The sequence below is a fragment of the Chryseobacterium sp. G0201 genome (genome assembly GCF_003815655.1).
In the GTDB taxonomy this organism is placed as follows: Bacteria; Bacteroidota; Bacteroidia; order Flavobacteriales; family Weeksellaceae; genus Chryseobacterium.
In genome coordinates, this window is sequence record NZ_CP033917.1 from 1,326,443 (window position 1) to 1,384,113 (window position 57,671).

The window sequence follows — 57,671 nt, forward strand, 5'->3', positions numbered from 1 at the left end:
TTCTAAATCCGGAAAGAATGGACGAAGTCCTGGACTCTGCAAAATTCGATTATGTTTTAGATTGTATCGACAGTATAACGCCAAAAGTTTATTTAATCATCGCGGCAAAAAGAAGAAAAATAAAGATCGTAAGCTCAATGGGAGCCGGAGGAAAGATCGATCCTAGCAAGGTAATAGTAAGAGACATCAGCAAAACCGAGCATTGCCATCTTGCAAGACAAGTAAGAAAAAGATTAAAAAAAGAGAAAATTGATAAGGGTGTTCGTTGCGTTTTTGCTAACGATATCCAAGATGAAGAAAGCCTGAAAATGACAGACGGAAGCAATTATAAAAGATCTTTTTACGGAACGATAAGTTATATGCCTGCAATTTTTGGCTTGTATACTGCTTCGGAAGTTATTAATCATTTATTGAAAAAAGATTAATTTAATTCATAATAAAGATGCTTCGACTCCGCTCAGCATGACATTTCTAATACTCGCTGTTTTCCACAGTATATTTTTAGCGCTGTCATGCTGAGCGGAGTCGAAGCATCTCAAACAAACAAAATATACCTTATATTTACACTCTGTAAATGACAAATTTCAAATATCCCAGAGCCGAAAAACTCAAAAAAAACAATGAGATCACTTTACTTTTTGAAAAAGGTAAATGGAGAACGTGCGGAAATTTGAGAATTATTATCCTAAAAGATAAACCTGCTTTACCTGTAGAAACTTTAAAATTCGGAGTTTCTGTTTCTAAACGATATTTCAAAAAAGCAGTTCACAGAAACCGCATAAAGAGATTATTACGAGAATGTTACCGCTTGAATAAAGATCTTTTCAGAGAAGCTTTCGGTGAAAAAACAATTGCGATGATGTTTTGGGTTTCTCCAGAAATGCCTGCTAAATTTCAGGATGTAGAAGCGCAGTTTATTAAACTTTGTCAATCTAATCAACCTCAGAAAAAATCTTAACTTTTCTATTTTTCAAGAATAAATAAAGCGTGAAGATTTGTGAAAATCTGTTGTTATAATTATTTATTTTTCTACAACAGATTTGCACAGATGATTGTGTGCTACTTTCTTGTGCTTAAATATGATTCGCTGAGAATTAAAAATTCATTAAAATCTTTGCATTCTTTTTGTAACTTTATGGGAAACAATTAATCTGAAAATTAAAATGTTAGATCATGTTCCCTACTTACCTTATGTCCTGAGTGCGTTTATCGGCATCGGACTAGCTGCCGCGACCGGCTTTAGAGTTTTTCTACCCATGTTTGCGGTAAGTTTAGCTTCTTATCTTCACTGGATCCCAACAAATGAGAGTTTTGAGTGGCTTTCCGGCCTACCAACGCTTATCACAACCGGAATTGCTACGATAGCTGAGATCCTCGCTTATTATATTCCCATTATTGATCATTTATTAGACACAATATCTGTTCCAATGGCGACTGTAGCCGGATCTGTTTTGTTTGCGAGTCAGTTTGCAGATTTGGGGACATTTCCACAATGGGCATTGGCTTTAATAGCGGGCGGTGGAACGGCAGCAACTATAAGTTCAGGCTTTGCAGGACTCCGGGCTGCTTCTACAGCAACAACGGGCGGACTCGGAAATTCAGTTGTTGGAACCACAGAAACGGCCGGAGCAGGAATTATGACTGTTTTAGCAATGGCGATGCCGATTTTAGCAGGGATCTGCGCGATTATTTTGGTAGTTCTCGTATTTGTTTACGGACGAAAAGCATGGCGGAAATTGAAAAGTAAAAAGAATGTCATCAATAATACATAAAACAAAAATGCTGAATCTCTTAGACTCAGCATTTTTTATATTTTTTTATTTTTAAATCTTAGTTTTTACCTCGAACATCCTTTATTTCCTGAATTTTTCCTTCGAAATAATCTTTCTTTTCAGGGTGTTTCGTAATCAATATATTGAAAGCTTTGATTGCTTTTGTGTACAATTTCTGTTCGAAATATAACGTAGCCAAAGTTTCTGTCATTAAGTGTGAAATATCATCCGTTTTTTCTTTAACAACGAAATTAACTTCATCTTTTAACTGAGATATTTTAGGATTATTTTCTATGAAAGATTCAATAACCTTATTTTTAATTTCAGTTTTTATTTTATCGATTGGTTCCGCTTCTTCTACTTGCTGAATCTGTTCTACCGTTTCTTCTGCTTCATCAGACGGCCTGTCGATTTTCAGCCAGCTTTGCCACGTATTGATAAATCCGGGAACATTGCTGTCTATTGGATTTGCGCTTACCGTTTCAGCAGGAGTTTCTGTAGCTTCTTCTTTTTCTTTTTGCTGTTCTTCTTTAGCTTTATTTGCATCAACCGCCCAGCTTGAAATAATATCTGAATTAAAGAAAGAAACATTCAATGCCGGAGCTTCTTCCTCTTCCTCATCTTCTTCTTCAGTTTCTGGTTCTTCAATTTTTTCTTCGATAACAGGTTCTTCGATAGTTTCGATTTCCTCTGAATCTTCTTTTGGAAGTTCTGTTTCTTCTACTACTTGTGAAATAATCTCTTGATCTTTTGGAGCTTCTTCTTTTACCTCTTCAACTTTCGGCTGAGGAGTTTCTGTTGATTTATTGATTAAAGAATCCGGAACGTGAGATTCGAACCTCATTGGTTTCCAAGCAGATTTCACTTCCTGTACCTCTTCTGTGACAATTTTATCTTCCGGAATTTCTTCGTTTACGGTTTCTTCAACTGTTTCGACCTCTTCAGGCTTATTTTCAACTAATTCAGGTTGGCCTTCCTCAATTTTTTCTTCAACATTCTCTTTTACAGGTTCTTCAACATTGAAATTTTGAGTTTCGGAAAAACTTATTTCATGTCCTGAAATTTCAGGTTCAGTTTCTTTTTGTTCAGAAGAAACTTTTACCGTTTTCATTTTTTTCTCAACCTCTTCAATCAAGCGTCTCATTTCATCTTCATGTTTGTTGATGCTTGGCTGAGGGATTTCTTCGCTTACCGTTTCTTCAATAATATTGGATTGAATTTTAACATCAGGAAGGAAAGAATCTGTTCCGTGGAAACTTAATTCGGCATCATTATTTACCTTTTCTGTTTCACTTTCTGAAGTAATTTCTTCTTCATTGATGATTTCTTCGGGAGTAAATGCTATTTTAGCTTCAGTTTGAGTAAACTCTTCATTTTCAGCAGAAACAATTTCATTTTCTTTAACTGAATTATCATTTTCAGTTAAAGAAGGTTCTATTTCATGGAAACTTATATTAGATTCATCATCAATTTTTTCTTCCTCTAATTCTGAGTCAACTTTTTCTTCATTAATGATCGTTTCCGGAGTGAATTCCGAAATTTCTTCAACTTTATTAAATTTCTCATTTTCAACAGAAACCGCATTGTTTTCTTCAACTAAATCATCTTCTTTAGTCTCATTTTCGGTTAAAGAAGGTTCAATTTCATAGAAGCTTACATCAGATTCATTATCAATCTTTTCTTTCTGTGCTTCTGAATCAATATTTTCTTCATTAATAATCGTTTCAGGAGTAAATTCTGCTATTTCTTCAACAGGATTTTCTTGCTGAACTTCCTCAGAAATTGGTTCTTCCTGAATATTTTCAACTTCATTTATTACCTCTTCTACTTCTTTCTTTTCAGCTTTTTGAGTAACAATAGATCCGGATTCTAAGGTAGATTCCAAATCAATTGTTTCTAAAGTATCGTCCTCAAGGAAGTTTTCTTCACCTTCAAATAAGATACGGTTTCTTTCACCGTTTACGTGAAGATGCTTAATTTCCGGTATGGTTTGAGCCTGAAGAAGGAAAGCTTCTTCGTGCTTTTTATCTTCAATGATCTGCTGCTCCTTTTCCTCTCTTTTAATAGGGAAACTGCTGCTTTTATAAATATATTTGAAAGTATTTACAGAAATCAAAGGCTTTTGCTCTTCAATAATTTCCGGTTTTGGCTTTTGCTTAATTTTACCGTTGATCAACTGATAAAGAATTTTCTTATCCGTTGTATAAGCAGCCGTTGTAGAAAGCTCTTTCTGATAATTTTCTTTATCATAAAGATGAATCCCATACAGATGCAAAGCTCTGATATTTTGAATGTAAGGAAAAGAACTGATTTCCTCTTTCAAAAGATTAAGATCTTCTGACTGTATATTTTTGGGGTTCCTTAATAATTCTAAAACTCTTGGATTCATTTTACCAATTCGCTACAATATCGTTAAATATCTTGTTAATGATTCTATCTGTTGCAATCTTCACCTGTGAGGCTTCTATATCTGATTGTGATAAGTTACTGTTGAAAACCGCTTCATCAGAATATGTTCTGTCGAAACTCGAGTCCGGATGGATCTTGTTTTCGTAATGTACTTTCACTGTGATTGTTAATTTATTTTGAGAATCCTGAACAATTCCGCCCGTCGTTTGATTGGTGGTTGAATTTGAACCAATCGTAGTCGGTGTTATAGAATAGTCTGAGATTTCTCCTTCGATCAAAATATCCGGATTTTCTTTGGTTCCCTTTAACGTCGTTCTTTGTAAAAATCTGTTTTGAATATCCGTTGAAAACTGCTGTGACAAGGCAGGATTCACCAATGCTGCATTATTTGGAAATTCATTGATCTGTACCGTTTTTTCGTCCGTTAAAGATGAACCTGTAAAAGAATAACACTGTTGAAACAATGTAAGAATTACAAATCCAAATATAATTTTCATTTTACCTATCATAAACCCTGCTTTTGATTTTGCGTTTCTAAAATATCTTTAAAGCTGACATATTTAATACAAATTCCGATGGGTATCGTAAATATTATCCCGATTCCGCACGCTATGATCCCTAATTCTGAAATTACTCCAACAACAAGGCTGAAAATCAATATCATAAAAAAGTTTTTCTTAGCAATCTTCCAAGAAAGTGAATACGCTTTTCTTACGCTTTGAACTCTGTAAATCGAAATTAACGGCTGTACAAAGTAAAACGAAATTGCAAATGCAAATATCAGCAATATAAAAAGGATCATCCAAACTCCCATTCCGCCTGCAAATAATGCAGTCCCTACATCGCCTGTACCATCACCATATTTTGCCGCCATAATCATTGGAACCATAGACACTTGAATAGGAATCATCAATATGAAAATTGCTACAAAAAGCAATATCATAAATTTGAAATACACCCAAAAATCTGTAAAATCAAAAATATCACCAGCCTGAACTTTTTCTCCTGCGTCTACTTTTCTGCAAATTTTATAGAAATTTCCTAATGCCAATAATCCGCAAAAAGGAATTATGCTCATTACGATTGCAAGAATTGTGGCAACTATAAATCCGCCAATATCTTTTTTGAAAAGTTCAAATCCGTCCGAGACGTATTTTCCGATGTTAAAATTGTATCCTCTGTTAATAATTAAGTCAAAATTCATGGTTAGCTTAGTCTTCTAGGTTATATTGTTTTATTTTTCTGTATAAAGTTCTTTGTGAAATCCCCAACTCATCGGCCGCTTTGTTCCTGCGTCCTTTATGCTTCTCCAATGCCTTGATAATCAAATCTTTTTCATTATTTTGAAGAGACAGAGATTCAGGCTTATTTTCCTCAATTTCAATATCTTCAAAGTCTTCATAACTGTTGTCTGAATCTGAATTCGAAATGATTGTTGGTGTCTGAACAGCCGGGTTATTATTAATATTATTTTCAAAATACAATAAAGAGCTTGCGGGAGCTGCCTGTTGAGTTTCAGGAGTATAAATTCTGCTGATGAGATTTTTTTCCTGGTTGCTCAGATCTGCAGTTCCTCTGTTCTTTATCAGTTCCGAAGTTAAGGATTTTAAATCATTAATATCGTTACGCATATCGAAGAGAATTTTATACATAATTTCTCTTTCACTTCCGAAATCATTCTGTTTCTGTGTATTAGGAGCATTTACCACCATTGGCAAATGGGTCTCCATTGGGATATATTCTGTTAATTTTTCTACCGTTACGCTTCTGTCACGCTCTACCACGGTCATTTGCTCAACAAGATTTCTCAGTTGACGAATATTTCCGGGAAAAGTATAATTTTCGATATAATGAACGGCGTTAGGCTCCAATTCCAATTCCGGCATTCTGTATTTTTCGGCAAAATCTATAGCGAACTTTCTGAATAACAAATGAATATCACCTTTTCTTTCTCTCAAAGGCGGCATATCGATCTGCACGGTATTTAAACGGTAAAATAAATCTTCACGGAATCTTCCGTCATGAATTGCCTTCATCATATTGACGTTGGTAGCAGCAACAATTCTTACGTTCGTTTTTTGAACCTGTGAAGAACCCACTTTCATGAATTCACCGCTTTCTAGTACTCTTAAAAGACGAACCTGCGTCTGCAAAGGAAGCTCCCCAACCTCATCCAAGAAAATTGTTCCGCCGTCTGCCACTTCAAAATAACCTTTTCTTGTACCTGTTGCCCCTGTAAAAGCGCCTTTTTCGTGTCCGAATAATTCGGAATCAATGGTTCCTTCTGGGATTGCACCACAGTTAACGACAATATATGGTTGATGTTTTCTTTTGGATTCTGAATGAATGATTTTCGGGATAAATTCTTTCCCAACTCCACTTTCACCGATTACCAGCACGGAAATATCCGTTGGTGCTACCTGAATAGATTTTTCTAAGGCACGGTTTAAAGCCGGAAAATTTCCGATAATTCCGAAGCGGTTCTTTATATTTTGTAACTCGTTACTCATAAGTAAATTTTTGATTATTGATTTAATTTTTTGCTTACAGAACTTAAATTATCTTCTGCAAACTTTGTTGATTTTTTAAAACGATTAGATAAACTTTTAAAGCTTATTTTCATCACGATTAGTAATTCTAACTTATTAAATCCAAGTAATCTTTGTTTCTGACTTTTGAAACCTTAGTTGTAAAATATATGTTTTCGACAAAATCATAATCTTTGATTTGTCGTTCAAAATTTTCTAAATTTTTATTATGTTTGTTCTTTTGAGAATAATTTAATTCAAAATCATTATAAAAGTTATGATGCTGAATTTGGAAAATATTTTCGCCAATTGCATCAACGGCTTTTTGTTTTTTACTTAAAACGCAATAATCAGTTCTTTTTTTCTTAACTAAAAACTCCAGCGACTGGTCACAATCTTGGGTTCCTAAAAACTTACTGTAAACTTCCCAAAGTCTTTTACAGTCATCGCTTTCAACGGTTCCGTTTCTGACATGGGCTGAAATATTATTGCAAATGATTACCAATAAAACACTGAGGCAATATTTTTGAAATTTTTCCATTGTCTGTTTATTATTGATAATTATTATTCTTGAATATATATTTTCTCTTTGGAGAACAATTTAGTTCAGTGTATGTTCTATTTTTCTCCCTAAAAGTGTGCCCTGTGTGTTATCATAAACGAAAACATCCACAATATCACCCAATTTTTGCCCTTCAAGCATATCAAATACGCAAACGGCATTTTGAGAGTTTCTACCTTTCCACTGATTTTCATTTTTTCTTGAAACACCTTCGATCAAAATACGGTGAACACGTCCAACGTATCCTTCCATTCTTTGTCTGGACAATTCTCTCTGTAAATCAATAACTTCTGCTAAACGTCTCTGCTTAACATCCGCCGGAACATCGTCTTCCATTTTCTTGTGAGCAGGCGTTCCCGGTCTTTCCGAATAGGAGAACATATAACCATAGTCATATTCCACCTCTTTCATTAAACTTAAAGTATCTTGATGATCTTCTTCTGTTTCGCCGCAAAAACCAATGATCATATCCTGAGAAAAAGAAATATCCGGAACGATTTCTTTAGCTTTTTTAATTAAATCTAAATATTCTTCGCGGGTATGCTGTCTGTTCATCGCTTCCAACATTCTGTTGCTTCCACTTTGAACAGGAAGGTGAACATATTTACAGATATTTTCGTGCTTAGCCATAACTCTGAACACATCCAAGCTCATATCCTGAGGATTCGACGTTGAGAATCTGATTCTCATTTGAGGAACTGCTTTAGCTACAAGATCAAGCAAATTAGCAAAATCAACTGCTGTAGCCTTCTGCATTTCAGAAGCTTTGGCGAAATCTTTTTTAGGACCGCCTCCGTACCAAAGATATGAGTCTACGTTTTGTCCGAGAAGAGTAATTTCTTTATAACCGTTATTCCAAAGCTCTTTACATTCTTCAAGAATTGAGTGCGGATCACGGCTTCTTTCTCTACCTCTTGTAAACGGAACTACACAGAATGTACACATATTATCACAACCTCTCGTAATAGTGACGAAAGCTGTAACTCCATTTCCGCCCAAACGAACAGGATTGATATCTGCATACGTTTCTTCTTTTGAAAGAATTACATTAATAGCATCTCTTCCGTCTTCGGTTTCTTTTAAAAGGTTGGGTAAGTCTCTGTAAGCATCGGGTCCAACCACAAGATCAACCAATTGTTCTTCTTCCAAAAATTTAGTTTTTAATCTCTCCGCCATGCAGCCCAAAACACCGACCGTCATGTTTGGTTTTTCTTTTTTCAGCTTTTTGAACTGAGCAAGACGCATTCTCACCGTCTGCTCGGCTTTTTCACGAATAGAACATGTGTTTAAAAGGATAAGATCCGCTTCTTCTACTTTAAGAGTGGTATTGTAACCCTGATCATTAAGAATAGAAGCAACGATCTCAGAATCAGAGAAATTCATCTGACAACCATAGCTTTCTAAAAATAATTTTTTAGAATTTCCATCTCTTTCAGCAATCGCAAAAGCTTCTCCCTGCTTGGTTTCGTCTATATATTTTTCCTGCACTTTTGTAGAAATTAAATTTTAGAAATTGGGTTTTAAATCAATGCTAAAAATAGTTTAGTTTGCAAAGATACAAAATATTGTGCCAGAATGGCAGGGTTATCTGCTTCTAAAATTTTGATTGCTAGACTTCCCTTTCATCCTATCTTTTTTATATTCTAAATTATATTTATATCGTATTTGTTTGAGCTTATTTTCACACTACAAATCTGTTGAAATAGATGACAGATTCATTTTTATTTTAACCTGTGAAATGATTGGTTGGCCATTACAAGATGCCGGGATCCAGTTTTTTTTGATTCTTCTCACCACATATTTCATGTCATCAAAGAAGACTTCACTGTTGGTAACTTTGGGAGATCCTTCAATTTTTATCACTTTTCCTGTTTGATCGATCGTTAATATAAAATTGAAATCACCGTTTAAGACATAAAAATCAGAATTAAGATAATCAAACATATATTTTCTTAATGTTTCTTTATAAACCAATACTCCGCCCTCAAAACCTGCGGCTTTAAAATCATTACAGTTTTTTGCCGCAATTTGTAATAACGGTTCTTTTATATCTATTTTTAAAAGATTCTTATTGCTTTCCGAAGTAAAAGTATCATCTCTTTCTTCAACATCTTGTTGTGCAAAAGTAAAATTTGCCACCAAAAGCCCGATCAACAATGCTAAAGTTTTCATGAATTAATTTTTATTGAAGCAAAATTACATCAAAAAAAAGCTTCACACAAAAGTGTAAAGCCTGATTGAAATATTTAATTAAATTTTAATGTAAAAATTATGAAACTATCGCTTGATCTTGAGCTTTACTTCCTGTTTCCTTTAACATTAATGAAATAAGAATTGCTAAAACAATCCCCGAAATCCAAAATAAAATCGAATGTTGAAAATGCAGATCTCCCGAAGAAATATCTAAACTTTTCCCGAACCATCTGCTGAAAATAGGGCTCAATAAAGTGGTAACTCCAAAAGTGATAAAGTTAATAGCTCCTGTTGCGCTTCCTTTTACATAATCAGGATTAGCTTCTTTAATAACAGAATAAGGAATCATTGCTGCTCCGGAACCTAGTCCAAGAATGAACATGCTAATTTTTGCAGGATATAAATCCGGTAGATAAATTAATTGTAATAAACTGATGATCATTAAAATAGCACCAGCAATCAAAACAGGTTTTCTACGACCAATTTTATCTGTAATAAATCCTAAAAGAGGACATCCGAAAACCCATCCAAAGGCGACCATCGCACTTGTAATTGCTGCTTCATGAAAAACAAACTGTTTGTCTTTCTGGAAAAAAGCAACCGCCCAAGTCATTGCAAATATCGTTGTCGGAGCAAATAATAACCCGGAAACAATTCCACAAAGCCAAGATTGAGGATTTTTAAAAACAATTTTATAGGGTTCCAAGTAACCAATATGCTGGTTTTTAGCTTTCTCAGAAGCTTTCGCTTTATTTTCATTAGGAATTACAAAAAATAGCCCAAAAGCTGTAATAATGGTTGCGATCCCTGACCAAAGCCAGAAAGTATCGATATTAACTCCTTTTTCAACCCAAGGTCCCACTACAAATTGTCCGGCTGTTCCGCCCAACATTCCTATACACTGCGTAAAACCGATGGCTGTAGCCAAAGATTTCGAAGAAAACCCTTTACTCGCCAAGTAAACACAGCCCGGAAAAGCAAAAGCACAGCCCGCGCCCTGCAATAATCTTCCCGTAACTCCTGTAACCTGACTTGAAATTAAAAATAATAAACAGCCAATTCCCAAGATCAAAGTGCCGACAAAAAGAGATTTTTTCCCACCGAATTTATCTAAAGCAATCCCGGCAATCAAACTGCAGGTTGAATAGGTGTAATAATAGGTTCCGACCATGCTGATCAATTTCAGTTCGGTTGTATTAAAATTATTAACCAATTGAGGAATCATCACCGCAGGAGCAGATCTGATCACGTAATCTAAAAAGTAAAAGATTAGTCCAAATGCCCACGCAATGATGTAGAATTTCTTTAAAGAACTATCCATTATAACAATCCTTTAATATGTTTATAGTTACTTTTTACAGTGTCTAAAGCTTCTTCCATTTTACCGCCAAGCATCAGCTGAGCCATAGATTTTGTCATTCCTACAACCTGATCAAATTCAATCTTTGGAGGTAATGCCAGCGCATTTGGATTGGTGAAAATATTTAAAAGGTAAGGGCCATTGTAATTTAAACATTCATTAATAGCCGCTTCAACTTCTTCCGGTTTGTGAACGTTTTTGCCTGGATATCCCATTGCCTGAGCTATCATTGCAAAATCAGGGTTGATCATATCGGTCTCATTATCGGGCATTCCGCCGACTTCCATTTCCAGTTTTACCATTCCTAGTGTTCTGTTATTAAAAACAATCAATTTTATGGGAAGTTTATACTGAAAAATAGTCGCCATATCTCCTAATAACATGGATAATCCACCGTCACCACACATCGCGATAACCTGTCTGTCGGGATGAGCTAATGACGCTCCGATAGCCATCGGCATTGCATTCGCCATAGAACCATGATTGAAAGAACCCAACATCTTACGCTCTCCAGTTCCCGTAATAAATCTTGCGCCCCAAACACAACACATCCCTGTATCTACAGTAAAGATGGCATCTCTTTTAGCTAATTTATCTAAAGTATGTGCTACAAATTCCGGCTGGATAGAATCTTCTTTTCCGGAATCTTTTACATACGTCAATTGTTCTTCTTTTACTTTTTCGTAAAATTCCAACTGTTGATTAAGGAAATGTACGTCTGTTTTTTCTTTTAATAAAGGTAATAATGCTTTGATGGTTTCTTTAACATCGCCCGTCAAACCCAATTCCAACTTGGCTCTTCTGCCCAATCTTTCAGGACTTTCATCAATTTGTACAATCTTATTTTTAACAGGCATGAATTTCTGATAAGGGAAATCTGTTCCCAAAAGAATTAGTAAATCAGCTTCATGCATCGCGTGATACGCGGAAGGAAGTCCCAGAAGTCCGGTTAACCCAACTTCATTAGGATTATTTGGCTGAATCGCCATTTTTCCGCGGAAAGAATATCCTACAGGAGCTTTTAAATATTTTGATAATTCTACCACCTCAGCATTGGATTTTTCAGCTCCGATACCGCAGTAGATGGTTACTTTTTCGCTTTCGTTAATTAAATTCGCCAATTGGTTCAATTCCTCATCAGACGGGCGAATAACAGGATTTGTTTTAAATATTTTATTGGAAGTCGTAGCTTCTTCAGCATCCAATTCTGAAACATCTCCCGGAAGACCAATCACAGCAACTCCTTTCTTTGAAATAGCATGCTGGATCGCTGTTTGAACAGTTCTCTGAACCTGCTCCGGTCTTGTGATCAATTGATTGTAATAACTGCAATCATCAAATAATTTTGTGGTATTTGTTTCCTGGAAATAATCCATTCCCATTTCTTCGGTCGGAATCGTTGAAGCGATAACCAACATCGGAACGTGAGAACGATGCGCTTCGTAAACTCCATTGATCAAATGAACATGTCCCGGTCCGCAACTTCCTGCACAAACCGCAAAACCATCAAGTTCTGCTTCCGCTGCTGCAGCATAGGCTCCCACTTCTTCATGCCTTACATGAATCCATTCGATGCTGCTTTTTTTCACGGCAATATTTAAATGATTAAGGCTATCGCCTGTTACTGCATAAATTCTTTTCACATTTGCATTTTCGAGCATTTCAACAATTTGCTCTGCTATGTTTTTAGCCATAATTATATTTTTTGACGGTTATTTTTCTAATTTGGGAATATAGAATGGTACAGATCAGTTAAGATTATTTTCTTGTTTAAAGATTGATCTCTATCAAATTTATGGAATAATAAATGTTTTAAAGATTCTTAAACCTTAAAATTTACTTAAGACCATAAAAAAACTCCGCAATTTCTTGCGGAGTTACTGTATTTTAATTGATTACTTCGATTTGATTTCTCAATAAATCTTCGAATTCATCTCTTTTTCTGATTAAGTGAGCTTTTCCGTCTAAGAAAAGAACCTCAGCAGGTTTTAGTCTTGAATTAAAGTTTGAGCTCATTTCAAAACCGTAAGCTCCTGCATTATGGAAAGCTAAAATATCACCTTCTCTTACTTCATTCAGTTTTCTGTCCCAAGCGAAAGTATCTGTTTCACAAATATTTCCAACTACGGTATAAATTCTTTCCGCTCCTTTTGGATTAGATAAATTTTCAATCTGATGATAAGAATCGTAGAACATTGGGCGGATCAAATGATTAAATCCAGAATTAACTCCAACAAAAACAGTCGCTGTTGTCTGCTTGATCACATTAGCTTTTACTAAAAGATATCCGCTTTTTCCAACCAAGAATTTTCCTGGCTCAAACCATAATTCGAATTTTTTTCCTGTAGATTTTGAGAACTCAGCGATTACTTTTTCTACTTTTTTACCTAACGTTTTCACATCAGTTTCCTCTTCACTGTCTTGGTAAGGAATTTTAAAACCGCTTCCCATATCCAGATATTTCAGATTCGGGAAATGCTCAGAAAGTTCCAGCATAATATCTAAAGCCTGTAAGAAAACGTCAGGATCTTTGATCTCGCTTCCTGTATGCATGTGAAGACCTTCAACATTCAGATTTGTGCTTTTCATCACTCTTTCGATGTGGCGAACCTGATGAATAGAAATCCCGAATTTACTGTCGATGTGACCCGTTGAGATTTTATAGTTTCCACCTGCAAAAATATGCGGGTTGATTCTTACAAGAATTGGATATGTATTTCCGTATTTGTTACCGAACTGCTCAAGAATAGAGATGTTATCGATATTAATATGTACTCCATGTGTCATTGCTTCCTCGATCTCGGCTAAATCGACACAGTTTGGGGTAAATAATATTTTTTCTTTAGAAAATCCGGCTTTTAAACCTAATTTCACTTCATTAATTGATACACAATCCAAAGAAGCCCCCAAGTTCTTGACATACTTAAGAATGTTGATATTTGTCAACGCCTTCGCTGCATAGAAGAACCTTGTGTGCTTTAAAAAAGAAGATGTAAGCTTTTCGTATTGAATTTTAATCGATTCTGCATCGTAAACGTACACCGGCGTGCCAAACTCATTGGCAATCTTTAATAATTCTTTTGAATTCATAATTTGATTTTAACATAAAAAAAGGCAGATTCTTCGGAAAAAGAGTCTGCCACATTAATTATTTTTATGCAAGACAACTCATTTAAATATTCCAAACCTTAGAGAACTTTACAGTTCCCTTTTTTCCAGTTTTATGTTGTTTAAAATTTTGCATTGCTTTTTTATTCTCTTGCAAAAGTACTATTTATTTTCAGAAAATTAATTTGAAAAGCATTTTCTTCTTAATAAAAATTCTAAAATGTTCTATTATTTCGGCAACGGTAGTGTCTCAAAATCACCGCGAAGCAAGGCCAGTTGCAAGTCGTTATTTAAATCTACCGCTGATAAAGGCAGGTCTATTTTTAATTTAGAAATCATACTCATCGTCTGAATTTGGGTGAAAAGTTCATAAAATCCGTACGAAACAGTTTTCCCGTTTTCTATAATTAAGAATAGTTTTTCTCCTAATTTCCTTCCCTGTCCCAGCCAAAGTTCATTTCTTTTTTTGAAATCTATTTTCTTTTTAAAAATATTAATATCGTTATATTCCTCAAAATTTCCAATAAAATGAACGGCTTTTGTACCTTGAGTAAAGGATTTGAATTTAAGAATCGGCTTCTCTGATTTATTTAATTGATTTTTCTCAACGATATATTTATTATTCCTAAAATAAAGTCCGAAAGGATAAACTTCTCTTTTTTTAATATTTTTTGAATTCAATATCAACTTGGCAATAATATCGGTTCCGGTGAGCTCAAAATTGATTTGTGTAACTTCTAACTGAATTTCTTCCCATCTTTTAGATTTGGAATTAAAAACTTTTTTAGAAAATTTATTAATATCCTGAACATAATCTGAAAAGATGATTTTTCCACTTTCATTTTGAAAATAAACAAAGCCTTTCTCGTTCGGAAGATCTTGCGTTAACTCCTTGATTTTATTGATATAAGTATTTGCATTTGTTTCTTCATGCTGCTCCTGAATGATCTCATTTTTAATATCTTTTGACACCAAAAGTTTGAATAACTCTAATGTAGCTCTTGCATCACCATCTGCTCTGTGATGATTTGTTAACGGAATTCCTAAAGATTTCACCAATTTTCCTAAAGAATAACTTACCTCATCGGGAATCAGTTTTTTAGCTAAAGGAATTGTATCTAAAGTATTGATTTTGAAATCATAACCAAGCCTTGCAAATGATTGGCGAAGCATTCTGTAATCGAAATCAATATTGTGCCCTACCAATGTTGTATTTTGAGTAATTTCTATGACTCTTTTTGCAATTTCATGGAATTTCGGAGCAGTTTTGACCATTTTTGGGGTGATATTGGTCAATTTCTGAACAAAAGGGGTAATATCTCCTTCAGGATTTACAAGAGAAATAAATTGGTCGACAATCTTCTGACCATCATAACGGTAGACAGCAATATCTATAATGCATTCTTTCCTGTAACCTGCACCATTACTTTCTATATCTATTATTGAATACATTATGTCTTGCTATATAGCTAATTTTATGATTAATATTAAATAATTCCTGCCATCAAAACCTGATAAAAATTACTAAACTAAGTACACAACCTATGCCATAATTATAAAATGGTTGTAACCAATCTTTTATCATCCTTTAAATTATTCTTCCAACAACTTATACATCCATATTTTATCGATGAATAAAGGCAGTCCTGCTAAAATAACAAAAATTATATCAAAAAATGTAAATATTGAATTTAAACTGTTTATAATAAAATTGAAACTGCCAAACCAATGAAATAATTTATCTTATCTTTTTCTTCCTCCCAGCCCAAACATACCTAAAATAGCTTTTGCGCCTTCACGCATCAAAGTACTGGTAAAAGTTCTTCCCGCCTGGCTTTTTAAAACCTGTTCAAACATTCCCGGTTCTTCTTTTACAGGTCTCGATTTTTGAGTTGGAGTAGAATTTTGAGCTGCCTGTTCCATTCTGCTCGTCAGCATTTCGTAGGCAGATTCTTTGTTTATATCTTCCTGATATTTAGCGACTAAACTAGAATTATTCACCAACTCTGAAACTTCAGCATCACTTAATACATCCATTCTGGATTCAGGAGAAATTAAATAAGTATGAACCAACGGTGTAGGAATTCCTTTTTCATCTAAAGCAGTAATAAATGCTTCACCAATTCCCAGATTTTGAATTAAATTAGAGGCATTGTAAAACTCCGTTGTCGGATAATTTTCAACCGCTTTTGATATTTCTTTTTTATCTTTTGCCGTAAAACCTCTCAGCGCATGCTGGATTTTTAAACCTAATTGAGAAAGCACACTTTCAGGCACATCGCCCGGAATTTGAGTGATAAAATAAATCCCAACTCCTTTAGAACGAATCAATTTTACCATCGTTTCGATTTGTGAAAGCAATGCTTTTGAAGATTCATCAAACATTAAATGAGCTTCATCAATAAATAAAACCAACTTGGGTTTTCCGCTGTCTCCTTCTTCCGGGAAAGTCATATAAATTTCAGCAAAAAGAGAAAGCATAAACGTAGAGAATAATTGCGGTTTATTCTGAATATCAGCTACTCTTAAAATATTTACAACGCCTTTTCCATCTCTGGTTTCAAGCAGATCATGAACATCAAAACTAAGTTCACCAAAGAAATCTGACGCTCCCTGTTGTTCCAAAGCAACAATTGATCTCAAAATAGCACCCAAAGAAGCAGGAGCAATTGAACCGTAATTAGCAGCTAGCTCTGCCTTGCCTTGTGCATTATCTGTAACGTATTGCAGAACTTTTTTAAGATCATTAAGATCGATCAAAGGCAATCCTTTATCATCAGAATATTTAAAAACAATTGACATGATACTTTGCTGAGTATCATTTAATTCTAAAATTTTACTTAATAAAACAGGACCAAATTCGGTAACGGTAGCTCTCAACTTCACTCCTTTTCCGCCGGAAATTGTCATCAATTCTACCGGAAACGCTTGTGGATTATAGGGAAGCTGTGTTTTAGCATATCTTTCTTCAATAATCGGATTCATTTGCCCGGCTTCTGCAATTCCGGAAAAATCTCCTTTGATATCCAAAACCAAAGACGGAACTCCCGCATGAGAAAGCTGTTCTGCAAAAACCTGCAACGTTTTGGTTTTACCAGTACCTGTCGCTCCCGCAATAAGTCCGTGTCTGTTGATTGTTTTTAAAGGAATGGTTACATTAATTTCTGACACCACTTCACCGTCCAGCATTCCTTTTCCTAGTATAATATGTTCACCTTTTGGGGTATATCTGGGAGTTAATTCTTCAATAAATTTCGCTTTATCTGCCATTTGATCTTTTTTAACTTATAAATATAAAATATTTTATAAAATATTTGATCATCCAAGATAATATTCATGATTAAGTTCACTTTCGAATTTCTATAATTTTTACTTAAATTAGTCTTGCTGATAACGAAAATCCGAGAGAATATTTATTATCATTAAAAACAAAATAAATTTCTTCTTAAGATATTTTCTAAATTAGAATAAATAAAAACTTTATAGATTTACTCTATTATTATTGATATTTTATTTTATCCCGTTTTTAAAAAATAAAACACGATTTTTGTAGATTGAATAATAACAACAAAATTGTTAAAGAAATAAGATGAAAGTTGAACAAATATATACCGGTTGCCTTGCTCAAGGGGCATATTATATAGTATCAGAAAATGAAGCTGTAATTATAGATCCATTAAGAGAAATTAAGCCTTATTTGGAGCGCCTTGAAAAAGACAATGTAACTTTAAAATATATTTTTGAGACCCATTTCCATGCAGATTTTGTTTCGGGACACTTGGATCTAAGTAAGAAAACAGGAGCTCCAATTGTTTACGGACCAACTGCCAACCCCGATTTTGAAGCAATCATTGCGGAGGACAATCAAATTTTCGAGATCGGAAAAGTAAAAATAAAGACTTTACACACTCCAGGTCATACCATGGAAAGTACAACCTATCTTTTGATTGATGAAAATGGTGTTGAAACTGCAATTTTCACAGGAGATACTCTATTTTTAGGAGATGTAGGAAGACCGGATCTTGCTCAAAAAGCAACCAACCTTACTCAAGAAGACCTTGCAGGAATTTTATATGAAAGTTTACACAGCAAAATACTTCCATTAGATGACAGTATTACAGTTTATCCGGCTCATGGAGCGGGTTCTGCATGTGGGAAAAATATGCAGAAAGAAACTGTTGATATTTTGGGAAATCAAAAAAGAACCAATTACGCACTAAATCAACCCGATAAAGAATCTTTTATTAGAGAAGTTTTAGATGGATTAACAGCTCCACCAAAATATTTCGGGATGAATGTTGCCTTGAATAAAGGAGGTTACGAAAGCCTTGACGATGTTATGGACAAAGGATTAAATCCTATTTCTGTTGAAGATTTCGAAAGCTTTGCAGAAGAAACGGGCGCTTTAATTTTAGATACAAGAGGACCTGCCGATTTCCAGAAAGGTTTTATTCCAAATTCTATTAATATTGGATTAAAAGGAGATTTCGCACCTTGGGTTGGGACGTTAATCGTAGATGTAAAACATCCTTTATTACTGGTTTCTGATGAAGGAACAGAAGAAGAAGTAATTACAAGATTGAGCAGAGTTGGATTCGATAATGTTTTAGGATATTTAAAAGGAGGATTTGATTCTTGGAAAAACTCAGACAACGAAATTGATGAAGTAACAAGAATTTCACCTGCCGAATTTGCGGAGCAATTTACTGAAAACACAAAAGTAATTGACGTTAGAAAACTTGGAGAATATTCTGCAGAGCACATTGACAACGCTTACAACAAACCATTAGATACCATCAGTGATTGGGTAAGCACGATCGATGATTCTGAACATTTCTTCTTACATTGTGCAGGAGGTTACAGAAGCATGATCGCGGCAAGCATCCTTAATTCACACGGAATCAGAAACTTCACTGAAATAGAAGGAGGTTTTAACGGAATCAAAAAAACTGAAAAATTTCCAACTTCAGACTTCGTTTGTCAATCAAAAACATTGTAAGATTTTAAATATGAAAAATAAATTTCTCGGATTAATTCTTGTATCAATTTTTGCATTAACTGCATGTAAAACATCAACAACGGCAGCAGAAATTTCGAATGCAAGCATACGAAAAGTGATCAACAGTCCGGATGTAACGTTGGTAGATGTGAGAACTCCGGAACAATACGCTGGAGGATCAGCCAACAACGCCATCAACGTACCCTTAGCTGAAATTATAAACAATCCGACATCTCTGAAAGGCAAAAAAGTAGTTGTTTTCTGTAATAAAGGAGTACAGGCCGACGAAGCATATAAAATCTTAAAGAAAAACGGTGTTGATGTTTATGACGGAACGAGCTGGCAAAATGTAAAAGGCATTCAGGATTCCAGCCTTTAAATATGAAAACTTTTAACTAAAACCAAAAACTATGTCACAAAAATTTCAAGAACTTATTGAATCCGAAAGACCGGTATTGATAGACTTTTTTGCAACCTGGTGTCAGCCATGTAAAGTTCAGTCTTCGGTTTTAAATACGGTTAAAGAAAATGTAGGCCAAGCAGCCAGAATTATAAAAATAGATGTTGATCAATATCCTGCTATTGCCTCTCAATACGGCGTGCGCGGAGTTCCGACGTTAGCCATCTTCAAAAACGGAGAATTACTCTGGAAAGAAAGTGGCGTACATGATGTGAATACGTTGACTCAACTTTTAAAACAATATGAATAGAACTGTGATTTTTCACAGTTTTTTTTTATTTTAAACCACAGATTACACGGATTTGCACATATGTTTGCGCTTTAGTATTTATTTATTAAAAATTATACATAAATATCTGTGCAAATTTGCGAAAATCCGTGGTCAATAATAACTTAAAATTCAATTGAAAAAGAATCTCTATCATTCAAAAACTGAAAATGCTTTCTGAAATCATTTAATTCATTCATATCTAATTCTGCAGAAATGATATTTCCATTTTTCGCAGAAATTTCTTTTCCATCCGCGAAAAAACAATGCGAACTTTCCTGATAAAAAAGATCATTTCCATCGGTTCCTACTCTATTTAAACCAAAAACAAAAGATAAATTCTCAATCGCTCTCGCTTTTAGAAGATGTTCCCAAGCTCCTACTCTTTTTTCAGGCCAGTTGGCAACGTACAAAATTGCATCATAATCATCATTATTTCTCGCAAAAACAGGAAAACGAAGGTCATAACAAACCTGCAGCAAAAATCGTATTCCTTTATAATTAACAATCACCCTTTCCTTTCCGGGAGTGTAGACTTTATCCTCTCCAGAAAAAGAAAACAAATGTCTTTTATCGTAAAAAATAACTTCTGAATCCGGCTGAACGAAATACATTCTGTTATAGAAATTCCCGTTCTCTTCCACAGGAGCGCTTCCACAAAATGCAGCATTCTTTTCTTTAGACAATTTCATTAAAAATGCTAAAGATTCTCCATTTCTGTCTGATACTTCAGATGCATCCATGCAAAAACCTGTTGAAAACATTTCCGGTAAAAGAAATAAATCGGCTTCAATATTTTCTAATTCCTTTTCAATCAATTGAAAATTTCCATCTTTATTTTTCCAGATGATATCTAAATTTAACCCTGCGATCTTCATAAACTTTGTTAAATAACTTCCATAAAAATACGATTTTCCGTTGATTTCGGTTCTATTTTTGATGCGGATATTTTTTAGTAATAACATCGAAAAAGTAAAATTTATGAAGAAATTGGTTTTTATGTTTATGTTAGTATTGGGTGGCGCCTTAGTAAACGCACAGGCCTACACCGGAAGAGGAGATCAAAAAGTTCAATTGGGATTGAGTGCTTGGGGATACGGAACAGGAATTACAGGAACTTATGATTATGGTTTAAATAAATTGATTTCAGTCGGAGGAGGTTTGAATGCTTATTTTAGTGGATATAAAGATGATGATAAAGATAATAGAGTTTTTATCTTCGGAAGATTGAATTTTCACTTGCATGAAGCGTTAGATCTGCCAGAAAAATTAGACATTTATCCTGGTGTAGATGTGGGAGTTCTTGGAAAAGACTTCGGAATCGGCGCTCACATTGGTGCAAGATACTTTTTCACAGAGAAAATCGGGGTATTTGCAGAAGTAGGAAACAATGGCAGTCTCGGAGTTTCGCTTAATTTGTAGAAAATAGTCTGAATATATGACAAAGCTTCTCGTTTCGAGAGGCTTTTTTGTTTGGCATAGTTTTGATAATTGTTACCTTTGCAAATTAAATCTAAATTTTATTAATGGAATTAGCAATCAAGATTTTCCAGTTTATCTTAAGCATCTCTATTTTAGTGGTTCTTCATGAGCTTGGACACTTTTTACCCGCAAAATACTTTAAAACCAAGGTGGAAAAATTCTATCTGTTTTTTGATCCATGGTTCTCAATAGCAAAGAAAAAAATCGGTGAAACAGAATACGGTATCGGATGGCTTCCTTTCGGAGGTTATGTGAAAATTGCCGGAATGGTAGACGAAAGTATGGATACCGAGCAATTGAAGCAACCTGCTCAACCTTGGGAATTCAGAGCAAAACCGGCTTGGCAGAGATTAATTATTATGTTGGGTGGAGTTACGGTAAACTTTTTCTTGGCTTGGTTAATTTACAGCTGTTTATCTCTTTTTAACGGAGAAACATATACAGATCTTACAAAGTTTGAAAACGGAGTTGAAGTAACGGAGGCTGGTAGAAAAATGGGTTTCCAAAATGGTGATAAAATCATCAGCATCGACGGAAAACCAAACGAAAGACTAGAAAATGCTTCCATTAACATCCTTTTAGGTGATAATGTAACTGTTTTAAGAGATGGTAAAGAAGTTACTTTCCCGGTAAATACGGATGGTGTCGCAGAAGTTCTTAAACAAAAAGAAGCAAAACTATACATCAGCCCAAGAATGCCAATGGTTATTGATTCTTTGGCAACGCCTTCATCTAAAGCATCTGGCTTGGCTGTTGGTGATAAAGTTGTTGGAATTAATGGTCAGAAAGTTTCTTTCTTTGATCAGGTAAGTTCTGTTTTAAGTCAAAATAAAGGAAAAGTAATTTCTGTAGAGGTTGAAAGAAACGGAGCGGTTCAAACAATTCCTACAGTTTCAGTTGATAAAAACGGAAAATTAGGCGTACAAATTGCGACTAAAGATCTTGCTAAATCAATTACTACCAATAAACAATATTCTCTCGGAGAATCTATTCCTAGAGGATTTACAAGAACGATTGAAGCATTAACAATGCAGGTTAAGCAGTTCAAAATTATGTTTAACTCAAAAGTTCAAGGATATAAAAACGTTGGTGGGCCAATTGCTATCGTAAAGAATATGCCTGTAAATAAAGCTACAGATGGAAGCATCTCAATTAACTGGCCGGCTTTCTGGAGCTTTACAGCAATGTTCTCTGTTTGGTTAGCATTTCTGAACTTAATTCCTATCCCGGGATTGGATGGTGGACACGTTATTTTTACTTTATATGAAATAATTGTAGGAAAACCAGTACCTCAAAAGGTTTTAGAGAACGCACAAATGATTGGTGTTATCTTCCTGTTAGGCTTAATGTTACTGATCTTTGGAAGTGATATCTTCAAAATATTCACAGGAAAACTATAGAAATATTTAAAATATTTTTAAAAAATATTTGTCTGGTATAAATATTCGTCCTATATTTGCACCACTTAAAAATAAGGACATTCCTCCTTAGCTCAGTTGGTTAGAGCATCTGACTGTTAATCAGAGGGTCCTTGGTTCGAGCCCAAGAGGAGGAGCGAAAGCTAAGAAGAGTTACAAAACATTTTGTAACTCTTTTTTTTGTATACAATTGAAATCTTCTCAACACTCAATATAGATAAACTCACTTCTTTTTATTTTAAAAAAAACCTTAGAAAATAATATCTTGTACATAAAAAAATGAGTTCAATAATTGTAAGACAAGCTGTACCCAATGATTATTCGGCTATTATCGAATTACAAAACGCCAACACTCCGGATCAATTAACAGAAGAGGAAAAGAAGCAAGGATTTGTGATTTCAAGCATGACAGAAGAAACACTGGATGACATCAATAAAAACTTAGGTGTTTTAGTTGCTACTGAAGATAATAGGCTAGCAGGATTTGTATGTCTTACAACAACCAATCCTCTACCAGAGCATCCTGTTGTAAAAGCGATGCATGAAAGTTTTCCGAAACAAATATTTAATAATAAAAGATTGACAGATTATCGAGTGTTTATTTATGGTCCTGTGTTAATAAATTCTAATTGGAGAGGAAAAGGAATCTTGAAAAAGCTATTTGCGGCTGTAAAAGATTTTACTAAAAAAGATTATGATTTGGGAACAGCATTCATCAATGATAAAAACCCACATTCTCTTGCTGTTCATGTTGAAGGTTTAGGAATGACGGCCTTAACTCCTTTTAATTATAAAGATGAAACCTTCCAATTGGTAGTTTTTCCAGTTTAAGTGGCAAAAAGATCGGTTAAAAAAATTATTTTTAAGGAAATTTAATATATATATTATTTTTTCACTTCTATCAATCCATCCCTGGCTATAACTTCAAAATACTGAAAAATAGACAGATAAAAACGTCTTGCTCTTTTCTTCATTAAATAAAATAAAAATCATTAAATAAAAATTCAGTTTTTCTGCTATAATTTGCTTCTAGCACTTGCTTCATATTAATATTCATATTATATTTGCATCACTAAAACAACGGAAAATTCCTCCTTAGCTCAGCTGGTTAGAGCATCTGACTGTTAATCAGAGGGTCCTTGGTTCGAGCCCAAGAGGAGGAGCAAAAAGACTTACATTTCTGTAAGTCTTTTTTATTTTAAATCACTTTAATTTTCTTTATTAATACAATAATCTTATTATCTATAAGAATTATTAACTAAAATTTAACTAACCTGTGTTAAATTAACAAAATTTCTTTCGTAAATTGACGAAGTTAAACCCAAATCAATTTATTATGAAAAAAATACTTTTAATTTCTGGACTTATTCCCTTAGCTTTATCGGCACAAGTAGGAATTAATAACACTGCTCCGACATCAACATTAGACATTACTGCAAAAAATCCTTCAGGACCCGCAACCACCACTGATGGTATTGTTATCCCAAGAATTGACAGAGGAAGAGCGCAGCTAATGACCGGAATAACAACTTCCAATCTTGTTTATATTAATGATATTTCAACAGGAGACCAAACTGGAACAACTCAAGATGTTTCTTCGGTTGGTTTTTATTTTTTTGACGGCACGAAATGGGTTGCCATAATCTCAACTCCAACGAATAACGACTGGCATCTTTTAGGAAACACGGGGACAAATCAGTCCATTAATTTCATCGGAACTATTGATAACCAAAATGTAGTGTTCAGAAGAAATAATGTGGCATCGGGTTTTTTAGGAACCCTGAATACTTCTTTTGGAGTAGGATCTCTGCCACAAACATCTCCAGCTTTCTTTGCTACAGCATTTGGAGGGGGAGCGCTGTCTGTTTCAACAGGACTTGGCGGGAGCGCTTTTGGCTACCAGGCCTTAACTTCAAACACTACAGGAGCTCAAAATACGGCAGTTGGATATCAGGCTTTACGAGCTAACACTACAGGCCTGCAAAATACAGCGTTAGGCTATGGTGCACTTACAGCATTAACCGGAGGCGGAGGTAACGTGGCTGTAGGGTTCAATTCAATGAGTAATTCAAGTTTAGCATCAGGTGGTTTCAACGTAGCTATTGGCAACAGTACATTAATTGGTTTTACAGGTGGTAACGCAAATATAGCTATTGGTGATGGAGCAGGAAATACAGCTGCTGGAGATGGAGGAAGCGCTTTTACCAGCGGAAACAGAAATATAATAATAGGGCACAACCGCGTTCTTCCAAATCCAACCGGAGACAATCAAATGAATATAGGTAATGCTATTTTTGCCAACAATTTATCCACTAACATAAGCACGCTTACCGCCAACGTCGGAATCGGGATATCTACCCCATTAACGAGACTTCATGTTTCAGCAACCACAGCAGAATCAAATAGATACAATATATTTGATGCTCCTGCAGAAACCAATCAATACGGAATTATAGCACTGAGAAATACTTCTGCTCTTGCTACCGGGAATTATTCGCTTTTAGGATTTACAAATAGCGGACCTACCTCTGGCGGTGCAAACTGGGGCGTAGGATCTATCCGTACAGGAGCAACAGCTACAAACGGCAGTGAGGAAGATTTCTACATAGGAAATTCTACCGGATCAACTTTAAATGAACGTTTAAGAATAAAACCTAACACCGGATATGTAGGAATAGGAACTTCAAACCCAACAGCAAGAGTGGAGATATCCTCCGGAACAGCTAATACTTCAGGTTTAAAATTCACCAATATCAACAGCACTACACCACCAACAGCAAATACATCACCATTAGGAATTGATGCTAGTGGAAATGTAGTAGTACAAAGTTCTTTATCTACAAGTTTTAAATCCTTTAACGTAGATGCAAACTCTGCTACAAATTCTCTCCTAACTTTGGGCGGAATCCAGCTAAGATATAATTCAACAACTTGTACAAGCACCAATACATTTGTACAAGTAAGATCTACCACCGGGACTAACAATATCGGAATCATGCACTCTACAAGCACGTCTTCCCAAACAGCTGCCAGCAATGCTTTAATACCGACAACACCTCTTACAATCACAACTACCTTTACAGACATAGCCAATATTCCTGTCAACTGTGTGCAGGATGGCCATGCCCAATTTAATTACTTTTCTTATACCGATAAAACGTTTTACAGGATTAATTTTCATGTTGCGGATGGAGATAGTTTACCTGGGGCAGCAGCTCAAGGATACATCTTTGCAGAATTACAGAGATAACTTATCTGAAATTTTATCATTTTAACAAATTAATAACTATAACGCCATCATTTTGATGGCGTTATTTTTGTTAACTTTGCAGTTTTGTATTTATTTACGAAAATCTTTTTAATTTTTAATATTTTACAAATAAACAGCATACTTTTTGTTTATGCTAAATGCTTGAAGAAACAACAAATGTCAATTAATAACTCCAAATATTATTATTTCTCTTTTTTCCTATTTTTTACAGGTCTTGTCTGTGGCCAGAACTCAGCAAATGGTAAAATTTTAGATGCTAAAACAAATAAAGAAATCAACGGTGTAGATATCTTTATCAATGAGAACAACAAACCCGCTCTCACGACAACTACAGGAAATTTCAGTGTGCAGTCAGACAGTATTATTTATAAATTAAAATTTCTGAGAAAAAACTACGCTCTGGAAACCGTAGATATTACTACTGAAAATGCCAACAATCTTTTTGTAAAACTAGCTCAGGAAAAAGTAGAAAGTATACAGGAGGTTGTTATTCACAACGAAAAACCAAAATACAAGAATAAAAAGGAAAATCCGGCTTACGCAATCATGCAGGAAGTCTGGAAAAGAAAAAGAAATAACGGTTTAGATAAATTCGATACTTATACTTACAAAGAATACGAAAAAATTCAGTTTGATGCCAACAACCTGGATAGTGCTTTTATGAGTAAAAAAATCTTCAATAAATTAGATTTTATATTCGATTATGCAGATTCTACTGCAAGTGGAAAAATAGGACTTCCTATTTTCTTAAATGAATCTATTTATGAAAACTTTGGAAAAAACAAACCCGACAAAAGAACAAAAAGACTTTTAGTTGCTCAGAAAACTTCTGGTTTTCAGGACAATCAGGTAATTTCGATTACTGCAAAAAATCTTTATCGCGATATTAATATTTACGATAATACGATCAATTATTTTGATATAGGATTTCCGAGTCCGGTTGGAGAAACCGGTTTTAGCACTTACGATTATAACTTAGTAGATACGATCTCAATCCGTGGAGAAAATGCCTACAAAATAAGATATTTACCCAAAAGAACTGAGGTTTTAGCTTTCCAAGGATATCTTTATATAGATACAGACAGCTATGCAGTTTTGGGAGCAACTTTAAAATCGACTCAAAAAATCAATGTGAATTTCATTAATTCAATTTCAACGGAACTTGAATATGATAATCCTGACGAGAATACTTTTCTACCTAAAAAATTCGTCACAGAGATCGAACTAACCCCTTTTGCCAAGAAAAAAACATCAAAAAGCATCATTGCTAAAAGATCTGTAGATTATTCAAATTATGAATTTAATAAGCCTTTAGAAGATAAAGTTTTTGTACGCAGAGAAGAAGAATATGAAAATAATTTTGTTGATAAAGATGATGCTTATTGGGTAAAAGCCAGACCAGACTCTTTATCTAAAAGCGAACAGGGAGTTTACGAAATGCTTGATAAGCTTCAGCAAACACCAAAATTCAACAGAATTGTAAAAATTTATGAGACCTTGGCTTCCGGCTATTACAATGCATTTAAAGGAATAGATATTGGTCCAATATTCTCAATTTACGGAAAAAATGAAGTTGAAGGAGATAGAATAAGATTGGGAGCAAGAACCTATTTTGGGCAAAATGACCCGTGGAGAATTCAGTTTTATACAGCGTACGGATTTAAAGATCAACAGGTTAAATATGGTGTTGAAGGTCGATACATGTTCAACAGAGTCAACAGATTTATGATCGGAGGTGGAAACCGAAGAGACATTCTGCAACTTGGTGTTCAGTTGACAACCGATGACGGTATCATGGCTCGTTCATTTGCTTCATCTACAGTTTTTGCAAGAGGAGAAAATGCTTCATTAAGCTCATTAAATCAAACAAACATATTCACATCCATTGAGCCTTGGAAAAACTTCCAAATTCGTGTTGACGGAACAATGCAAAGCATTAAATCTGCCAACCCGGACGGATTTAGTCTAATGTATTACAGAAATGGTGATCTAAGAAAAACACTTAATGACTCTCACGTTACGATTAGTTTGATTGCAAGACCGGGAGCAAAGTTTTCTCAGACCGGCGTCGACAGATACGAGCATGGAACTTTAGCGCCAACAATCGTTTTAAAGTATACGAGAGGTATCGAAGGTCTCTTTAATGCAGATTTTAACTATAATAAGCTTCAATTCATGTTCTACAAACCTCTTTTGATAGGAAGTTGGGGTAAAACGTTAATTAATTTTGAAGCGGGTAAAAACTTCAACACCGTTCCATTGGCTTTACAGAATGTTATTCCTGGAAACCAGTCTTACAGCTTGGTTGGAAATACTTTTGCACAGCTTAATTATTATGAATTTGTTGCAGATACTTATACAACACTACATTTAGAACATCATTTTAACGGAAAAATACTTTCTTATATCCCTTTAATTAAAAAATTGAAATTAAGAGAAGTTGCTTTCATCAGAGGTGCTTACGGAACATTAAGCGATGCCTCAAAATCGATCAATGTTGAAGGCTTTAAATATTCTGCTCCGAGCGAGCATGTTTATTATGAATATGGTTTCGGGATCGAGAACATCGGTTTCGGGAACTTAAGAATTTTCAGAGTAGATTTCAACTGGCGTGGCAATTATCTCGACAGACCGGATATTTCCAAATTCGGGATCAAAGCAGGATTCCAAGTCGGTTTTTAAATAAAATATAAATCTCCTTTACAATGATAAAGGAGATTTTTTTTGTTAAGATTCTGATGGATAACCTTTGCAGCTGTTACAATGAGCTACAATATAGACTATGTTACAAGATGGTCTTTCACCTTCCGGGATCTTGCAATACACATCACATGGCAAACAATCTTTTCCCGGAAGTGCTCCTCCCATTACACTTTTAAGTTGTCCTCTGTTGATTTTCTTTAAATTTTTCATAATGATTAATATTTAGTTTGATGCTTTAATTAAACATTGGAAATTTAAGAAAATTATTCTTTACATCATTAACTAAAAAAGACATTGAAAATAATCTGGAAGATTCAGATTCTTATAGGATGACAAACTTTGTAGATTTTACAAATATTTAAAAACACGACAACAGCCCTAGCCCTGATTGAAGCATTTGTTTGAGCTCATTTTTCCAGGTTTTGGCTGCGGCGGCTTTGCCGTCGCTGCCAAAAACTGGAAAAATAGCGAGTGCGGAAAGCAGGAAAAAGCTTTAAATAAAGATGCTTTTCGATGTAATCAATTGCTTCAAACAAAAAAATCCCCGACCAAAGGCCGAGGATTAACTTTTATAAAACGCTTAAATAATTATGCGTTTGGTTCTACAGATACGAAAGATCTGTTATTTGCTTTCTTTCTGAAAACTACTTTACCGTCTACTAGAGCAAACAAAGTGTGGTCTTTACCCATTCCCACGTTAGTACCTGGGTGGTGTTGCGTACCTCTTTGTCTGATAATAATGTTTCCGGCAATAGCTTCTTGTCCTCCGAAGATCTTCACACCTAATCTTTTAGAGTGAGATTCTCTACCGTTCTTGGAACTACCGACTCCTTTCTTGTGTGCCATTTTATTACAGTATTATTTATTAAGTGCTTTAAATTGATCAATGTTCTTAACGATAGCAGCATCTACTTCTTCGTGAGTAAGAACAGTTTTCTCTAATTCAACTTTAACTGCTTTACCTAAAGTAATTAAAGTTTCTCTGTTTTCTTTAGACTGAGACAAGTTGTTTTTCTTCAAGTGATAGTTCAACTCGTGATCTTCACTAAAGTTAACAGTTGCGTTGTCTGAAAGAACTTCAGCTTTCACAGTTTCTTTTTTAGCAGCTTTCTTTGGTGCTCCTTCAAAACCAGTGATACCAGTGATTTGAATTTGAGTTAAAGATTGTCTGTGACCATTTTTCACCTGATAACCTTTTCTTCTTTTCTTTTTGAAAACGATTACTTTATCAGCTTTTACATGATCTAAAATTTCAGCATCTACTACGATACCGCTTACAGCTGGGGCGCCAACAGTGATTGAACCGTTTACAGTAAGAAGAATCTTATCGAAAGATACTTTATCTCCTTTTTCTCCTTTCAAACGGTTTACAAACAACTTCTGGTCTTGCTCAACTTTGTATTGAAGCCCTGCTATTTCTACAATTGCAAACATTGTTTATAAATTTTTAGTTAATTCGAGGTGCAAATATAAGAATTAATTTTTAATTACCTTATAATCAAATCAATCTTTTTTACAAGATAAACATTTCACTATGCTTTGAATAATTTTTAACATTAATTTGCTCGTTCATAACAGATTATTTTATACCTTCGTTTTCACCAAAAAATATTTTATATGAAAATGAACTTTAATTTCTGCTTAATAGCAGGAGCAATTGCTGCATTCTCACTGACAGCATGTAACGACGACAAAATGGAAGACAGCGTTCTTCCGGAATCTCAAACTGAAACTTCAAAAATCGAACAACCCGGAGATATGCAAAAGCAATGTTCCTATGTTGATCAGTACTGGAGCTCAAGTGCGGTTTTGAAAACTGTTCTTAAAACAACAACTGACACCAACTTCATGAATGCTCAGATGTCTAACATCATTAGCCTTTGGGGAGGAACGAGTTTAACTTTCAGATTTGTGGATGATGCATCAAACCCAAATTCAACGTACAATGCAATTTCATACTCAAATGGAAAAATCTATTATGGATATGCCATTTATTATGATGCAAAAGCAAAAGGCGGCGATATTGTAAACGCCATGATTCTTGCTCACGAGTACGGACATCAGCTTCAGTATCGTTACGATTTACCTTCTGTAAGTGAATCTACAGCAAGACCAAATGAGTTGGAAGCTGACGGTTTTGCAGGATATTATTTGAGAAGACCAAACGGTTACAACCAAACAACATTTGCTCAAATTGCAGCAGCTTACGAATTTGCTCAGAGCATTGGAGATTATCAGACTACAAGTGCAGGACACCACGGAACTCCGCCACAAAGAAGATCTGCAGTTCGTTTAGGCTTCCTTTTAGGACAGTACAATCTTTCTGCTGCCGATTTTGATTATAACTTCTTCTATTACTATCAAGGAGTTTTAAATGGAACTTACAAACAGGCAAAAAACACCAGAAATCCTGAAATTGATGCTTATATGAGTCAATATATAGACGAATTAAGAAAAATTCAGACTGGGGAAATTTCAGCTGAAGAGTTTAAAGATCTTAAGTAAACATTCATTTTTAGTATATTTAAAGAAAGGAGGTAAACGATTCGCTTTACCTCTTTTTATTTATTAGAAATAATTCCTAAACTTTATTTACTTTTGAAGATTATCATATATAATAATGAATAGAGATCTCTACATTGATTTTGCAAAAGGACTGGCAACGCTTTCCATTATATTTATTCATACCGCTTTTTGGTCAGGGCAATTTTATATTCCGGCCGAGGTAAGAGTATTTTCTTTGGTTTTTGATGTGGCTCTATTCTATGCTTTAAGTGGAATTACATCCGGCAACAATATCGAGAAAACTTTTTACAGATTATTAAAATTACAGATCACCTACATGATCTTTGTAACATTTTTGTTCTTTTTAGATTACTTTTTTAAAGTTTTTGGGCTGAATTTTTTCTCTTTAGAATGGCTTCAGAAATTCTATTTAACATTTGGTTCAAAATACGCTACAACAAGCATTTCTATGGAACCACAATGGCAAAATCTCGGAAACTGGTATCTTCATCAATACACAAATGCAGACACTTTTCCTGTAGTGATGGGAAGTTTTTGGTATTTGAAAGTGTATTTTATTTTAACCGTTTTTGGAGTTTTAATTTTAAAATTCTTTCCAAAACACATCAATTGGTTTATCGGGATTTGCATTGGTTTAACTTTACTATTTAATATTTTTCCTTGGTTTTATCCAACAGGACAAGTTGGTTATGTAGCGTTTTATATGGCTATTTTCTTAATTGCCAACAGAATGCGCGGAAAAACAATCCCAACCAAGATGATTCCGGTACTTTACGGGATTGTTGCGTTTGCATTAGCTTGGATGTTTTGGTATTATGGAAGTGAAATTTTTTATAAAATCAATAAAAATAAATTCCCTCCAAAGATTCCTTATATAATATGGAGCCTATTTTCTTTGACTACCCTATTCGTTTTTTACAACAGATTAAAAATTATTAAAGAGAATTTTGTAACCTACATCGGGAAAAACGCGATTTTTTTCTATTTCGCTCAAGGATTAAGTTCATCACTTGTATATTTTCTCGTTGTTCCATTGAAAGAAAATATGCCTTGGTGGATTTTAATGGTATTAATTTATATCATTAATATCATTCTAGCATTTATTATTTCAGCAGGATTGAAGAAAGTCGATAGTTTTGGCTGGAATATTTTGGAGATCTTAAGAAGAAAAACCGAAGTTAAATAAATTAATCTCCTTTCCTTCCTCCTCTTACTAAAAGAGCAACAATAATAATTAAAACAACAGCTCCAATAATAAGATAAGTAGGTTCAGCATACCATTCTGTTGTAGTGGTCGTTTTAGTTTCATTTGTGCTTACAGCCGTTTTTGCAGAATTTTCCTGAGCAAAAGCAAAACAAGAAAAAGCAAATGTCAAAATAAGAGAAAGAAATCCGTTTAATTTGTTTTTTAAAATTGTAATTGTTTCCATGATGGTTTAAATTTTTAATTATATTTTAATAATATCAAATAAAATACCATAAAATTTAAATGAATTAATTAACAACATAAAAATTATAAAATCAAGACAATAATAAAACTTCTTAGTTATCGCAATTTATTTTAATTTTACAAAAAATTTATACAATGTTTAAGTTGAAACTTCTTACCGACCCAAGATGGGCAAATATTGCAGAAGGAAATCTCGGAGAAATTTTGACCGATCATGCTTGGTGTGAGCAGAAAGCTACAACAAACGCTATAAGTTTGATCAATATGCTTCCTGAACATCCGGAAATCGTAACAGAACTTATTGCTATCGCTCAGGAAGAGCTTGACCATTTTAGTCAGGTTCACGAGATCATTAAGAAAAGAGGATTTGTTTTTGGGAAAGCAAGAAAAGATGATTATGTCAATGAATTGGCTAAATTTGTCGTTCAGGGAAGCCGAGAAGATTTAATTGTTGATAAATTACTTTTCGCTGCCATGATTGAAGCGAGAAGCTGTGAACGTTTTAAAGTACTTACAGAAAACATTAAAGATGAAGAGCTTGTCGTTTTCTACAGAGAACTAATGATCTCAGAAGCAAATCATTATACAACATTTATAGGCTTTGCAAGACAATTGGGAGATCCCGAAAAAGTAAACAAGCGTTGGGAAGAATGGCTGGAATATGAAGCCAATATCATCAAATCATACGGCAATAAAGAAACAATACACGGTTAAAATAAATACAGTAAACAAACGTTGAAAAAATTAACTTTCGAGAATATCACTAATTTTTTTCTGAAAAATTTCTTTCAGGGATTGGTGATTATTGGCCCAATCGGACTTACCATCTTTGTCATTTGGTACGTTGTTACGTCTGTTGACAATATTATTCCGTCTGTTGCCAAAGAAATTCCGGGGCTGGTCTTTATTTCAACGATTTTAATTACTGCTCTTCTAGGATTTTTAGGAAATAAATTCGTTGTCGGAAAATTCTTTTTCGACTTGGTGGATCGGTTACTTGAAAAAACTCCCGGTGTAAAACATATCTACACCCCAACCAAAGACGTAATGTCCTCATTTGTAGGAGACAAGAAAAAATTCAACGATCCTGTCTGGGTAAAAACAAATGAAAGCCCAGAGATCTGGAGAATCGGATTTTTAACGCAAAAAGAAATGGAAGATGTAGACAAACACAACTATGTTGCCGTTTACCTTCCTCATTCTTACGCTATTTCGGGCTGGGTAATTGTAACTGAAGAAAAAAACATCAAACCTGTAGTGGGAATGACCGCAGCTTCGGCAATGAAATTTGCTGTAAGTGGCGGTGTAGCAGGCTTCCATTCAGACGACAATATATTTAAAGCTCCAGAGTAAGTTTCTTTTACTCTTTTAAATATACATGATGAATTTGAATTTATTTCAAACAATTTTTCTTTACAAACAATCTAATAAATAATTAACTCATGAATTTACCGTACGCGGAACCTTTCCGCATTAAAATGATTGAAGAGATCCGTCAATCAACAAGAGAAGAGAGAGAGCAGTGGCTAAAAGACGCTAACTATAATTTATTTAATCTAAAATCTTCACAGGTTTATATTGATCTTTTAACAGATTCAGGAACCGGAGCAATGTCTGACAGACAATGGGGAGCCTTGATGACAGGAGACGAAAGCTATGCAGGTTCTCGTTCATTCGAGCAATTACACCAAACTGTACAGGATATCACAGGTTTCAAATATCTTTTACCTACGCACCAGGGAAGAGCTGCTGAGAACGTTTTATTTTCAGTATTAGTAAAAGATGGTGATGTAGTTCCCGGGAACTCTCACTTTGATACGACAAAAGGTCACATCGAGTTCAGAAAAGCACACGCGATCGACTGTACGATTGACGAGGCTTTTGATATTAATAATTTACATCCATTCAAAGGAAATATCGATCTTGAAAAACTGGAAGAAGTTTATAAAAGTCATCCAAAAGAAAAGATTCCTTTCTGTTTAATTACCATTACATGTAACTCTTCTGGAGGACAGCCTGTTTCTTTAGAAAACATGAAAGCGGTAAGAGAACTTTCCAACAAGTATGGAGTTCCGGTTTTCTTTGACTCGGCAAGATTCGCAGAAAACGCTTATTTCATCAAAAAAAGAGAAAAAGGTCAGGAAAACAGATCGATCAAAGACATTTGCAAAGAAGTTTTCTCTTATGGAGACGGAATGACAATGAGTTCTAAAAAGGATGGATTGGTAAACATCGGAGGTTTCATCGCTTTGAATAGTGAAGAGGTTTTCAGAAAAGCATCAAGTTTCACCATTATCTACGAAGGTTTCATTACTTATGGTGGAATGGCAGGAAGAGACATGGCAGCTTTGGCTGTTGGTCTTGATGAAGCAACAGAATTTGCTTATCTGGAAAGCAGAATTTCTCAGGTTGAATATCTTGGTCATAAATTAATTGAATACGGAATTCCTGTTCAGAAACCAATCGGTGGACACGCGGTTTTTATTGATTCTTTAGATTTCTTACCGAATGTTGAACGTTCGGAATATCCAGCACAAACTTTAGGCCTTGAGATCTACAAAGAAGCAGGAATCAGAACTGTAGAAATCGGAACTTTATTGGCAGACAGAGATCCTGAAACAAGAGAAAACCGTTATCCTAAGTTGGAATTGGTACGTTTGGCGATTCCTAGAAGAACGTATACAAACAATCACATGGATTATATTGCCGCTGCAATCAAAAATGTTTACGAAAGACGTGATGACATTGCAAAAGGATACAAAATAACATGGGAGCCAGAACTTCTGAGACACTTCACAGTGCAATTGGAAGAAGCATAAAATTAAACCGAGTTAGTTCTCGGTTTTTTATTTCTTATCCGTTAAAGTACTCTTCTTAAAAAATACAGATTTATTAAATTTTACATCTTATTTATCAGATATTTAGAATATATTTTATTTATTACGTAAAATTAATGAATATAATTAACCTACATTTGTATTTACTTTAATTTTAAGTAAAAATCACTCAAACACTAACTTGAAATCCCTTTATTCCGAAAATGAACAAAATTGCTATCATTGGCGCTGGAATTTCCGGTCTGAGCATGGCGAATTACTTAGAAAAACACAAGATTGATTACCACATTTACGAAAGAAGAAAAAAAGACGATTCCACAGGACACGGTTTTTTATTGCCACAAGAAGGCATTGAACAATTGTCCCTTATCGTCGACAAAGAGAAACTCTTCAAACACGGTAATTTTTTAAAAAAGTACATTCAGTATTCGCACAAAGGAGAAAAAATTGCAGAAAAAACATTAAATAATGTTTTCGTAATAGCAAGAAGCTCATTAATTGAAATCTTATCCCAAAATATTCCTCAAGAAAAAATCAGCTATGAAAAAACAATTACTTTTTCTAACAACAAAAAATTAAAAGAAACCGACGGCTCATTTATTGATTCTGATATCATCATCGTTTCCGACGGATCAAAGAGCAGAATCAGAAGACAAATATTCACCAATGAAGTAATGAATACCGTTCGTGAAAACGAAGTTGTAAATATCATTGAAAATAATGATATTGCCAACCATCTTGAAAATAATTTCATGAAATTTCATCACGAAAATGGCGGTTTAACCTTCGGAATCCTTAAACTTTCTGAAGATAAAATTTTATGGTATTCACAGTTTGATCCAATCAAATATCAATTTGATGACGAATGCTCTGTAGATCGTTTAAAGGAATATATGTTTGATATTTTTGATGATTGGAATCCTTTGGTTTCATCAATTATAAAAGAATCCAGTTATGAAAACGTGCATTTATGGAGGGTTTATGAGCTTGAAAAACTTAATCCATTTTATAAAGACAACACAGTGTTTATCGGTGACGCAGCACATCCACTAATTCCTTTTACAAGTCAGGGAGTCACCTCAGCGTTGAAAGACTCTTTTGCTTTAACTAAATTTTTAATTGAAGAAAAAGATCTGCAACAGGCATTCAGAAAATACGAACAGGAAAGAAAAGCTGAAATCGAGATCCATATCAAAAACGGAAGAATGTTATTAGAACAATTCTTGCTTCCGCTTGACCAGCAAACAGAAAATATTTTACCAATCTCTTATAAATAAAGAAATGTTTACCAATAACGATATCAATTTTGAAGCATTAAAAAGAAAAGCCTACAATGGAAGATGGGCAACGCTAGAAGATGGAATAATCCCTTTAACAGCCGCAGATCCAGACTTCAGAACAGCTCCCGGGATTGAACAGGGAATTATTGACTATATAAAAGACGGATATCTAAGCTACGGTCCATTTTCAGGACTTCAGGAGTTTAAGAAAAACGTTGCAGAGCATTTTAACATGGAAAAACATGGAAATTTTTTGCCCGAAAATATTCTAGCAGTCAACAGCGCAGCACAGGGAATGTTTTTGATCGCGAAATATGTTTTAAATCCTGGAGATGAAGCCATCATTTTGGATCCTGTGGATTTTCTATTCAAAAAATCGGTAGAAGCGGTTGGCGGAATCGTAAAATTATGTCCTGTCGATTCTAAAACCGGAGATATTGATTTTGAGAAATTAGTTTCATTAATCAATTCAAAAACGAAACTGATTAGCATTTGCAATCCTCACAATCCATTGGGGAAAATTTATTCTAAAGAAATTTTAACGAAAATTTCCGAGATCGCATCTGCTCACGATCTTTGGGTAATGAGTGACGAAATATGGAGCGATATTATTTATGACAATAAAGAGTTTCATACGTATTCATCGGTTTCAGAAGAAGCAAAAAAGAAGAGCTTTACAGTGTACGGTTTTTCAAAATCATTTGGAATTGCAGGTTTGAGAATTGGAGCGGTTTTATGTAATGATCAACAAATACTGGAAGATTTTACAGAAAAATCAAATTTCAATTCTACCATTGAAGGCGTTTCTACATTATCACAAATTGCCGCAACTGTTGCTTTGGAAAAAGCAAAACCTTGGTTCAAAGAATTTCTAAATCATTTACAGAACAACAGAGATCTTGCTTATAAAATTTTAAGCAATTCAGGGATTTTAACTCCTAATTTACCAGAAGCAACCTTTGTTTTATTTCCTAGAATCGAAAATGGATTTACAAGTGAAAATTTTGCTCAACATGCTTTACAACAAGGAAAAGTTGCCATCGTTCCCGGTTCGGAAAGATGGTTCGGAAAAGGAGCAGAAGGCCACGTAAGAATATGTTTTTCAACCTCAACAGAGATATTAGAAGAAGGATTAAATAGAATCATAACCAGCTTTTAAAATTAAAAATAACAAACAAATATTATTCAACAATTCAAAATTCTCTAATAACTATCAAAAACAACGCTTCTTTAATAAATTTTCAAACAATAGTGATTTTTTTTATTGGTTTAAAAACAAAAATCAATACATTTGGAATAATTACCAATTAAAAAAAACTCATTATATATGAAAGCAAGGTACGTGAGCGCTTTTTTTCTTGGCGCAACATCTTTTTTCTACGCTCAGGAAATCAATGATACCATTTCTAAAGAAGCTAAAATAGAGGAAGTTGCGATTACAGGAAGTAGAAATAAAAAAAGAACCGTAACAAATACACCCGTTCCTATTGATGTGATTGACATTAAACAGGTCAGCCAATCCACGGGACAAGTAGAGGTCAACCAACTTTTACAGTTTGCGGCACCCTCTTTTAATTCTAATAAACAATCCGGATCAGATGGAGCTGATGCTGTAGATCCTGCAACTTTAAGAGGTCTTGGGCCCGATCAAACCTTACTTTTATTAAACGGGAAAAGATACCATCAATCATCATTGATCAATCTTTTTGGGACAAAAGGAAGAGGAAACACCGGATCTGATATGAATACCATTCCGATTGGAGCGATAAAAAGAGTGGAAGTTCTTCGTGACGGCGCATCCGCACAATATGGTTCTGATGCCATTGCAGGAGTCATCAATGTTATTCTGAACGACCGCGACAAAGGCTTTGAAGGAAATGCTTTCTACGGAATGAATCTGTTTAAAAGTCCGGGAAGTAAAGATGTAGTTTCTGACCATAAAATAGACGGAATTACGTTCGATTTTAATGGAAATTTAGGAACTAAAATAGGTTCTAAAGGAGGTTTCGGAAATTTTACCGTGGAATTTATCAATAAAGAACATTCTATTAGAAATGCCAATCCAGAATTCTATGAAGCTCCAAGACAGCGTTTTGGTGATGCAAAATCTCAAAACATCTATTTCTTTGGAAACATAGAAGTTCCTTTGTCTGATAATCTGAAATTCTATTCCCGTCAAGGGTTTTCACACAGAGAAACAAATGCGTACGCATGGACGAGAACCGCAGATGCAGACGGAAATATTCCTGAAGTTTATCCGAATGGTTTCAATCCGATTCAAAATACAAGCATTTCAGATTTTACATTTGATAATGGTTTAAAATTCAAAGTTGCCGATTGGGATGTAGATTTTTACAATGCTTTTGGCAGCAACAGATTCACTTATCAGATCGACAATACGATTAATGCGACTTTAGGAGTAAATTCTCCCACAAGCTTCAATGCTGGCGGCCATTCACTTTTGCAAAATACGACAGGTTTTAATGCTACCAAGCAGTTTGGTGTTTTGGAAGGTTTAAATATTGCTTTCGGATCTGAATTCAGGTATGAAAAATTTAATATCATTAAAGGTGAAGAAGCTTCATACGCGATGTATGACATCAATGGAAATCTTGTAACAGCAAACACTGACCCCAGTTTATTAGTAACTGTTCCAGGTTCAAATGGCGAAAGTTATCGACCGGGCGGCTCACAAGGATTTCCGGGATATTCTCAGGAAGTGAATAAAAGTCGAAACAATTTTGCAGCATATGTAGACTCCGAATTGGATATTACAAAAAAATGGATGATTAGTATTGCCGGAAGATTTGAGAATTACAACGATTTCGGAAGTACCTTCAATGGAAAATTTGCAACAAGATATGCGATAACCCCTCAACTTGCTTTCAGAGCTTCTGCTTCTACAGGCTTTAGGGCTCCATCTTTAGCACAGAAATATTACAGTCTGCAGTTTACTAATTTTCAGGGAGGGGAATTAGTTGCGATTCAGCTTGCTTCCAATGACAGTAATTTGGCAAAAGTATCAGGAATTCCTCAATTAAAACAGGAAACTTCACTTAACGGAAGCGCGGGATTTACTTTTAACACAGGAAAATTTACAGCCACAATTGATGGATATTACATTAAAGTAAAAGACAGAATTGTGTTGACAGGTAATTTTGCAAAATCAGACCTTCCATTAGAAGCTCAAAATGAGTATCCTTTTATCGATCAGGCTCAGTTCTTTTCCAACGCTATTGATACCCAAACGAAAGGCGTAGATGTAATTTTAAGCTATAATGAAAATATTGGCAACGGAAAACTAACCGCCACTTTAGCCGGAAATTATAATGAAATGGAAATTACAAAAATCAACACGTCTCAACAGTTAGCAGGAAAAGAGGATATTTATATGAGCGCAAGAGAAAAAGCATTTATTCTGGCTTCTGCTCCGAAAACAAAGATCAATTTAAATTTAAACTATAAAATAAAAGGCTTTAATGCCAATATTCAATTGGTGAGATTTGATAAAGTCACCTTAATTGGTTACAACGGCGAAGATGATTTTCAGACTTATAACCCTAAGGTAACCACAGATTTATCTTTCGGATATGATTTTAGTAAAAATGTAAGCTTAACAATTGGAAGTAAGAATGTATTCAACCGATACCCTACTTTACAAAAAACTGCTGTCTCTGATGGAAATACAGAATCAGGCGGAATTTTCGATCCTGTACAAATGGGATTTGCAGGAAGACAGGCTTTTGCTAGATTTAATTTCAGATTTTAATATATATTTTAAACAATAAAGCTTCTGAAATTCAGAAGCTTTATCTTTTTATTTTTTAGAGATCTTATAAAGTTTTCCGCTGTCTGTTACAGCATAAAGACTTCCGTCCGCACCATCCAAAACATCTCGGAATCTTTCATTCTGATCAGCCAAAAGACGCTCCTCTCCTACTACTTTATTGTCTTTCATTACAATTCTGTTGATGTGTTCTCCACTCAGACAACCAATGATTAAATTTCCTTTCCACTCATCAATATTTCCGGTGTAGAAAGTAACTCCACTTGGTGAGATCACAGGATCCCAATAATAAACAGGCTGCTCGGTTCCTTCTTTTTGTGTTGTTCCATTATTTATTTTCGTGCCAGAATATTCAATTCCATACGTGACATCTCCCCAACCATAATTTTTTCCTGGTTTGATTAAATTAATTTCATCACCACCTCTCGGTCCCATTTCTACATCCCAAAGATTTCCATTTGGATCGATCGCCATACCTTGAGGATTTCTTACTCCATAAGCATAAATTTCAGGTTTAAATCCAGGTTTTCCTATAAATGGGTTTCCCGAAGCCGGTTTTCCTTCTTTTGTTATTTTTAAAATTTTACCTAAATAATTATCTGTTTTTTGAGCGTAAACTCTCGTTTGTTTATCAGATCTTTCTCCGGTACTTACAAATAAATTCCCGTCTTTATCAAACGCTAATCTGCTTCCATAATGTTTATCTCCATCATAAGAAGGCTCAGCTCGGAAAATCACTTTCACTTCCGAAATATTTTTTAAATCGGCAGAAAGTTTTCCTTTTGCCACCGAGGTTAAATTCCCTTCACCAAAAGGTTCTGAAAAACTAAAATAAATAATATTATTGGTTTTAAAATCAGGATCGAGAGCTACATCAAGCATTCCGCCCTGTCCTTTTGAATCTACTTTTGGAAATCCTTCAATTTTAGAAATCTGCTTTCCGTCTGTTGAAACAACGTTCATGTAACCTTTTTTATCGGTAATTAAAAATTTCCCATCCGGCAAGTTGATAATTCCCCAAGGTTTTCCAAGATCTTTACTTAATAATTCTACATTGTAAGGTGTTGAAGTTTTCACCGCTTTTATTCTTGTTTGCCCCGCAAATGAAGGCTTATAATTAGAATTTGGCTTTTCTGTTTCTACACTTCCGTCTTTACTTATCTGCTGTGCATTAGCATTATTCTTTTCACAAGATGATAAAATTAAAAACAAACTTAAAGCTGGTACATAAAACTTATTGATTTTCATAGTAATGTGATTAGTTATTATACTTAGAATAGAAAAATAGTGCCATAAAAAGCGATACTTTAATTATAATGATCTTTTAGTCAACAAAAAACGTTACATTTTTAGTGCTTTTTTACTTTCCAATATTTTGTTATAAAAAATCTAATATATTAAATAACATTAGTAGAAACAGTGAAAAAACCTCTTAAATATTTGTAAATCAATTGAAAATCTTAATCATTGAAATTGATACCACTTGTATTGAGACTAATAATATCTTTCGTATTTTTGTATATACACTAAATTTTCAATGAATTTTAATCTTCAATCAGAATATAAACCAACCGGCGACCAGCCAGTAGCCATAGAAAAACTTACCGAAGGAATAGAAATCGGTGAGAAGTATCAGACTTTATTGGGTGTTACCGGTTCCGGGAAAACATTTACCGTTGCCAATGTCGTTCAAAACGTACAAAGGCCAACGATTGTTATGGCTCACAATAAAACGTTGGCCGCACAGCTTTTTATGGAATTTAAAGAATTCTTTCCTGACAACGCTGTGGAATATTTTGTAAGTTACTATGACTACTACCAACCGGAAGCTTATATCGCGACAACCGGAACTTATATCGAAAAAGACCTGAGTATCAATGAGGAAGTTGAAAAATTACGACTTTCTGCCATTGCAAGTTTACTTTCAGGAAGGCGTGATGTTTTAATTGTAGCTTCCGTATCTTGTATTTATGGTGTTGGGAACCCTGCGGAGTTTCACAAGTCTTTAATTTCCCTTGCAATTGGAGAAAAAATAACAAGAACATCCCTTTTACATTCTTTAGTTAATGCTTTATATTCCAGAACATTAGCAGACTTCCAACGAGGAACATTCAGAGTGAAAGGAGATGTTATTGATGTATTTCCTGCTTATGCAGATAATGCTGTGAGGATTCAGTTTTTTGGAGATGAAATTGAAAAAATTCAGAGTTTTGATCCTGTTTCTGGTAATGTTACGGCTAGTTTTGATCAAATTCAAATTTATCCTGCCAACCTTTTTGTTACATCAAAAGAAACTTTGAATGGAGCCATCAAAAACATTCAGGACGACATGGTGAAACAGGTTGATTTCTTTAGCGAAATAGGAAAACCTTTGGAAGCCAAAAGATTACAGGAAAGAACAGAACTCGATCTGGAAATGATCAAAGAATTGGGCTATTGTTCTGGAATTGAGAACTATTCGCGTTATTTGGATGGCAGACTTCCCGGATCAAGACCTTTCTGTTTATTAGATTATTTTCCTAAAGATTATTTAATGGTAATTGATGAAAGTCATGTTACCGTTCCTCAAGTCCATGCGATGTATGGAGGTGACAGAAGCCGTAAGGAAGCCTTGGTGGAATATGGATTCCGCCTTCCCGCTGCAATGGATAATAGACCTCTAAAGTTTGAAGAATATGAATCGATACAAAATCAGGTTATTTACGTTTCTGCAACTCCTGCCGACTATGAATTAGAAAAATCTGGTGGAACATATATCGAACAGATCATTCGTCCGACAGGACTTTTAGATCCTGTTATTGAGGTAAGACCGAGCCAAAACCAGATTGATGATTTAATGGAGGAAATCCAGAAAAGAGCCGATCTTGATGAAAGGGTTTTGGTAACTACTTTAACTAAAAAAATGGCCGAGGAATTGACTAAATACTTCACAAAATTTGGTATCAGAACGAGATACATTCACTCTGATGTTGAAACTTTGGAACGTATTCAGATCATGCATGATTTGCGTGTTGGTCTTTTTGATGTTTTAATTGGGGTAAACTTACTAAGAGAAGGTTTAGACTTACCTGAAGTTTCTTTAGTTGCCATCTTAGATGCCGATAAGGAAGGAATGCTAAGAAGCAGAAGATCAATGATTCAGACAGTTGGTCGTGCTGCAAGAAACCTTAACGGTAAAGCTATTTTATATGCCGATAAAATGACAAAATCGATGCAGGCAACGATAGACGAAACTGAATATCGCCGTACAAAACAAATTCAATACAACACAGATAATAATAAGGTTCCAACTGCTTTAAATAAGAAAATATCTGAGAATTTAGTCGGCCGAAGCAAAGATTTCCCGGATGAAAAATACACTCAAAAACAGATCCTACAAAAAGTTGCCGAAGTAAAAGCAACTTACGCAACTGAGGATGTTGAAAAAATGATCAGCAAAAAGCAAAAAGAAATGGAAGCTGCCGCCAAAAATCTTGATTTCATTAAAGCAGCCAAGCTGAGAGATGAAATTACAGCATTAAAAGAGTAATTATATCCAAAATAATATAGTTTCGGCGGCACCAAAGGTGCCGCCGAAACTATATCCTAAAATTTGTAAGTCTTATTTTTTAGCTTATCATAATTTACTGTTCCACCTCTAAGTGGTGTCAGCAAATCCATCAAGCCATTAATTTTAATTTCATAAATAGTTGAAAGTTGCATTCCCAGTTTTCCCGGAGGCATTCCTTTACTGTAAAACCACTCAAGATAACTGACTGGCAGATCTGCAAGAATTACCCCTTTATGTTTCCCGAAAGGCATCTTCATAACGCAAATCTCTTTTAATATTTCCGGGTTTATTCCTTCTACCATTTTATTTTAAACTATTAGATCAATTTTATTTTCAACCTCATTATCTTTATCCGATAACTGTAAATCCGGCGGTGTATCTTCATCAGAAAACTCGTTTCTATATACCTGAATTAAAAGAAGGGTAAGAGATATCAGAATTGGTCCGAAGATCAATCCCATAAATCCAAACAGATTCATTCCCATGATAATTCCGAAAACGGTATTTAGGGGGTGAATATCCTCTAATTTTTTAAGTAAGGTAAATCGTAGCAAGTTATCCGTTAATCCAACCACAACCAAACAATAAGCCGCTAAACCAAGTCCGTGTCCTGTATCTCCTTCTGCAATCATAAAAATACAGATTGGAACATAAACAATTGCCGCTCCTACAATTGGAATCATAGACCCAACTGCTGTTAATGCAAAAAGTAAAACAGGACTGGGAGCTCCAAATATAAAATATCCTATCAATGCTACCACTCCTTGTCCGAGAGCCACCACAGGAATACCAATGGCGTTGGCCAAGATCAGCTTTCTCATCTTTTCACCTATCAAAGACACATTAGATCTTTTCAAAGGTGCGGAAGAAGCAAGAATTCGTTCAAAAAAACGAGGTGCACTCAACATAAAGTAAAGAATAAAATACATGGACATGATCACGGTAAGTGTGTTAAACGTCCCGCTAACAGCTTTAGTAGAAACCTGTCCGACAGAATTCTTCAGCTTGTCCATATTTTCCTTACTAAGTATATCAAAACCGGTTTTCGAATAAATATAAGAATGTATTTTTTCAAGAAACACATTAAACTTTGTCATGTAAGCCTGTGCATTTCCTAATTTTTCAATTAAAAGATCGGCAATAAAATAGATCGGTAAAATAAGGATAATCAAACTCGCAAGCATTAATACCAATGATGAAAGCCAAGGTTTCCACTTTTTTTCCTCTTGCAGATAGAAATTATATTTTCTGCAAAGAACATACAGCGTAATTGCCCCCAATACGGAAGGGATAAAAAGTGCAAGGTTAAAACAAATCAATCCCGCCAACACCAAAATAATAGCAAGTAAAGAAACCTGCTTTATCGCTACACTGCTTATTTGTTTATCTTTGTTCAAATCTTTATTTTTTATCTAAAAGTTGTCTTGGTTTTCCTAAGAAAGCACAATATGCCGAATACATTACGATCATAATAAATGGAGCCGTTACAATAATTCCTATTCCGCAAAGAACAATCCCTGCAACAGATATTAAAAGACCTAAAAGTGTTGTTCCTAAAAATGTGGCATAATTTTCTTTCGCAATATTGAAAGATTTACCTAAAGCTTCAGTCGCAGAGGCATTTTCAAAAAGCAAAATTGGATATCCCAATAGTAATAAAGGATAAACAAAAAAGAAAGGAATAACGCAAAGAAATCCAGCAACGCTACATATGATCCCTGAAATTATACTGTAAATCAAAATATTAACAAAATTCTGACGATAGCCAATGAACAGATCTGAAAACTCAATACTGTTCTTTGTGTTGAATTTATTTACAATATAAATCAACCCCACATACAAAGGAGCCAGTAAAACTCCAAGAAGACCTGAAAAAGTAAGATACATGGAAAACCCCGGTGCATCCCAATAACTAAAATTTGAATAATCTCCGGAATCTCTCATCTCCTCCATCATAGAAGCAGAGTTAAATCCGGTTAACGATTGAATAATCGCTCCTCCGATAATATAAATGATCATTGCCACTACCGCATAAAGAAAAACTCCTTTATACATTTCGAATGCATGGGAAATAATTGATCCTGTATCTCTGCTGGGAGCTGATCCCTGCTGATCAAATTCATTAAATTCTGACATGGTGTATAATTTTTTAATGTTACTTTCAAATTTAACTTTTTTTGCCAGATAAAGTATTAAATACAGATAAATTTAACTTTTTTCAGCAAAAACAGTCTTGTAAAGCGAATAAATCATCGCATTCCAAAATGGAAATGTGAATAACCCTCCAACCAAAAACAGACCAAAGCCCAAATATTTAAAGAACGTTGCCACAATAACGCAGACAAATATTTCTATAAAGTACATTTTCAAGGCTTTAAAATTTAAAGAAATCGCCTCAAAGATTCTTTTATCGGTAAAGAACATCAACGGAGCAACAAAAATTGTAATAAAAACCCAAACCACAGCCAAAATTATTGTCTGAGCAACCAATAAATAGGTAAAAAACCAAAAGATATAATATCCTATATATTTAAAGAAATTAAGCCCGTTGTATCCCGCAAACAAATCACCAAGAACAATTTTTTCTTTTAAATCCATCTTTTTGAAAATCTGGAAAAAACCAAGATTCAAAGGAAAAAGAAAAATGATCGTTGCAAAAATTCCAAACGTAAACTTTTGATAATTGTCCGTCTGTGTAAGTTCAGAAACTTTTGCCAAATATTCGTTTGTCCCAATTTTGAAGGCCTCCATAAATTCCTGATTCATCTCCCAAATTCCGTATTTGGATGCAAAAAACGAAAATGATGTAAAAAATATAGCAAAGTAAATGATGGAGAACATTAATTGATAGATCAATGTTTTATTCCAGTAAAAAAAAGCCTGTTTCAGTATAAAGTCAATTCCCGGTTTCTGAGGATATTTGTTCTGCATTAAAAATATTTTGTACAAAAGTAAACATCAATAAGTACTTTTGCCGAATGTTTTCAGTGAATCATCAAAAATTTATGGAAATGGACGAACTTTCTCTTCAGAAGGTTCCCTATTTTTTTGTCATCGACTTCCTCGTTGACAATGTAGAAATTTACAGAGAAAATGAAATTAAAAAATCAGGCTTACTAATTGATTTTCAAAATTTTAAAAGCTCAAAAAACAAAGACAAATTAGATAAAAAAATTGCATGGAAATCATTCCCTGAGAGTTTAGAAAGTTTTAAATCAGGATTTGATAAAGTTCAGAAAAATATTCGTTTAGGAAATTCTTACTTGGTAAATTATACTAGAAAAACCAAAATTGAAACTAATTTAACACTTGAAGAAATTTTCTATCATTCAAATGCAAAATACAAGGTTTTTTATAAAGATTTTTTTGTATTTTTTTCTCCTGAAACTTTTGTGAAGATCATTGACGGAAAAATTCTGACCTATCCCATGAAAGGCACTATTGATGCGGCTTTAGAAAATGCAGCAGAAATTCTTAAAAATGACAAAAAAGAAAAAGCCGAGCATTATACGGTTGTAGATTTGCTTCGAAATGATCTCAGCATGGTTGCAGACAATGTGAACGTTGATAAATTTCAGCACATTGATTTTATTAAAACTCAGCAAAAAAATCTTTATGCCATGAGTTCAGAGATTTCGGGTAATTTAAAGCCTGAATTTGATGGAAAAGTAGGAAGTATTATGAAAAAACTGCTTCCTGCGGGTTCTATTTTAGGAGCTCCAAAGCCAAAAACACTGGAAATAACCCTCGAAGCAGAAGGATATGACAGAGGTTATTATACCGGAGTTTGCGGCTGGTTTGACGGTGAAAATCTCGACAGCTGCGTGATGATCCGGTTTATTGAAAAGGAAAGCGATCAGCTTTATTTCAAAAGTGGTGGCGGAATAACGCACATGAGTAAATTAGAAGACGAGTATCAGGAAATGAAAAATAAAATTTATGTCCCAATTCATTGAAAGTATTAAAGTAGAAGACCAGGAAGTTTTTTTATTAGAACTTCACCAAAAGCGTGTTAATCAAACCTTTGCCCATTTTGGAAAAGAAGGCTCAATTGATTTGGCTAAAATTTTTAAACATCTGGAACATGATGAAGACGGAATGTACAAACTAAGAGTCGCTTACGATTTGGACAAAAAAATCCGTACCCAAATGATTCCTTACGCAATTCCGGAAATACAAGATTTTCAATTAGTTGAAAACAATAGTTTCGATTATTCTTTTAAATTTGAAGACCGAAAAGAGCTGGAAAAAATGAAAATGAAATCCAAAGCTGAAGAAATCATTATTGTAAAAAATAATCATATCACGGACACTTCATTTTCTAATCTTTTATTTCAAAAAGGTAAAGATTGGTTCACTCCGACAACCTATCTTTTGAATGGTGTTCAAAGACAAAATCTTTTGAAGCAGAAAAAAATTAAAGAAACCGAGATCACTTTACAAAATCTTAAACAATTCTCACATTTTCAACTAATTAATGCGATGAATGATTTTGATGACATGTTCATTTACCCAATAGACCGAATTATCAATCTACCGGGTAATGAAGAATATTTGGATCTTTAATTCTCTTTCATAAAATTAAAATAAGCCTTTAAAACATCGGCACTATTTTTACCGTGAGTATTCACTTCCAGTATTTTAGGCTGTGCATCCGGCTTGAAGAAATTATCTAAAACACGGTCAAGCGTCGGCTCATCTTCCACTCGTGTGTAAGAAAATCCGAAATGCTTGGCAAGATGTTCAGCGTTTTTCTTGTGTTTTGTAGCGATAAATTCATCTAAGGTATTCGGATTGGCATTTCCAGGTCCGGGAATAATTTTAAAGATATTTCCTTCTCCGTTATTGAAGATCATAATCCTCACAAACGGTGGAATATATTGATTCCAAAGCCCGTTGATGTCATAGAAGAAACTTAAATCTCCCGTAATTAATAAGGTTGGATTGGCATTTTTAATGGCAAATCCCATTGCTGTAGAGGTAGAACCGTCGATTCCGCTTGTTCCTCTGTTGCAATAGATTTTTCTTTTTCCAAAGTCAAAAAGCTGGGCATATCTGATTGCCGAACTGTTGCTGACATGAATATTGTAATTTTCAGGAACTGTTTGTGAAACTTTATTGAAGAAATAAAAATCAGAGAATTCTACCATATTTAAAAACTTCTCATGTTTTGCATCTTTTTTATCTCTTAAAACATCCCAAAGATTAAAGTATGGTTTTGGCTCTAGATTTATGAATTTCAACAATTTAGAAAAAAACAATTCAGGTTTGATTTCTATTTTTTCAGTCAAAGAAAAATAAGTATCCGGCTGCCAAACTTCATCCAGATGCCAATGCTGTTTTGGACGGGCACTTCTTAAAAACTGTTTTACTTTTTTGGAAACAACATTTTGTCCGATCGTTATTAACAGATCCGGAGCATATGTTTTGTAATCTTCTTCCGTAAAATTAAAAATATATCTATCAATATGCTTGAAGAATTTTTCGTGATGCAAATTAGAATTCACCTCACTTAAAACCACAACAGAATGATTTTTAACCAATTGAGAAAGCTGACTCTCCAATTCAGGGCTGTAATCTCTTGTTCCTACCAAAAGAAGAATTCTTTGTGAAGTATTCCAGTCTGCCACTAAGTTGGAAGGAATTTCGTATTCTTTCTGCTTAATTGTTTTTTCAACCGTAGGAAAAGTCGGAAGCTCAGAAACCAATTCATACAAAGGTTCTTCCAAAGGAATATTGATGTGAACCGGACCTTGCTTTTCAAAACAAAGCTCGATCGCTTTTTTTATAATGTCAAAATTAATCTCTTCGGCATTATCTTTACTATCTTCTAAGAGTTGAAAGTCGCCGTAAGAATGCTGATGAAAAATATTATTCTGTCTAATGGTCTGTCCGTCAAAAATATCAACATAATCTGTTGGCCTGTCAGCACTTAAAATCAAAAGAGGAACATTCTGATAAAATGCTTCTGTAACAGCAGGGTAATAATTCGCCACCGCAGAACCACTTGTACAGGTAATTGCAACAGGCTTTTTCTCACTTTTTGCCATTCCGATCCCTACAAAAGCTGCACTTCTTTCATCCACAATACTGAAACAATTAAAGCCATCCACTTCCGAAAAATGAATAGCTAACGGAGCATTTCTGGACCCCGGTGAAATAACAATATCTAAAATTCCGTACTGCTGAAGAAGATGCGCAAGTATTTGGATACTTCTCTTAGAAGAATATTTTTTCATAAGTACAAAATTAACTGTTTTTATTGATTCCTTAAACTAATTTTTAATATGCCAACTTTTGTCGCTTTGTCAGAGTTTCTTTGCTACACAAACAACTTTTATAAAAAAATACAATTCCAAATTAATCTTAACATTTAAAATATGAAAAAATGAGTATTTACAAAACATTTCCCGATTTCGATGATTTTGACAAAGCAGATCAACAGCAAATGCTTGCCCATTATCAAAGTAATAACATTATCAATTTTGACGAACTACAGAGAAGCAACTTCATTAAAAGAAAAGATCCTTTCGAAAACATTAGAACCAATAAAACATTTGATGAAATCTCCAATGAGTATGCATTAAGCACACCTTTTGAAAAAAATAGTGCTTTTTACAAACCTACAACTGAAGATTATGATGCTTTATCTCAAGATTTTTACACGGGAGGAATTAACTATGACCTTCTTACAAAAGATTTAAAAGAAAAATTAGGACTGATAAAAAATCTCTTATTTGAGCCAGAAAAGTATTTATTGGAAGATAAAACTATCTATTCAGGTTCTTCCTCATTTAGCACTCCTGTATTCAGCAGTGTTAAAAATAATAAACCCTTTTTGTATAAAAAGAACGATACAGAAGTTCATGCTATTTTTGATTTATCCAAATTAAATACTAGAAAAAATTTATTGAGTAACTCTTACAATTTTGGGATTTATTTTGACAATTATAAAGTAACCTATAATCTGAATTTTATCTATAAGGACGGTGAAGATAAAAAATTCTCAGATACACAAACAAATGCAACCGAAAGTCCTTACGATTTCAAATTGAATGACGAATATATTGCAATAAAGCTATATACAGGGAATGCAGAGACTTTTATAGAATTTATACGAATTATAAAAGGTAATTCACAAGCTGAACAAATGAAAAAAGATATTATCCGATATTATAAAAATTTCTTTGTAGCAGCTGAAAATAATCCTGATATTATTGATGCTTTATATGAAAAGATTCCTGATTTTGTTTTAGAAATTCTTACAGATGAGATGCTTTGGAAAGATTTTGTTGCTCTTTCTGATAAAGCGATTGATACATCTGGCACTAATGAAAACCTTTCAGTCATTAATCTGTTAAAAGGTGTAAAAAATCCGAATTGGTGGTACAACCAAATTAATCAACATCTTGAACCTGTCCGTAAAATACTTAAAAAATTTAGTAATAAACATATTGAAGACCTAATTACAATTTTCTCAAGAATTGGTTCAAAAAACTGGACGATTAAAGAAATTGAACAAGCATGGACGTTTGATCTTGATTACGAAGACTATAGACCTTCAGATGGAGTTAATGATCCCTATATCAGATATACTGGTTTTGCTTATTATTTAGAAAAAGATAAGAAATATAGAATAGGAACAGCATTGTTTGGTTATGATGACGCTTCTATCGTAATGCCTTATAATGAAAAAGAAATTGGACCAGATGAGCTACAATTGCCATATGTTTCAATGAAGTTAATTTTAGATAAAGGGAAAATAACTTATATTCCTTGTTTTGTTGCCGAATATTTTACTGACAAGAAAATAGACGAGGAATTTTGGATAATTTTGAATAACATTGCAATAGGATTATTACCAGAATTTGAGGCTAAATTAATTGGGAACGCTGTTAAAAATTTAAAACAAGAAAGTGAGCTTTTAAAGAAACTGCGTAAGTTTGTAAAAATAAAGAATAAAGTGCCAAACGAATCAATGCCAATAGATGGTAAACTATATGGGATTGCTGAAGTAGAAAACGGAATACTTAAAATAGACGGACAAATAATTCCAAAGTATGGATCCGTTGATTTTGTAATTACGACAGAAGGAAAATTGCTTTTAGGAAAAAAACATCATTTTTTAGGAAATGCAGAAAATGTGTTAGCAGCTGGAACTTTAAAAATAGTTAAAGGAAAAGTTTTAAACATAAGTAATTTTTCAGGACATTATGCGCCTTCAATTGATGAAACTAAACAGTTTCCTGAAATTTTTAAAGCTTTAGGAGTAGATTTAGAAAAAGCATACCTTGAAACAATGGAATTAATAAATGACAAACCTGTTTTTAAAACAACAAAAATAAAGTAACATGCAAACAATAAATTATATAAAATCAATAATTGAAAATCCTAAAATTGATTATACTGAAACCCTAAAAGATTATTTTAAAAACGAGACAAAAAGTACTAAAATAGCGGCTTTTATAAATGCAACAAATGAAGGAATAATTACATCCATCTTTCAATCAAATCAAGAATTATGGTTAGATTTTGACAAGTCAGATTGGATAGAAATTTTAAAAACAACCAATAGAACAAGTGTTTCTGAAGTTTTTGATGTTAAATTAATAAACACAAATTGTTTCGATGATTTAAAATTGCTTAATAAATATTTAAAAATCAATCCATTTGAATTATTATTTGAGGCAAAAGATACAATTGCAAAAGAAAATATGTTAAATTGTTTCAAATTTGGAATGCAATTTTCTGGTTTATTTTTTGAAGATGAAGTTTTTTTTAAGGAAACCTATGATGATTTCTGGAATATCTCCTATAATAAACTTAAAGAATATTCTCATGATCTAATCACACAAGGCTGTGAAAAACGAATTGATACACCAGAGGAGCTATACTCTTGGTTGGAGGAGAAAATAAAAATAGTCTAAGCTGTTTGATCCGTTCATAAATGAACTGACCTTGTGTTACTGTAGATATTCTAAAACAATTATCAACAGCTCTAATTAATTAGATAGTCAAATCTTTGTTTCTTTAAAAAGGAGATAATATTGGCTTTATCCCTAGAGGATATGGTGGAATTGTTTGTTTGAAATTTAAAGATAAAGTTTCTTGTTCAAAATATGATAGTGAATAATATATGATACAAAAAATGATATATTTTATTACTAAAGAAATAATAGATAAGATTTTGGAAGAATTGGAAATAGTAGGAAATCAATAATCAAAAAAGATGTAATTTTGCACCACGTTAAATTTCTAAAAATGGATAAAATACCTAGTGTAGACCTGCGTGATTTCCTTTCGGGTGACCCGGAACGCAAACAGAAATTTGTAAATGAAATCGGAAAAGCTTACGAAGAAATTGGTTTTGTAGCCTTAAAAGGGCACTTTCTTAATGACCAGTTAGTAGAAGATCTGTACGGCGAAGTGAAAAACTTTTTTGAGCTTCCCACAGAAACGAAGCAAAAGTATGAAATTCCAGGAATCGGTGGCCAGAGAGGCTATGTCGGATTCGGTAAAGAAACTGCAAAAGGTTTCAAAAAAGGAGACTTGAAAGAATTTTGGCATTTCGGACAATATGTGTCTGATGATTCAAAATACAAGAAAGAATATCCTGACAATGTGATCGTTGAAGAACTTCCAAAATTCAATGAAGTAGGTAAAGAAACGTACCAAATGCTTGAAAAAACAGGAAAATCTGTTTTGCAGGCGTTGGCATTATATCTTGATCTTGATGAGTTTTACTTTGACGACAAGATCGCAGAAGGGAACTCTATTTTAAGACCCATTCACTATCCCCCAATCACTCAGGAGCCTGATGATGCGGTAAGAGCAGCTGCTCACGGAGACATCAACCTGATTACTCTTTTGATGGGATCTCAAGGAAAAGGACTTCAAGTTCAAAACCACAACGGTGATTGGATCGACGCGATTGCTGAACCAGACGAATTGGTAATCAACGTTGGAGATATGTTGTCAAGACATACCAACAACAAATTGAAATCTACGATTCACAGAGTGGTCAACCCGCCAAGAGAATTGTGGGGAACTTCAAGATACTCAATCCCTTTCTTTATGCATCCCGTAAGCGGAATGTCATTAAACGCTCTTGAAAACTGTGTTGACGAAGACCATCCTAAGTTATATGAAGATACAACCGCCGGAGAATTTTTACATGAAAGATTAATTGAATTAGGTTTAATAAAAAAATAACTACCACACTGTATTAAGTTAATGGTTTTTTAATTATATTTACTTTAGTATCAAATTTTTAATTAAAACAATATGAAAAATTTAAAAAAACTAAGTAAAGGCCAATTAAAAAGTATTTCTGGAGCAGGAGGAATTAAACTTCCGGAACCTGAATTTTGTATGTATTACTGCAATGGAGTTGTAATTTGTGCAACTTGCAGCGATAAATTTACATGTCCGGATGATTCAATGTAATTGAAATTCAAAAAGATCTATAAGAAAACCGTTCCTTTTGGAGCGGTTTTTTGTTTTTGATAAATATTAAATTTGACCACAGATTTTCACGAATTTACACAGATCTAAAACATAATCATCTGTGTAAATTCGTGAAAATCTGTGGTTAAAATAAAAGAATAAAATCAATCAAACAATCTCAATTGCTGATCTTTTGCTCCTGTGAAATTAGTGGTTGTTAATTTTGGAAATCCTTTACCTTCAAAAAACTTCTTTCTTCCTATTTTAAAGGTATTATGAATCATTTCAGCAATATTTCCATCACCTCTTTGTCTGTCGAAATATCTTTTTTCGCCTAATTTTCCGCCTCGCATGGAACGAATTAAATTTAAAACCTTCTGCGCTCTGTCCGGAAACTGAGTTTCAATCCATTTCACAAAAACGGGTTCAACCGTATCATTTAACCTCACCAACGTATATCCGAAACTTTGGGCACCTGCTTCAGAGATTGATTTTAAAATATTCAAAGGTTCATCACTATTCAACCCCGGAATTATGGGTGCAACCATCACATGGACAGGGATTTTACTTTCAGAAAGAACCTCAATAGCTTTCAATTTATTCTTGGAAGAACTCGTTCTCGGCTCCATTTTTCGTCGCAGATCTTCATTGATTGTAGGAATACTTAATGAAACGGAAACCAAATTTTGCTCTGCAAGCGGTTTCAGAATATCCAAATCTCTCAGAACCATCGCATTTTTTGTCAGAATATTGACAGGATGTCTGTAATCAAGACAAACTTGCAACAGCTTTCTCGTGATCTCAAATTGCCTTTCTGCAGGCTGATAACAATCTGTGTTTCCTGAAAGCAAAATTGGCGCAGGCTGATAACCTCTTTTCTGGAAAAATTTCTCCAATAATTCCGGAGCGTTTTTCTTGACCATGATCTTTCTTTCAAAATCAATTCCGGCACTGTAACCCCAATATTCATGAGTTGGTCGAGCGAAACAATATGAACATCCATGTTCGCATCCTTGATATGGATTCATCGAATATTCCATCGGTAAATCTTCGCTTTTCACTTGATTTACAATTGTTTTCGGAAAAATTTCCGTGAAAATTGTTTTTACAGATTCAAAATCTTCATCATCAGGTTCAAAGGTGTATCTGTCGAAACGGTTGATAACATTTCGCTGAGCGCCCTGACCTTTTATGATATTTTCGTTCTGCATTTCTGATGTAAATGTAAAATGGAATGGATTAAAAATAATTAGTTTTAACACTAAAGTTTTCCACAAAAAAAACCAACACTTAAAAAAAAGCGTTGGATATCAAAAACATAATATATATATTTTTACTACTTCAGTGCGTAAAATTCTACCCCGTGATACTCATCCTCATGATCTTTAGCATCAAAGTGTCTGTGATAATCTGAGTAAGAATCACTGTATTTTTTATTTTTTTTATCTAATACTTTTTTTATGCCTATAAAACTTAATACTGCCAAAAGCCCAACACCCCCGGCTAGTAAAACTCCGACTTCTTTTTTCATATTTTGTCCGATTTATTAATGGGGATATTGCAAAAAGTGTACCTATTTTATTTTTTTCAATTATAAATTTTGTTAACATTACACTTCTTTTTTAAGCAAAATATAATTCTACAACCTTCTGTTTTTCGTAAATTAATGGTTTAATTATTGTATTAACAAAGGAAAATATTATTATGGAAAAATCAGACAATATGGATCAAATGACGACTTTAAGCCAAGTAATGACAAGGCTCTCTGAGAGAGGAATACACCGGGAATTCAGGATGAACGACAGTTGCGAAATGAAGCTGGATAACTCCGAGCAAAACTATCAGCCTGCCGATTTGACCATCTTAAAAACATACCGTTTTGAGGGCGACAGCAATCCGGATGACAATGCCGTTTTATATGTCCTAAAAGATACTGCCGGTAATCGAGGAATGATCATAGATTCTTACGGCGCAGACAGCAATTATCCCGGAGAAAAGTTTGATGAATTTTTGAGAGATATTCCGGTTCAGGAAAGTGAAGAATTCAATTTTTAAATATATACAACCCGAAATTATTCAGTTTCGGGTTTTTCTTTTTTCTTAAAGACGTTTTTTAGAAATCCTTTCTTTTCCTTTTTCTCTTCCGTTGGTTTTGGCTCTTCTTTTTTAGTTCCGGAACCTTTTATTTCCTGTTTTAATTCTTTCACAGATTTTTTCATTTCCTTTACAGAAGAAACCGCATTTTTTACCGTTTTCTCTGTTTTGTCAACGTTTATTCCGATCAGAGTTTTCTTCAAACCTTGTTCTATCCCTTTCCAGAAAAGATTAAAGAAGGATTTTGTGGGATCTCTTTCTACATCTTTTACTTCTACCGACTCAGGAAGATTTCCGGAATCCGAACGCACAACAAGATTGGCAATTGCCGTTAAAACTCCTTTTTTCTGCTGGTTATCTTTATTTAAAACAGCGATTTTTAAATCTTTATGTTTTAAATTAAAAGTTCCGTTCAACCCTTTTGGATTTCCTCTAAAATTAAAAAGCATTTCCTGAATCGTCCCCTGAGTCGCCATAACATGAAGATATGGCTTAATAAAAGGATTAATTCCGTTCGCAGGAAGGTTTGCAGCTCTTCCGGAAATCGTGAAGACATCATTTGGATTCGCAACATCAAAACCCCAATTGACAGATAACAGAGCCAAATTCATAAACGAACAATTGATCTTAATATCTACTTTGGTTGGTTTTCCTTTTGTTTTGGCAGAGTTTAAATTTTTAACATTCATATTAAAATTAGCGAATGTTAATTTTCCTGGCCCAGCACTTTCCGGTGTATCTTCTTCGTAAACTAAAATGGAATTTTTTAGATCTAAATTATTAACGTACAATGGAATTTTTATAGAACGCAACAACCTTGAATACAAAGGTTTTTCTTTCGGGTCATCATTCGGAATTTTACTCCTGAAAATATTAGCATCTGCAGATTGAATGACCACATGGGAAGCATTAATGAATTTATTTTGAGAAAATAAGTCCCAATTGCCTTCTGCTGTTATCTGGTTGGCTTTCAAATCATACAAATCCCTTTCAACAGGTATCATTTTGATAAACTGAGCTCTCGAAATGAGAGGTTTCATCGCAAAATTACTGATCTGAACTTTGTTTTTATTTAATTTTAAAAGTCCAACGCTCATGTTGTAGAACTTTGTTTTATAAGCAAAATTCTTGGTTGTCAAAAAATAATCTTTAGCTTTAAAAGTATGTC

Annotated in this window: 53 protein-coding genes and 2 tRNA genes (2 of these 55 running past the window's edge); 29 read left to right on the forward strand and 26 right to left on the reverse strand. The window is 34.1% G+C overall.

The annotated features are described in order from the left end of the window. From EG348_RS05850 to EG348_RS05860, 3 genes are all read left to right on the forward strand, one after another. Positions 1-425, forward strand: the 3' portion of a protein-coding gene (locus EG348_RS05850) for a ThiF family adenylyltransferase (protein WP_123981515.1). 301 nt of this gene lie to the left of the window's left edge; 425 of the gene's 726 nt are visible here — the last part of the coding sequence; the start codon falls outside the window, past its left edge; the stop codon is at positions 423-425. A 149-nt stretch (positions 426-574) separates the two neighbouring features. Further along, positions 575-958: a ribonuclease P protein component gene (rnpA, locus tag EG348_RS05855; RefSeq protein ID WP_123981517.1), complete on the forward strand. Its 384-nt coding sequence runs from the start codon at positions 575-577 to the stop codon at positions 956-958. A 205-nt stretch (positions 959-1,163) separates the two neighbouring features. After that, on the forward strand, positions 1,164-1,772 hold the full coding sequence (locus EG348_RS05860; RefSeq protein WP_123981519.1) for a DUF4126 domain-containing protein: 609 nt from the start codon (positions 1,164-1,166) through the stop codon (positions 1,770-1,772). 58 nt (positions 1,773-1,830) lie between these two features. Here the strand turns inward: EG348_RS05860 and EG348_RS05865 are convergent, their stop codons facing one another. From EG348_RS05865 to EG348_RS05920, 12 genes are all read right to left on the reverse strand, one after another. Next, entirely contained in the window at positions 1,831-4,161 is a 2,331-nt protein-coding gene (locus tag EG348_RS05865) for a hypothetical protein (RefSeq protein WP_123981521.1), read from the reverse strand. Between the two features lies 1 nt (position 4,162). Beyond that, on the reverse strand, positions 4,163-4,678 hold the full coding sequence (locus EG348_RS05870; protein ID WP_228414837.1) for an LptE family protein: 516 nt from the start codon (positions 4,676-4,678) through the stop codon (positions 4,163-4,165). Positions 4,679-4,686: 8 nt separating this feature from the next. Beyond that, complete coding sequence (locus EG348_RS05875; protein ID WP_123981523.1) at positions 4,687-5,385, reverse strand: hypothetical protein; 699 nt, start codon at positions 5,383-5,385, stop codon at positions 4,687-4,689. Positions 5,386-5,392: 7 nt separating this feature from the next. Next, positions 5,393-6,691 (reverse strand): sigma-54 interaction domain-containing protein, encoded by a 1,299-nt coding sequence (locus EG348_RS05880; protein WP_123981525.1) that lies wholly within the window; start codon positions 6,689-6,691, stop codon positions 5,393-5,395. Positions 6,692-6,818: 127 nt separating this feature from the next. After that, positions 6,819-7,250, reverse strand: a complete 432-nt coding sequence (locus tag EG348_RS05885) for a hypothetical protein (protein ID WP_123981527.1) — start codon at positions 7,248-7,250, stop codon at positions 6,819-6,821. A gap of 60 nt (positions 7,251-7,310) precedes the next feature. Further along, a complete protein-coding gene (gene miaB, locus EG348_RS05890; RefSeq protein WP_123981529.1) occupies positions 7,311-8,759 on the reverse strand; it encodes a tRNA (N6-isopentenyl adenosine(37)-C2)-methylthiotransferase MiaB in 1,449 nt (482 codons plus the stop codon). A gap of 198 nt (positions 8,760-8,957) precedes the next feature. Then, complete coding sequence (locus tag EG348_RS05895; RefSeq protein WP_123981531.1) at positions 8,958-9,443, reverse strand: hypothetical protein; 486 nt, start codon at positions 9,441-9,443, stop codon at positions 8,958-8,960. A 97-nt stretch (positions 9,444-9,540) separates the two neighbouring features. After that, positions 9,541-10,785 carry an MFS transporter gene (locus tag EG348_RS05900; RefSeq protein ID WP_123981533.1) on the reverse strand — a complete coding sequence of 415 codons (1,245 nt, stop codon included), beginning with the start codon at positions 10,783-10,785 and terminating at the stop codon, positions 9,541-9,543. After that, complete coding sequence (locus tag EG348_RS05905; RefSeq protein WP_123981535.1) at positions 10,785-12,518, reverse strand: thiamine pyrophosphate-dependent enzyme; 1,734 nt, start codon at positions 12,516-12,518, stop codon at positions 10,785-10,787. The genes EG348_RS05900 and EG348_RS05905 overlap by 1 nt, the downstream gene beginning before the upstream one ends. Positions 12,519-12,711: 193 nt before the next feature. Continuing rightward, positions 12,712-13,914: a diaminopimelate decarboxylase gene (gene lysA / locus EG348_RS05910; protein WP_185145499.1), complete on the reverse strand. Its 1,203-nt coding sequence runs from the start codon at positions 13,912-13,914 to the stop codon at positions 12,712-12,714. Positions 13,915-14,160: 246 nt separating this feature from the next. Next, positions 14,161-15,384 carry a PolC-type DNA polymerase III gene (locus EG348_RS05915; RefSeq protein WP_123981539.1) on the reverse strand — a complete coding sequence of 408 codons (1,224 nt, stop codon included), beginning with the start codon at positions 15,382-15,384 and terminating at the stop codon, positions 14,161-14,163. A gap of 291 nt (positions 15,385-15,675) precedes the next feature. Beyond that, entirely contained in the window at positions 15,676-17,202 is a 1,527-nt protein-coding gene (locus EG348_RS05920) for a helicase HerA-like domain-containing protein (protein WP_123981541.1), read from the reverse strand. 319 nt (positions 17,203-17,521) lie between these two features. Here EG348_RS05920 and EG348_RS05925 point away from each other — a divergent pair, with 319 nt between their 5' ends. Genes EG348_RS05925 through EG348_RS05935 form a run of 3 tightly spaced genes read left to right on the forward strand, consistent with a single transcriptional unit; the run spans position 17,522 to position 19,641 of the window. Beyond that, positions 17,522-18,931: an MBL fold metallo-hydrolase gene (locus EG348_RS05925; protein WP_123981543.1), complete on the forward strand. Its 1,410-nt coding sequence runs from the start codon at positions 17,522-17,524 to the stop codon at positions 18,929-18,931. Positions 18,932-18,941: 10 nt separating this feature from the next. Continuing rightward, the gene (locus tag EG348_RS05930; RefSeq protein ID WP_123981545.1) at positions 18,942-19,310 is read left to right on the forward strand and encodes a rhodanese-like domain-containing protein; all 369 of its coding nucleotides are present in this window, start codon (positions 18,942-18,944) and stop codon (positions 19,308-19,310) included. Positions 19,311-19,341: 31 nt separating this feature from the next. After that, on the forward strand, positions 19,342-19,641 hold the full coding sequence (locus EG348_RS05935) for a thioredoxin family protein (protein WP_123981547.1): 300 nt from the start codon (positions 19,342-19,344) through the stop codon (positions 19,639-19,641). 143 nt (positions 19,642-19,784) lie between these two features. Here EG348_RS05935 and EG348_RS05940 read toward each other — a convergent pair whose 3' ends face one another. Further along, positions 19,785-20,537 carry a nitrilase-related carbon-nitrogen hydrolase gene (locus EG348_RS05940; protein WP_123985028.1) on the reverse strand — a complete coding sequence of 251 codons (753 nt, stop codon included), beginning with the start codon at positions 20,535-20,537 and terminating at the stop codon, positions 19,785-19,787. A gap of 103 nt (positions 20,538-20,640) precedes the next feature. On the opposite strand from EG348_RS05940, the gene EG348_RS05945 reads away from it, so the two are divergent. The 7 genes from EG348_RS05945 (at position 20,641) to EG348_RS05975 (ending at position 28,512) form a co-directional block, all read left to right on the forward strand. Beyond that, entirely contained in the window at positions 20,641-21,081 is a 441-nt protein-coding gene (locus EG348_RS05945) for a DUF6646 family protein (RefSeq protein WP_123981549.1), read from the forward strand. Positions 21,082-21,185: 104 nt separating this feature from the next. Beyond that, positions 21,186-22,541: an RIP metalloprotease RseP gene (gene rseP, locus EG348_RS05950; RefSeq protein WP_123981551.1), complete on the forward strand. Its 1,356-nt coding sequence runs from the start codon at positions 21,186-21,188 to the stop codon at positions 22,539-22,541. Between the two features lie 81 nt (positions 22,542-22,622). Continuing rightward, positions 22,623-22,696 (forward strand) — tRNA-Asn (locus EG348_RS05955). A gap of 142 nt (positions 22,697-22,838) precedes the next feature. After that, positions 22,839-23,390, forward strand: a complete 552-nt coding sequence (locus EG348_RS05960) for a GNAT family N-acetyltransferase (RefSeq protein WP_228414838.1) — start codon at positions 22,839-22,841, stop codon at positions 23,388-23,390. A 258-nt stretch (positions 23,391-23,648) separates the two neighbouring features. Further along, positions 23,649-23,722 (forward strand) — tRNA-Asn (locus EG348_RS05965). Positions 23,723-23,895: 173 nt separating this feature from the next. Further along, positions 23,896-25,809, forward strand: a complete 1,914-nt coding sequence (locus EG348_RS05970) for a beta strand repeat-containing protein (RefSeq protein ID WP_123981553.1) — start codon at positions 23,896-23,898, stop codon at positions 25,807-25,809. Positions 25,810-25,986: 177 nt separating this feature from the next. Next, positions 25,987-28,512 (forward strand): DUF5686 family protein, encoded by a 2,526-nt coding sequence (locus tag EG348_RS05975; protein WP_123981555.1) that lies wholly within the window; start codon positions 25,987-25,989, stop codon positions 28,510-28,512. Between the two features lie 45 nt (positions 28,513-28,557). On the opposite strand, the gene EG348_RS05980 is transcribed toward EG348_RS05975, so the two are convergent. From EG348_RS05980 to rplU, 3 genes are all read right to left on the reverse strand, one after another. Next, complete coding sequence (locus EG348_RS05980; RefSeq protein ID WP_123981557.1) at positions 28,558-28,743, reverse strand: bacteriocin-like protein; 186 nt, start codon at positions 28,741-28,743, stop codon at positions 28,558-28,560. Between the two features lie 378 nt (positions 28,744-29,121). Continuing rightward, the gene (rpmA, locus tag EG348_RS05985) at positions 29,122-29,379 is read right to left on the reverse strand and encodes a 50S ribosomal protein L27 (protein ID WP_034701234.1); all 258 of its coding nucleotides are present in this window, start codon (positions 29,377-29,379) and stop codon (positions 29,122-29,124) included. Positions 29,380-29,391: 12 nt separating this feature from the next. After that, positions 29,392-29,967 carry a 50S ribosomal protein L21 gene (gene rplU, locus EG348_RS05990; protein ID WP_072409112.1) on the reverse strand — a complete coding sequence of 192 codons (576 nt, stop codon included), beginning with the start codon at positions 29,965-29,967 and terminating at the stop codon, positions 29,392-29,394. Positions 29,968-30,150: 183 nt separating this feature from the next. Here rplU and EG348_RS05995 point away from each other — a divergent pair, with 183 nt between their 5' ends. Together EG348_RS05995 and EG348_RS06000 are read left to right on the forward strand one after the other, a co-directional pair. Then, positions 30,151-31,038, forward strand: a complete 888-nt coding sequence (locus EG348_RS05995; protein WP_123981559.1) for a metalloprotease — start codon at positions 30,151-30,153, stop codon at positions 31,036-31,038. Between the two features lie 115 nt (positions 31,039-31,153). Then, a complete protein-coding gene (locus EG348_RS06000; RefSeq protein WP_123981561.1) occupies positions 31,154-32,245 on the forward strand; it encodes an acyltransferase family protein in 1,092 nt (363 codons plus the stop codon). 1 nt (position 32,246) lies between these two features. Here the strand turns inward: EG348_RS06000 and EG348_RS06005 are convergent, their stop codons facing one another. Beyond that, positions 32,247-32,489, reverse strand: a complete 243-nt coding sequence (locus EG348_RS06005; RefSeq protein WP_123981563.1) for a hypothetical protein — start codon at positions 32,487-32,489, stop codon at positions 32,247-32,249. A gap of 155 nt (positions 32,490-32,644) precedes the next feature. Here EG348_RS06005 and EG348_RS06010 point away from each other — a divergent pair, with 155 nt between their 5' ends. The 6 genes from EG348_RS06010 to EG348_RS06035 all read left to right on the forward strand — a co-directional run bounded on the left by EG348_RS06010 (position 32,645) and on the right by EG348_RS06035 (position 40,395). Then, positions 32,645-33,223 carry a tRNA-(ms[2]io[6]A)-hydroxylase gene (locus tag EG348_RS06010; RefSeq protein ID WP_072409127.1) on the forward strand — a complete coding sequence of 193 codons (579 nt, stop codon included), beginning with the start codon at positions 32,645-32,647 and terminating at the stop codon, positions 33,221-33,223. Positions 33,224-33,244: 21 nt separating this feature from the next. Further along, positions 33,245-33,862, forward strand: coding sequence for a DUF502 domain-containing protein (locus tag EG348_RS06015; protein WP_123981565.1), 618 nt, complete (start codon positions 33,245-33,247; stop codon positions 33,860-33,862). An 89-nt stretch (positions 33,863-33,951) separates the two neighbouring features. Continuing rightward, complete coding sequence (locus EG348_RS06020; RefSeq protein ID WP_123981567.1) at positions 33,952-35,328, forward strand: tryptophanase; 1,377 nt, start codon at positions 33,952-33,954, stop codon at positions 35,326-35,328. A 221-nt stretch (positions 35,329-35,549) separates the two neighbouring features. After that, entirely contained in the window at positions 35,550-36,623 is a 1,074-nt protein-coding gene (locus tag EG348_RS06025) for an FAD-dependent monooxygenase (protein ID WP_123981569.1), read from the forward strand. Between the two features lie 4 nt (positions 36,624-36,627). Next, the gene (locus EG348_RS06030) at positions 36,628-37,785 is read left to right on the forward strand and encodes a pyridoxal phosphate-dependent aminotransferase (RefSeq protein ID WP_123981571.1); all 1,158 of its coding nucleotides are present in this window, start codon (positions 36,628-36,630) and stop codon (positions 37,783-37,785) included. Between the two features lie 168 nt (positions 37,786-37,953). Then, complete coding sequence (locus EG348_RS06035; protein ID WP_123981573.1) at positions 37,954-40,395, forward strand: TonB-dependent receptor plug domain-containing protein; 2,442 nt, start codon at positions 37,954-37,956, stop codon at positions 40,393-40,395. A gap of 48 nt (positions 40,396-40,443) precedes the next feature. Here the strand turns inward: EG348_RS06035 and EG348_RS06040 are convergent, their stop codons facing one another. Continuing rightward, positions 40,444-41,661 (reverse strand): PQQ-dependent sugar dehydrogenase, encoded by a 1,218-nt coding sequence (locus EG348_RS06040; RefSeq protein WP_123981575.1) that lies wholly within the window; start codon positions 41,659-41,661, stop codon positions 40,444-40,446. A gap of 289 nt (positions 41,662-41,950) precedes the next feature. Between EG348_RS06040 and uvrB the strand changes: the two genes are divergently transcribed. Further along, positions 41,951-43,942, forward strand: a complete 1,992-nt coding sequence (gene uvrB, locus EG348_RS06045; protein ID WP_123981577.1) for an excinuclease ABC subunit UvrB — start codon at positions 41,951-41,953, stop codon at positions 43,940-43,942. A gap of 56 nt (positions 43,943-43,998) precedes the next feature. Here the strand turns inward: uvrB and EG348_RS06050 are convergent, their stop codons facing one another. The 4 genes from EG348_RS06050 to EG348_RS06065 form a co-directional block, all read right to left on the reverse strand. Further along, on the reverse strand, positions 43,999-44,253 hold the full coding sequence (locus EG348_RS06050) for a DUF3820 family protein (protein WP_123985030.1): 255 nt from the start codon (positions 44,251-44,253) through the stop codon (positions 43,999-44,001). Positions 44,254-44,271: 18 nt separating this feature from the next. Beyond that, positions 44,272-45,360, reverse strand: coding sequence for an AI-2E family transporter (locus EG348_RS06055; protein ID WP_123981579.1), 1,089 nt, complete (start codon positions 45,358-45,360; stop codon positions 44,272-44,274). A gap of 4 nt (positions 45,361-45,364) precedes the next feature. Then, on the reverse strand, positions 45,365-46,099 hold the full coding sequence (locus EG348_RS06060) for a beta-carotene 15,15'-monooxygenase (protein WP_123981581.1): 735 nt from the start codon (positions 46,097-46,099) through the stop codon (positions 45,365-45,367). A gap of 72 nt (positions 46,100-46,171) precedes the next feature. Next, positions 46,172-46,894 carry a hypothetical protein gene (locus tag EG348_RS06065; RefSeq protein WP_123981582.1) on the reverse strand — a complete coding sequence of 241 codons (723 nt, stop codon included), beginning with the start codon at positions 46,892-46,894 and terminating at the stop codon, positions 46,172-46,174. A gap of 47 nt (positions 46,895-46,941) precedes the next feature. On the opposite strand from EG348_RS06065, the gene EG348_RS06070 reads away from it, so the two are divergent. Further along, a complete protein-coding gene (locus EG348_RS06070; protein ID WP_123981584.1) occupies positions 46,942-47,919 on the forward strand; it encodes an aminodeoxychorismate synthase component I in 978 nt (325 codons plus the stop codon). Further along, positions 47,903-48,529 carry an aminotransferase class IV gene (locus EG348_RS06075; protein WP_123981586.1) on the forward strand — a complete coding sequence of 209 codons (627 nt, stop codon included), beginning with the start codon at positions 47,903-47,905 and terminating at the stop codon, positions 48,527-48,529. The genes EG348_RS06070 and EG348_RS06075 overlap by 17 nt, the downstream gene beginning before the upstream one ends. On the opposite strand, the gene menD is transcribed toward EG348_RS06075, so the two are convergent. After that, positions 48,526-50,202, reverse strand: a complete 1,677-nt coding sequence (gene menD / locus EG348_RS06080; RefSeq protein ID WP_123981588.1) for a 2-succinyl-5-enolpyruvyl-6-hydroxy-3-cyclohexene-1-carboxylic-acid synthase — start codon at positions 50,200-50,202, stop codon at positions 48,526-48,528. The two genes, EG348_RS06075 and menD, sit on opposite strands and share 4 nt — an antisense overlap. Before the next feature lie 149 nt (positions 50,203-50,351). Between menD and EG348_RS06085 the strand changes: the two genes are divergently transcribed. From EG348_RS06085 to EG348_RS21640, 4 genes are all read left to right on the forward strand, one after another. Continuing rightward, complete coding sequence (locus EG348_RS06085) at positions 50,352-52,313, forward strand: hypothetical protein (RefSeq protein WP_123981590.1); 1,962 nt, start codon at positions 50,352-50,354, stop codon at positions 52,311-52,313. Between the two features lies 1 nt (position 52,314). After that, complete coding sequence (locus tag EG348_RS06090) at positions 52,315-52,890, forward strand: hypothetical protein (RefSeq protein ID WP_123981592.1); 576 nt, start codon at positions 52,315-52,317, stop codon at positions 52,888-52,890. Positions 52,891-53,224: 334 nt separating this feature from the next. After that, positions 53,225-54,175 (forward strand): isopenicillin N synthase family dioxygenase, encoded by a 951-nt coding sequence (locus EG348_RS06095; protein WP_123981594.1) that lies wholly within the window; start codon positions 53,225-53,227, stop codon positions 54,173-54,175. Between the two features lie 72 nt (positions 54,176-54,247). After that, entirely contained in the window at positions 54,248-54,409 is a 162-nt protein-coding gene (locus tag EG348_RS21640) for a bacteriocin-like protein (RefSeq protein WP_164463259.1), read from the forward strand. Positions 54,410-54,573: 164 nt separating this feature from the next. On the opposite strand, the gene EG348_RS06100 is transcribed toward EG348_RS21640, so the two are convergent. Together EG348_RS06100 and EG348_RS06105 are read right to left on the reverse strand one after the other, a co-directional pair. Beyond that, positions 54,574-55,620, reverse strand: a complete 1,047-nt coding sequence (locus EG348_RS06100; RefSeq protein ID WP_123981596.1) for a PA0069 family radical SAM protein — start codon at positions 55,618-55,620, stop codon at positions 54,574-54,576. A gap of 125 nt (positions 55,621-55,745) precedes the next feature. Beyond that, the gene (locus EG348_RS06105; RefSeq protein WP_066754207.1) at positions 55,746-55,940 is read right to left on the reverse strand and encodes a hypothetical protein; all 195 of its coding nucleotides are present in this window, start codon (positions 55,938-55,940) and stop codon (positions 55,746-55,748) included. 173 nt (positions 55,941-56,113) lie between these two features. Here EG348_RS06105 and EG348_RS06110 point away from each other — a divergent pair, with 173 nt between their 5' ends. After that, on the forward strand, positions 56,114-56,464 hold the full coding sequence (locus EG348_RS06110; protein ID WP_123981598.1) for a hypothetical protein: 351 nt from the start codon (positions 56,114-56,116) through the stop codon (positions 56,462-56,464). A gap of 17 nt (positions 56,465-56,481) precedes the next feature. On the opposite strand, the gene EG348_RS06115 is transcribed toward EG348_RS06110, so the two are convergent. Further along, positions 56,482-57,671, reverse strand: partial view of a hypothetical protein gene (locus tag EG348_RS06115; protein ID WP_123981600.1) — the final stretch only. The gene runs 1,474 nt beyond the window's last position; only the last 1,190 of its 2,664 coding nucleotides appear in the window; its start codon lies off the right edge, out of view; its stop codon occupies positions 56,482-56,484.

Coding starts and splice junctions, on each gene's coding strand:
- EG348_RS06085 (WP_123981590.1), top strand. CDS start 50,352: ATGAGTATTTACAAAACATTTCCCGATTTCGATGATTTTGACAAAGCA.
- EG348_RS05940 (WP_123985028.1), bottom strand. CDS start 20,537: ATGAAGATCGCAGGGTTAAATTTAGATATCATCTGGAAAAATAAAGAT.
- EG348_RS05925 (WP_123981543.1), top strand. CDS start 17,522: ATGAAAGTTGAACAAATATATACCGGTTGCCTTGCTCAAGGGGCATAT.
- EG348_RS05935 (WP_123981547.1), top strand. CDS start 19,342: ATGTCACAAAAATTTCAAGAACTTATTGAATCCGAAAGACCGGTATTG.
- EG348_RS05980 (WP_123981557.1), bottom strand. CDS start 28,743: ATGAAAAATTTAAAGAAAATCAACAGAGGACAACTTAAAAGTGTAATG.
- EG348_RS06065 (WP_123981582.1), bottom strand. CDS start 46,894: ATGCAGAACAAATATCCTCAGAAACCGGGAATTGACTTTATACTGAAA.
- rplU (WP_072409112.1), bottom strand. CDS start 29,967: ATGTTTGCAATTGTAGAAATAGCAGGGCTTCAATACAAAGTTGAGCAA.
- EG348_RS05895 (WP_123981531.1), bottom strand. CDS start 9,443: ATGAAAACTTTAGCATTGTTGATCGGGCTTTTGGTGGCAAATTTTACT.
- rpmA (WP_034701234.1), bottom strand. CDS start 29,379: ATGGCACACAAGAAAGGAGTCGGTAGTTCCAAGAACGGTAGAGAATCT.
- EG348_RS06000 (WP_123981561.1), top strand. CDS start 31,154: ATGAATAGAGATCTCTACATTGATTTTGCAAAAGGACTGGCAACGCTT.
- EG348_RS06105 (WP_066754207.1), bottom strand. CDS start 55,940: ATGAAAAAAGAAGTCGGAGTTTTACTAGCCGGGGGTGTTGGGCTTTTG.
- EG348_RS05905 (WP_123981535.1), bottom strand. CDS start 12,518: ATGGCTAAAAACATAGCAGAGCAAATTGTTGAAATGCTCGAAAATGCA.
- EG348_RS06010 (WP_072409127.1), top strand. CDS start 32,645: ATGTTTAAGTTGAAACTTCTTACCGACCCAAGATGGGCAAATATTGCA.
- EG348_RS06090 (WP_123981592.1), top strand. CDS start 52,315: ATGCAAACAATAAATTATATAAAATCAATAATTGAAAATCCTAAAATT.
- EG348_RS05970 (WP_123981553.1), top strand. CDS start 23,896: ATGAAAAAAATACTTTTAATTTCTGGACTTATTCCCTTAGCTTTATCG.
- EG348_RS05880 (WP_123981525.1), bottom strand. CDS start 6,691: ATGAGTAACGAGTTACAAAATATAAAGAACCGCTTCGGAATTATCGGA.
- EG348_RS06075 (WP_123981586.1), top strand. CDS start 47,903: ATGTCCCAATTCATTGAAAGTATTAAAGTAGAAGACCAGGAAGTTTTT.
- menD (WP_123981588.1), bottom strand. CDS start 50,202: ATGAAAAAATATTCTTCTAAGAGAAGTATCCAAATACTTGCGCATCTT.
- lysA (WP_185145499.1), bottom strand. CDS start 13,914: ATGAATTCAAAAGAATTATTAAAGATTGCCAATGAGTTTGGCACGCCG.
- EG348_RS06040 (WP_123981575.1), bottom strand. CDS start 41,661: ATGAAAATCAATAAGTTTTATGTACCAGCTTTAAGTTTGTTTTTAATT.
- EG348_RS06025 (WP_123981569.1), top strand. CDS start 35,550: ATGAACAAAATTGCTATCATTGGCGCTGGAATTTCCGGTCTGAGCATG.
- EG348_RS05920 (WP_123981541.1), bottom strand. CDS start 17,202: ATGGCAGATAAAGCGAAATTTATTGAAGAATTAACTCCCAGATATACC.
- EG348_RS21640 (WP_164463259.1), top strand. CDS start 54,248: ATGAAAAATTTAAAAAAACTAAGTAAAGGCCAATTAAAAAGTATTTCT.
- EG348_RS05860 (WP_123981519.1), top strand. CDS start 1,164: ATGTTAGATCATGTTCCCTACTTACCTTATGTCCTGAGTGCGTTTATC.
- EG348_RS06100 (WP_123981596.1), bottom strand. CDS start 55,620: ATGCAGAACGAAAATATCATAAAAGGTCAGGGCGCTCAGCGAAATGTT.
- rnpA (WP_123981517.1), top strand. CDS start 575: ATGACAAATTTCAAATATCCCAGAGCCGAAAAACTCAAAAAAAACAAT.
- EG348_RS06035 (WP_123981573.1), top strand. CDS start 37,954: ATGAAAGCAAGGTACGTGAGCGCTTTTTTTCTTGGCGCAACATCTTTT.
- EG348_RS05885 (WP_123981527.1), bottom strand. CDS start 7,250: ATGGAAAAATTTCAAAAATATTGCCTCAGTGTTTTATTGGTAATCATT.
- EG348_RS06005 (WP_123981563.1), bottom strand. CDS start 32,489: ATGGAAACAATTACAATTTTAAAAAACAAATTAAACGGATTTCTTTCT.
- EG348_RS05960 (WP_228414838.1), top strand. CDS start 22,839: ATGAGTTCAATAATTGTAAGACAAGCTGTACCCAATGATTATTCGGCT.
- EG348_RS06030 (WP_123981571.1), top strand. CDS start 36,628: ATGTTTACCAATAACGATATCAATTTTGAAGCATTAAAAAGAAAAGCC.
- EG348_RS05865 (WP_123981521.1), bottom strand. CDS start 4,161: ATGAATCCAAGAGTTTTAGAATTATTAAGGAACCCCAAAAATATACAG.
- EG348_RS05975 (WP_123981555.1), top strand. CDS start 25,987: ATGTCAATTAATAACTCCAAATATTATTATTTCTCTTTTTTCCTATTT.
- EG348_RS06095 (WP_123981594.1), top strand. CDS start 53,225: ATGGATAAAATACCTAGTGTAGACCTGCGTGATTTCCTTTCGGGTGAC.
- EG348_RS05945 (WP_123981549.1), top strand. CDS start 20,641: ATGAAGAAATTGGTTTTTATGTTTATGTTAGTATTGGGTGGCGCCTTA.
- EG348_RS05875 (WP_123981523.1), bottom strand. CDS start 5,385: ATGAATTTTGACTTAATTATTAACAGAGGATACAATTTTAACATCGGA.
- EG348_RS05915 (WP_123981539.1), bottom strand. CDS start 15,384: ATGTATTCAATAATAGATATAGAAAGTAATGGTGCAGGTTACAGGAAA.
- EG348_RS05930 (WP_123981545.1), top strand. CDS start 18,942: ATGAAAAATAAATTTCTCGGATTAATTCTTGTATCAATTTTTGCATTA.
- EG348_RS05870 (WP_228414837.1), bottom strand. CDS start 4,678: ATGAAAATTATATTTGGATTTGTAATTCTTACATTGTTTCAACAGTGT.
- EG348_RS06110 (WP_123981598.1), top strand. CDS start 56,114: ATGGAAAAATCAGACAATATGGATCAAATGACGACTTTAAGCCAAGTA.
- EG348_RS06060 (WP_123981581.1), bottom strand. CDS start 46,099: ATGTCAGAATTTAATGAATTTGATCAGCAGGGATCAGCTCCCAGCAGA.
- EG348_RS05900 (WP_123981533.1), bottom strand. CDS start 10,785: ATGGATAGTTCTTTAAAGAAATTCTACATCATTGCGTGGGCATTTGGA.
- EG348_RS06070 (WP_123981584.1), top strand. CDS start 46,942: ATGTTTTCAGTGAATCATCAAAAATTTATGGAAATGGACGAACTTTCT.
- uvrB (WP_123981577.1), top strand. CDS start 41,951: ATGAATTTTAATCTTCAATCAGAATATAAACCAACCGGCGACCAGCCA.
- EG348_RS05995 (WP_123981559.1), top strand. CDS start 30,151: ATGAAAATGAACTTTAATTTCTGCTTAATAGCAGGAGCAATTGCTGCA.
- EG348_RS06020 (WP_123981567.1), top strand. CDS start 33,952: ATGAATTTACCGTACGCGGAACCTTTCCGCATTAAAATGATTGAAGAG.
- rseP (WP_123981551.1), top strand. CDS start 21,186: ATGGAATTAGCAATCAAGATTTTCCAGTTTATCTTAAGCATCTCTATT.